Source organism: Chloroflexota bacterium (assembly GCA_016197225.1).
GTDB lineage: Bacteria > Chloroflexota > Anaerolineae > Anaerolineales > VGOW01 > VGOW01.
Genome location: JACPWC010000059.1, coordinates 57672 through 100861, shown reverse-complemented (window position 1 = coordinate 100861; position 43190 = coordinate 57672). Strand labels below are relative to the sequence as shown.

43 protein-coding genes and 1 tRNA gene (1 of these 44 only partly in view) are annotated in these 43190 nt (G+C 59.1%); 28 read left to right on the top strand and 16 right to left on the bottom strand.

Features of this window, described 5'->3' with window-relative positions; translation table 11 throughout:
• Positions 1 to 503 precede the first annotated feature (503 nt).
• The 9 genes from HYZ49_10715 to secF all read left to right on the top strand — a co-directional run bounded on the left by HYZ49_10715 (position 504) and on the right by secF (position 7158).
• Positions 504 to 1058 carry a hypothetical protein gene (locus HYZ49_10715; GenBank protein ID MBI3242752.1) on the top strand — a complete coding sequence of 185 codons (555 nt, stop codon included), beginning with the start codon at positions 504 to 506 and terminating at the stop codon, positions 1056 to 1058.
• A gap of 86 nt (positions 1059 to 1144) precedes the next feature.
• Positions 1145 to 1339: a hypothetical protein gene (locus HYZ49_10710; protein ID MBI3242751.1), complete on the top strand. Its 195-nt coding sequence runs from the start codon at positions 1145 to 1147 to the stop codon at positions 1337 to 1339.
• 34 nt (positions 1340 to 1373) lie between these two features.
• Positions 1374 to 3137: a hypothetical protein gene (locus tag HYZ49_10705; GenBank protein MBI3242750.1), complete on the top strand. Its 1764-nt coding sequence runs from the start codon at positions 1374 to 1376 to the stop codon at positions 3135 to 3137.
• A 43-nt stretch (positions 3138 to 3180) separates the two neighbouring features.
• Positions 3181 to 3702 (top strand): hypothetical protein, encoded by a 522-nt coding sequence (locus HYZ49_10700; GenBank protein ID MBI3242749.1) that lies wholly within the window; start codon positions 3181 to 3183, stop codon positions 3700 to 3702.
• A gap of 198 nt (positions 3703 to 3900) precedes the next feature.
• Positions 3901 to 4095: a hypothetical protein gene (locus HYZ49_10695; GenBank protein MBI3242748.1), complete on the top strand. Its 195-nt coding sequence runs from the start codon at positions 3901 to 3903 to the stop codon at positions 4093 to 4095.
• Positions 4096 to 4099: 4 nt separating this feature from the next.
• Positions 4100 to 4576, top strand: a complete 477-nt coding sequence (locus tag HYZ49_10690; GenBank protein ID MBI3242747.1) for a hypothetical protein — start codon at positions 4100 to 4102, stop codon at positions 4574 to 4576.
• 97 nt (positions 4577 to 4673) lie between these two features.
• Positions 4674 to 4746, top strand: a tRNA-Thr gene (locus tag HYZ49_10685).
• Positions 4747 to 4822: 76 nt separating this feature from the next.
• On the top strand, positions 4823 to 6184 hold the full coding sequence (gene secD, locus HYZ49_10680) for a protein translocase subunit SecD (protein MBI3242746.1): 1362 nt from the start codon (positions 4823 to 4825) through the stop codon (positions 6182 to 6184).
• A gap of 56 nt (positions 6185 to 6240) precedes the next feature.
• On the top strand, positions 6241 to 7158 hold the full coding sequence (gene secF / locus HYZ49_10675) for a protein translocase subunit SecF (protein MBI3242745.1): 918 nt from the start codon (positions 6241 to 6243) through the stop codon (positions 7156 to 7158).
• Positions 7159 to 7283: 125 nt separating this feature from the next.
• Here secF and HYZ49_10670 read toward each other — a convergent pair whose 3' ends face one another.
• Complete coding sequence (locus tag HYZ49_10670; GenBank protein ID MBI3242744.1) at positions 7284 to 7712, bottom strand: prepilin peptidase; 429 nt, start codon at positions 7710 to 7712, stop codon at positions 7284 to 7286.
• A gap of 176 nt (positions 7713 to 7888) precedes the next feature.
• On the opposite strand from HYZ49_10670, the gene HYZ49_10665 reads away from it, so the two are divergent.
• Entirely contained in the window at positions 7889 to 8734 is an 846-nt protein-coding gene (locus tag HYZ49_10665; protein ID MBI3242743.1) for a hypothetical protein, read from the top strand.
• 45 nt (positions 8735 to 8779) lie between these two features.
• Here HYZ49_10665 and HYZ49_10660 read toward each other — a convergent pair whose 3' ends face one another.
• The 3 genes from HYZ49_10660 to HYZ49_10650 form a co-directional block, all read right to left on the bottom strand.
• Positions 8780 to 9043, bottom strand: a complete 264-nt coding sequence (locus tag HYZ49_10660; GenBank protein ID MBI3242742.1) for a hypothetical protein — start codon at positions 9041 to 9043, stop codon at positions 8780 to 8782.
• 65 nt (positions 9044 to 9108) lie between these two features.
• A complete protein-coding gene (locus HYZ49_10655; GenBank protein MBI3242741.1) occupies positions 9109 to 9777 on the bottom strand; it encodes a glycerol-3-phosphate acyltransferase in 669 nt (222 codons plus the stop codon).
• A gap of 67 nt (positions 9778 to 9844) precedes the next feature.
• A complete protein-coding gene (locus tag HYZ49_10650) occupies positions 9845 to 10471 on the bottom strand; it encodes a M67 family metallopeptidase (GenBank protein MBI3242740.1) in 627 nt (208 codons plus the stop codon).
• A gap of 121 nt (positions 10472 to 10592) precedes the next feature.
• Between HYZ49_10650 and HYZ49_10645 the strand changes: the two genes are divergently transcribed.
• From HYZ49_10645 to HYZ49_10600, 10 genes are all read left to right on the top strand, one after another.
• Positions 10593 to 11267, top strand: a complete 675-nt coding sequence (locus HYZ49_10645) for a metal-dependent transcriptional regulator (protein ID MBI3242739.1) — start codon at positions 10593 to 10595, stop codon at positions 11265 to 11267.
• A 14-nt stretch (positions 11268 to 11281) separates the two neighbouring features.
• A complete protein-coding gene (locus tag HYZ49_10640) occupies positions 11282 to 12334 on the top strand; it encodes a multicopper oxidase domain-containing protein (GenBank protein ID MBI3242738.1) in 1053 nt (350 codons plus the stop codon).
• 3 nt (positions 12335 to 12337) lie between these two features.
• On the top strand, positions 12338 to 13552 hold the full coding sequence (locus HYZ49_10635; GenBank protein ID MBI3242737.1) for a ZIP family metal transporter: 1215 nt from the start codon (positions 12338 to 12340) through the stop codon (positions 13550 to 13552).
• Positions 13553 to 13584: 32 nt separating this feature from the next.
• Entirely contained in the window at positions 13585 to 14181 is a 597-nt protein-coding gene (locus HYZ49_10630) for a hypothetical protein (protein MBI3242736.1), read from the top strand.
• A 30-nt stretch (positions 14182 to 14211) separates the two neighbouring features.
• Positions 14212 to 14805, top strand: coding sequence for an isoprenylcysteine carboxylmethyltransferase family protein (locus HYZ49_10625; protein MBI3242735.1), 594 nt, complete (start codon positions 14212 to 14214; stop codon positions 14803 to 14805).
• Position 14806: 1 nt separating this feature from the next.
• Positions 14807 to 15742 (top strand): cation transporter, encoded by a 936-nt coding sequence (locus tag HYZ49_10620; GenBank protein ID MBI3242734.1) that lies wholly within the window; start codon positions 14807 to 14809, stop codon positions 15740 to 15742.
• A gap of 128 nt (positions 15743 to 15870) precedes the next feature.
• Positions 15871 to 16785: an ABC transporter ATP-binding protein gene (locus HYZ49_10615; protein MBI3242733.1), complete on the top strand. Its 915-nt coding sequence runs from the start codon at positions 15871 to 15873 to the stop codon at positions 16783 to 16785.
• Between the two features lies 1 nt (position 16786).
• The gene (locus tag HYZ49_10610; GenBank protein MBI3242732.1) at positions 16787 to 17647 is read left to right on the top strand and encodes an ABC transporter permease subunit; all 861 of its coding nucleotides are present in this window, start codon (positions 16787 to 16789) and stop codon (positions 17645 to 17647) included.
• A gap of 7 nt (positions 17648 to 17654) precedes the next feature.
• On the top strand, positions 17655 to 18938 hold the full coding sequence (locus HYZ49_10605; protein MBI3242731.1) for an Nramp family divalent metal transporter: 1284 nt from the start codon (positions 17655 to 17657) through the stop codon (positions 18936 to 18938).
• 5 nt (positions 18939 to 18943) lie between these two features.
• Positions 18944 to 19729, top strand: coding sequence for an SDR family oxidoreductase (locus HYZ49_10600; GenBank protein ID MBI3242730.1), 786 nt, complete (start codon positions 18944 to 18946; stop codon positions 19727 to 19729).
• Positions 19730 to 19735: 6 nt separating this feature from the next.
• Here the strand turns inward: HYZ49_10600 and HYZ49_10595 are convergent, their stop codons facing one another.
• The 4 genes from HYZ49_10595 to HYZ49_10580 all read right to left on the bottom strand — a co-directional run bounded on the left by HYZ49_10595 (position 19736) and on the right by HYZ49_10580 (position 23217).
• Positions 19736 to 20485 carry a VIT1/CCC1 transporter family protein gene (locus HYZ49_10595; GenBank protein MBI3242729.1) on the bottom strand — a complete coding sequence of 250 codons (750 nt, stop codon included), beginning with the start codon at positions 20483 to 20485 and terminating at the stop codon, positions 19736 to 19738.
• 69 nt (positions 20486 to 20554) lie between these two features.
• Positions 20555 to 22003: an aspartate ammonia-lyase gene (locus HYZ49_10590; protein ID MBI3242728.1), complete on the bottom strand. Its 1449-nt coding sequence runs from the start codon at positions 22001 to 22003 to the stop codon at positions 20555 to 20557.
• Between the two features lie 169 nt (positions 22004 to 22172).
• On the bottom strand, positions 22173 to 22589 hold the full coding sequence (locus tag HYZ49_10585; protein MBI3242727.1) for a ferredoxin family protein: 417 nt from the start codon (positions 22587 to 22589) through the stop codon (positions 22173 to 22175).
• Between the two features lie 22 nt (positions 22590 to 22611).
• Positions 22612 to 23217: a superoxide dismutase gene (locus HYZ49_10580; GenBank protein ID MBI3242726.1), complete on the bottom strand. Its 606-nt coding sequence runs from the start codon at positions 23215 to 23217 to the stop codon at positions 22612 to 22614.
• A gap of 118 nt (positions 23218 to 23335) precedes the next feature.
• Here HYZ49_10580 and HYZ49_10575 point away from each other — a divergent pair, with 118 nt between their 5' ends.
• The 5 genes from HYZ49_10575 to HYZ49_10555 all read left to right on the top strand — a co-directional run bounded on the left by HYZ49_10575 (position 23336) and on the right by HYZ49_10555 (position 28630).
• Positions 23336 to 24274, top strand: a complete 939-nt coding sequence (locus HYZ49_10575; protein ID MBI3242725.1) for a DMT family transporter — start codon at positions 23336 to 23338, stop codon at positions 24272 to 24274.
• A gap of 131 nt (positions 24275 to 24405) precedes the next feature.
• Positions 24406 to 24570 carry a hypothetical protein gene (locus HYZ49_10570; GenBank protein ID MBI3242724.1) on the top strand — a complete coding sequence of 55 codons (165 nt, stop codon included), beginning with the start codon at positions 24406 to 24408 and terminating at the stop codon, positions 24568 to 24570.
• 9 nt (positions 24571 to 24579) lie between these two features.
• The gene (locus HYZ49_10565) at positions 24580 to 26337 is read left to right on the top strand and encodes a serine/threonine protein kinase (GenBank protein MBI3242723.1); all 1758 of its coding nucleotides are present in this window, start codon (positions 24580 to 24582) and stop codon (positions 26335 to 26337) included.
• A gap of 66 nt (positions 26338 to 26403) precedes the next feature.
• Positions 26404 to 26961, top strand: coding sequence for a hypothetical protein (locus tag HYZ49_10560; protein MBI3242722.1), 558 nt, complete (start codon positions 26404 to 26406; stop codon positions 26959 to 26961).
• 592 nt (positions 26962 to 27553) lie between these two features.
• Positions 27554 to 28630, top strand: coding sequence for a hypothetical protein (locus tag HYZ49_10555; protein MBI3242721.1), 1077 nt, complete (start codon positions 27554 to 27556; stop codon positions 28628 to 28630).
• Positions 28631 to 28633: 3 nt separating this feature from the next.
• On the opposite strand, the gene HYZ49_10550 is transcribed toward HYZ49_10555, so the two are convergent.
• From HYZ49_10550 to HYZ49_10540, 3 genes are all read right to left on the bottom strand, one after another.
• Entirely contained in the window at positions 28634 to 29230 is a 597-nt protein-coding gene (locus HYZ49_10550; protein MBI3242720.1) for a nicotinate-nucleotide adenylyltransferase, read from the bottom strand.
• A gap of 75 nt (positions 29231 to 29305) precedes the next feature.
• Positions 29306 to 30586 carry a GTPase ObgE gene (gene obgE, locus HYZ49_10545; GenBank protein MBI3242719.1) on the bottom strand — a complete coding sequence of 427 codons (1281 nt, stop codon included), beginning with the start codon at positions 30584 to 30586 and terminating at the stop codon, positions 29306 to 29308.
• Between the two features lie 689 nt (positions 30587 to 31275).
• The gene (locus HYZ49_10540; GenBank protein ID MBI3242718.1) at positions 31276 to 34458 is read right to left on the bottom strand and encodes an SUMF1/EgtB/PvdO family nonheme iron enzyme; all 3183 of its coding nucleotides are present in this window, start codon (positions 34456 to 34458) and stop codon (positions 31276 to 31278) included.
• A 326-nt stretch (positions 34459 to 34784) separates the two neighbouring features.
• On the opposite strand from HYZ49_10540, the gene HYZ49_10535 reads away from it, so the two are divergent.
• The gene (locus HYZ49_10535; GenBank protein ID MBI3242717.1) at positions 34785 to 35420 is read left to right on the top strand and encodes a pentapeptide repeat-containing protein; all 636 of its coding nucleotides are present in this window, start codon (positions 34785 to 34787) and stop codon (positions 35418 to 35420) included.
• Between the two features lie 81 nt (positions 35421 to 35501).
• Here the strand turns inward: HYZ49_10535 and HYZ49_10530 are convergent, their stop codons facing one another.
• The 4 genes from HYZ49_10530 to HYZ49_10515 all read right to left on the bottom strand — a co-directional run bounded on the left by HYZ49_10530 (position 35502) and on the right by HYZ49_10515 (position 39562).
• Positions 35502 to 35828, bottom strand: coding sequence for an FtsX-like permease family protein (locus HYZ49_10530; protein MBI3242716.1), 327 nt, complete (start codon positions 35826 to 35828; stop codon positions 35502 to 35504).
• A 113-nt stretch (positions 35829 to 35941) separates the two neighbouring features.
• Positions 35942 to 36733: an ABC transporter permease gene (locus HYZ49_10525; protein MBI3242715.1), complete on the bottom strand. Its 792-nt coding sequence runs from the start codon at positions 36731 to 36733 to the stop codon at positions 35942 to 35944.
• Positions 36734 to 36829: 96 nt separating this feature from the next.
• Complete coding sequence (locus HYZ49_10520) at positions 36830 to 38089, bottom strand: ABC transporter permease (GenBank protein ID MBI3242714.1); 1260 nt, start codon at positions 38087 to 38089, stop codon at positions 36830 to 36832.
• 78 nt (positions 38090 to 38167) lie between these two features.
• The gene (locus HYZ49_10515) at positions 38168 to 39562 is read right to left on the bottom strand and encodes an efflux RND transporter periplasmic adaptor subunit (protein MBI3242713.1); all 1395 of its coding nucleotides are present in this window, start codon (positions 39560 to 39562) and stop codon (positions 38168 to 38170) included.
• 148 nt (positions 39563 to 39710) lie between these two features.
• On the opposite strand from HYZ49_10515, the gene HYZ49_10510 reads away from it, so the two are divergent.
• Both HYZ49_10510 and HYZ49_10505 read left to right on the top strand, forming a co-directional pair.
• Positions 39711 to 40469, top strand: a complete 759-nt coding sequence (locus tag HYZ49_10510) for a hypothetical protein (GenBank protein ID MBI3242712.1) — start codon at positions 39711 to 39713, stop codon at positions 40467 to 40469.
• A gap of 57 nt (positions 40470 to 40526) precedes the next feature.
• A complete protein-coding gene (locus HYZ49_10505) occupies positions 40527 to 42953 on the top strand; it encodes a HEAT repeat domain-containing protein (GenBank protein ID MBI3242711.1) in 2427 nt (808 codons plus the stop codon).
• Between the two features lie 53 nt (positions 42954 to 43006).
• Here the strand turns inward: HYZ49_10505 and HYZ49_10500 are convergent, their stop codons facing one another.
• Positions 43007 to 43190, bottom strand: partial view of a DUF167 domain-containing protein gene (locus HYZ49_10500; protein ID MBI3242710.1) — the 3' portion only. Its footprint extends 149 nt past the window's final position; only the last 184 of its 333 coding nucleotides appear in the window; its start codon lies beyond the right edge, outside the window; it ends in the stop codon at positions 43007 to 43009.

The following is a 43190-nucleotide window of genomic DNA, read 5'->3' as shown; positions in this document are numbered from 1 at the left end:
TCCCATTTGAATCAGCATGCCGATCAATAACGGAATGTCATCTATTCGGGTCGAGGTTATGGGGAGCTGGGGTATCATATACCCCAGCATAACTCACCTAATTCAACTTTAACCCTAAAATTTTACTCGAAACGGGAGTTACATAGATACTTGGCGGGTAGGATTCAACGAGTTGACTTGGATAACCCGACATGCAAATGTTCAGGCACAAGTGAAGGTCGCGGCTCAAGGTAAAACCTACATTTCATACACACTCGACGACACATTTGACTTGCGTCCACAAGGGGGCAGAAGTGGTGCATATAACACAATCACCACAGTAACGGGGATACTTTACCACGATGTCGTCGGAGGCAACGATCAGTTGAAAGTACAAGCCCATTGGTCTAACTACATTGGCCCTTAGTGTCCGATCGGGTTATGAAACGCATGGGCAGATTCTAGTTGCATCTTTAGTAAACGAGAACTGCTTATGCATGTTACTGAAGAACAGAGGCGAAATTATGCACGCTAAAGGTAATAACAGAGCAAAAAAGTTGCTTCTTATGATTCCGCTCACTACACTGCTGATTGCTGTCCTCGGTTGTGGAGGTTCAACCATGCAAAAACCAAGACAAGTAGACCCGTTTTACGAAGGAACTGGCGATTTGGATTCTATTCGTATCCCTCTGTTAAAGCCTTATGAAGCCATAAATGCTAAAGGAAATAGCTTGGGTTGGTATATGGATCTGTACGGGCAAGGAAAAGAAGTATATTTTCAAATCCAACATATAGAAAAAATAGCAGTCGAAAAAGGGGTGATAATGGCTTTTGCGTCTGAGAATCGGCAATCAGCATCTTGGTTACCTGCTTGGTACTGGATCGTCATTATTCCTGACCAAAATATAGAGATAGGTTTCGAAAACGAAGAAGATTTCAAGAAATATATACAAGAGTATGGCATAGTTGAGCCTTTGTGGACAGATCCGACCGAGGTGTTTCAGGAATTTGAAAAAACAGGTTGCGCAGATTGGATACCGAACTGCATTGTGCAAGGGGATGAAAGAAATACACCTTAATTGGCAAGTTCCACTAAAGCATTCTAGGTAACAGTTTCTACTCCTACAGCCACCGTAGCCCTCAACAGCTACGGTGGTTTGCTTCAATGGTAATGCTCAAAGGGGACATGGGCTTTACGACTATTGGCGGCTATTGCCTACATGTCGGATTGATCAACGACGCGACCACAACATTTATCAACAGCAGCCGGGTTAACATCACTGACGCGCCGCACGTGATTGAAGTGGACCGGCAGGTCAGCACCGCCGCCGGCGCGAACAACGGCAAAGTGGACTGGTAGCTGGATGGCACCCACCAGACCGGCCTGAGCGGGATTGACAACGACACCCGCCGCATTGACCGCGCGCCTAGGCGACAATCTCTATCGCCTGACTCGCGCCGATTACGACGATGGCCGCTCATTCGCTTACACCTACGACTCGGTGGGCAACCGGTTGACACAGGAAGTGTGCGTGAGCGCCGGCAACTGTGTGACGACGAGTTACGTTTACGACATTGCCAACCGCCTCATCTCGGTAAACGGCACGGCCTACATCTGGGATAACAACGGCAATCTGTTGAACGATGGCACGAATGAGTACACGTATGACGCCGCGAATCGGCTGACGAGCGTGACGGGCGGCGGGAATACATCATCGTATGCGTATAACGGTCTTGGAGATCGTGTCTCGCAGACCGTCAATGGCGTGACGACGAACTATACACTCGACCTGAACACCGGGCTGACGCAGGTGTTGAGCGATGGGACGAACACTTATCTCTACGGGAATGGAAGAATTGGCGAGTTGCAACCTGGCGGATTTGTGTATCACTTGGGCGATGCGCTGGGGAGCGTGAGGCAGTTGGCGGATGCGACGGGAGAGGTGACGCTGGCGAGGAGCTTTGAGCCGTTTGGATCGCCACTCACAAGTGTAGGTGCTGGCAGTAGCGTATTCGCGTTCACTGGAGAACAATTTGACGGCGCGACAGGGTTGACGTTCCTCAGAGCAAGATTTTACGCGTCGGCGACGGGAAGGTTTCTGACGAAGGATCCGTCAAGGGCTGAGACTAATCTCTATGTGTATGCAGCGGCAAGCCCAGTGTTGTTTACCGATCCGTCTGGATTATGTGTTCAACAGTTTTGTTTTCTCTTCTATTTTCCTGGGGCAGGCAATGATGGCACAAACTATTATGCTAATGAAAATACTCTGCTTACTAATGTGAGTCAAAAAGGAGGAATCTCTTATCGGAAAATATGGCCTTTCGGCCCAAATCCGAAGTATGTTCATCCTAACAATTCTAATCCCGGCCAAAAAATAATAGTCGGGGATAATACTCTGAGCCAGCTTTGTGCTGCCTATCCAGACACGTATAACTCCATTTTTATCGATGCGCTCTCTCTAGTAAATGGTGGCTCTGGAAATATTTCTGATCCCTCTTCTGGAAAGGCGAAAGAAATTGCAGATATAATAGCTGGAGCCCTGCTAAGCGGCAATTACACTGCCAACAGTTCGCAAATGGAGGTGGATTTCCTGGCATATAGTGCAGGCGGTCAAGTCGCCTACGGAGTAGCACAAGAGCTAAAAGGGTACGGAATTGAGGTTGATAATCTCGCCTTACTAGGCACACCTCTAAGAGCAAGTCGAGGATGGGGCAATATTGGCAAAATTTATGATATGCGCGGCACGTTAGATATAACAGTAGCACAGCTCCTTCATCAAACGCCTAATAGACAATTAGCTAATCAAGTTGAAGGCCTTGCAAGAGCAGCAATAATCAGTGCTGTCGGCGAAGATGATCGAGATCATAGTTGGGCCTACTATAATCAGTCTGTTGGTCTATACTCAAACCCTAACTATCAAAGAAAAGATTTAGCTTTTTTCACTCACGATTATTTTGGCGATAGTGACGGCAAACATCTCTACGATCCTGAATATTATGCTCCGCTTATCAGGAACGGATATGCACATGGAGCCGATGCGGCAGAGAAGCTTAGCCAAGCCGCGAAAGTCTATTATGGTGGGCGAGACCCCCTAGAAGTATTGGCAGACTACCTGGTATATGATCCTACAGGCCCCAGATTCGGCTCTAACCCATGAGGCGTCTATGATACAAAGCACCGGGAAAACTAGCAGAATCAAAATGATGATTTACGCTTGTCGTCTATCGCTTATTCTAACTGTTGCTGTATTTATCATGGCCGCAGTGGTTGCGTGCGAATCGCCAGAAGCAAAATACTCACGTTTGGCAGTTACACTGTATCCTACTTTTGATGCTTTGAATGAGCAGGAGCGTACCACCTTGCCGACCCCTCCTGATACTCGGCTGTTGTACAAAACAACCACTACTGCATATGGTCGTAGGCTTCAACTCTATTACGCGACTCTGTTGAGCTACGATGAGGTAACAACTTATTACACAGAGAATTTGGAGCAGGCAGGCTGGAAACTTGACGGTGACCTATTCAAGCGCGGAACCACATGTGTATGGATTTACGACTCTATCACAGGGGATATTCAAATATTTCCTATTCCCACATCTGCACCTGGAGAGACAGCCTACCTTGTGTGGCTCTGGCATGACTTTTTCAATCAGCCTTTTAGCATACCAACCCCTGCTGGCGTTGATGTCTGCGCTGAGGCATATTGTTGGTATTGTAGATAAAGGCCGATTATCACGCGTTTGAGGCAGAAGAGGTCTCGTTGCACAGCGGGCTTCTCTGCGTTGTCTCTCTACTTCTATCTTGCATGATTGTGCCGTTATCGGTTTTGTAGCTTCACTTCCGCTTCGCCTTTCACAACAATCCTGCGCAACATTGAAGGGAGCAGTGGCAAAGCATCCACTTGCTGGATAACATGCACCTTGCAACAGGCCAACGAAGACGCCGACTCTCACTCGAACACCCTCGGCTACACGCACCCAGCCTGCCACGCGCACGCCGCACCCAACACTGACGCAGACTCTCACCCCCAAGCCAACGCTAACGGCCACGCCCCTGCCGCCCACGCCGACTCCGCCGCCGCCCGTCTCGCAAATCGTCATCACTTACGCCTATGACAACTTGTATCGCCTGACTCACGCCGACTACTACGATGGCCGCTCGTTCGTCTACACTTACGATTCCGTTGGCAACCGGCTCTCGCAAGAAGTCTGCGTAAGCGCCGGCAACTGTGTGACGACGAGTTACGTTTACGACATTGCCAACCGCCTCATCTCGGCAAACGGCACGGCCTACATCTGGGATAACAACGGCAATCTGTTGAACGATGGCACGAATGAGTATGTCTATGATGCCGCGAACAGGCTGACGAGCGTCACGCGAAGCGATCAGTCAACAGTGAGCAGTTATCAGTACAACGGCCTGGGCGACCGGGTCTCGCAGACGGTGAATGGTGTGACGACGAACTATACGCTGGACTTGAATACGGGGCTGACGCAGGTGTTGAGCGATGGGACGAATGCGTATTTGTATGGCAACGGGCGCATTGGAAAACTGCAACCCGGCGGGTTTGTCTATCATCCGGTCTTTGACAGGTAACACTTGCTTATCAGGATAGCGCTCTAACTCCTTCACGCTAACTCAAACTTCAGCCGGGTTGAAAGAACAGGTTGGCTCTGGTAGAATGCCCCTCACCGCCGCCTTAGCTCAATCGGCAGAGCAATCGCTTCGTAAGTGATAGGTTTCGGGTTCAACTCCCGAAGGCGGCTCACCCTGAGAAAACTGCTTTCAACGCGCCAGCCCCACCGGCTGGCGTTTCCATGAATAGAGAGGTCTGATTTCAAAATGCAAAGTCGCTATTTTCGCTGGCTCATCCCGATCGTCATCCTGTTTGCCATTGCGGCCTACCTGGCCTGGCCCACCAGCCAGCAACTCCGCAACCCGTTCGACAACCTATCCCTCCTCCGTGACATTTCGGTGCGGCAGGGTCTCGACTTGCAGGGTGGCCTGCAAGTTCTGCTTGAAGCCGACTTGCCCGCCGACCAAGCGGTTGATGCTGGCGCGATGAATGACACCAAGAGCATCATCGAGAATCGTGTCAACGGCCTGGGCGTCACCGAACCCATTGTGCAACTTTCGGGCGACCGCCGCCTGGTGGTTGAACTGCCCGGCCTGGCCGACACCGAGCAGGCGCTGGCCCTGCTCAAACAAACCGCCCTACTGGAGTTTGTTGACACGGTCGATCAACGGTTTGCTGAAGGCGACGTGATTCAGACCGATTTCGCCGCCGGTTCAACCCCAACTTCCACCGGGGAGGCGGCCCCCACCGGCCAGGTCTATCACACCCTCATGACGGGCAAGGAACTCACCAGCGCCACCGTCCAAACCAACCAGACCGCCGGTCAGGTCGTCGTCGCCTTTGAACTCACGCCGGAAGGCGAGCAAATTTTCGGCCAACATACCACGGCCAACGTCGGCAAAATTCTCACCATCGTCCTCGACAAAACCGTGATCTCCAGCCCTAGCATTAACGGCCCCATCACCGGCGGCTCAGGCGTCATCACCGGCAACTTCACCGTCGAGACGGCCAACCAGCTTGCCCTGCAATTGCGTTATGGCTCTCTGCCCGTGCCGCTCAAAATCGCCGAAAGCCGCACCGTCGGCCCCACCCTGGGCCAGGACTCGCTTCGCAAAAGTCTCATCGCCGGAATCATCGGGCTGGTGGTAATTGCCATCTTCATGATCGCCTACTACCGTTTGCCGGGCGTGCTGGCCGTGCTGGCGCTGTTGATGTATGCCACCCTCACCTTCACCCTGTTCAAACTCATCCCGGTCACGCTCACCCTGCCCGGCATCGCCGGCTTCGTGCTCTCGGTGGGCGTGGCGGTGGACGCCAACATACTGATCTTTGAGCGCATGAAGGAAGAATTGCGGGCCGGTCGCAAGCTGGTGACTGCTGTCGAAGAAGGCTTTCGCCGGGCATGGGCGTCCATCCGCGACTCGAACATCTCGACGCTCATCACCTGCATCATTCTTTTCTGGTTTGGCAGTCAGTTCGGGGCGAGCGTCGTCAAAGGGTTTGCCCTGACTCTGGCCCTGGGCGTGGTGGTCAGCCTGTTCACCGCCGTGCTGGTCACGCGCACGCTTTTGCACGCCATGCTCGACAACATGGATTTCTCCGAACGCCATTCGTGGTTCGGCATCTAAGAGGCTGTGTAGGGCGAATTGGCAATTCGCCCTACAATCGTTGAGTCTAAGGTAACATCATGAACATTATCAGCAAACGTTATTGGTACTTTGCCATCTCGCTGGTGGTCATCATCCCCGGCATCATCTCGCTGGCGCTGTGGGGCCTGCCGCTCTCCATTGACTTCACAGGCGGCTCAAAACTGGAAGTGCAACTTCCGCAAGCCGTCGAGACTGCCGAAATCATATCGCTCATGGCCGATCTCGGCTTTAGCGACAGCATCGTGCAAACCTCTGATAACAACACCGTCATCATCCGCACCAAGACCCTGGATGAAGCCAGCCAGGCAAAAGTGGTAGCCGGGTTGAAAGACAAATACGGCGAAGTCGTGGTTCTGCGCTTCGACAATGTCGGCCCCACCGTAGGCGCGGAAGTGACGCAGAAGGCGGCGCTGGCTGTGGCGGCGGCTTCGATCGGCATTCTGGCCTACATCACTTATGCTTTTTGGAGCGTGCCGCACGCGATTCGTTACGGCGTGTGCGCCATCATCGCCATGCTCCACGACGTGCTGGTGATGATCGGCGCGGCCTCCCTGCTCGGCCACTTTTTGGGCTGGGAAGTGGATGCCCTGTTCCTGACCGCCGTGCTAACCGTGATTGGCTTCTCGGTGCACGACACGATTGTGGTGTTCGACCGCATCCGCGAGAACCAGAGGGTCTACCGCCGGGCCAGCTACGAGGCGGTGGTCAACCACTCCATCGTGCAAACGCTCGACCGCTCGATCAACACCCAGCTTACGGTCATGTTCACCTTGCTGGCGCTGGTTTTGTTCGGCGGAGTGACTATTCAGCACTTTATCCTTACGTTGCTCATCGGCGTGTTCAGCGGCACGTACTCTTCAATTTTCAATGCCGCGCCGCTGTTGGTGGTGTGGGAGAACAAAGAGTGGGGCCGCTGGTTCGGGCGCGGCAACCAGGCCGAAGCGACGGCTTGAGCTGTTGTAGAGCGAGTTGACCGCTTCGCGTCGCCCCACATTTTCAAATCAGATCAAAAGAGCGCGGCAGATGCCGCGCTCTTTTTGTATAGTCCCATTGAAGTTTCAGAAGTCCGTCGCACTTCTTACGGCCCTACCCCGTTCCAGCGTTTAATCTCGGCGCTGAAGACAAGCACGACGACAGCGCCCAGCACAATAAACGGACCGTAAGGAATCGGGGTGAAGGCGGTGTAGCCGCCGCGAAGGCGTTTGAAGAGAAGGTACAGCCCGGCCACCACGCCGCCAGACACGATGGTGAACACGATGGTTAGAATGATGCCCGGCCAGCCCACCGCCAACCCGGCCACCCCGGCCAGATTCACATCGCCGCCGCCAAACGGCACTTCAGTCAGAGGTTCGCCCCGCAAGCGTTCCACCAGCCGGGCAAAGCCGAAGCTGAACAGGTAGAGCAGGTAAAAGACGCCAAACCCGGCCAGCCCGCCAAACGCGGATTTGGTGAGGGCGGGGATCGGTTCCTGTTCGCCGGCAAACAAGGCGTAGAGAGAGACAGCCATTGAAGCGGGTGATGAGGCTGGCCGCAGGCCGGGCAGTACGGCGGCTGAGGGTGGAGGCGGTGCGGCAGGTCGTCGGCCAGGGCATTGAGGGCGGCCCCAACCACGAGTCCGAGCAGGGCTAGACCGAGTTGAGTCATGGGCGAGATTATATATCAGCCCTATGTTAGAATCGCCTCATGATTGAGCAAGCCCCCGCACCCACTCGCTACTTCCCGGATCGCGACCGGTTGAGCGTCCTGACCGCCGTGATTCTGCTGGCCTATGCCCTCACCCGAGTCGTGGAACTGCCGGCCCGCGAATTCAGCGCCCGTCTCTTTGGCTCTTCCATCGGCGTCGAAGTCAACGGGCAAGTCATCATTCTGCTCATGGTCGCCGCCCTGATCAGTTCCGGCTCGGACACATTGATTCGCAGCCACCCGCGATTCAGCGGCGGCGTGATGTCCGGGCCGGTTCATTGGGTTCTGCCGGGGGCAACCGCGCTGGCATTGGGGTTAATTCTCAACCTGGCCCCGCTCGGGCCGGCCTGGTGGCTGGGACTGGCATTGAGCGCCCTGTTGCTGGTCATCGTGCTTGTGGCCGAGTACATCGTCGTCGAACGAACCGACCCGGCCTTTGGGGCCGCCAGCTTTGGTCTCACCGCGTTAACGTTCATTGTAGCGTTGGCGATTTTTGGCTGGATACGTTTCACCGGCACGCGGGCGGCGCTCTCGGCCACGAGCGCGGCCCTGCTGGGCGGATTGCTGGCCCTGCGCCTCTTCCTGCTCAACCAGGCCGAGGCCCAGCGCAGTTTAATTTTCGCGGGTGTGATCGGGTTGACGTGCGGCGAGACGATGTGGGCCTTGAACTACTGGCGGGTGACTCCGATTGGAGCCGGTTTGTTGTTGCTGGTGTTGTTCTACGCTTTGCACGGGCTGGCCCAACAACACCTCGCCGGCCAACTCAACCGGCGAGTGATCGTCGAGTTTGCGGTGGTCGGCATGCTCGGCGGCATTATCGCCCTGAGTTTGGCCTTGCCACGATGAAATAAAGACAACGCGCCGAGAACATCGGCGCGTTTTTGTTTGTGATTAAGGGGTGGGCCGGGGTGGCGGCCCCGGGGTGGGGAACGTCAGTGGCCCGGTTGTGGAAGTCGGCGTGGCGCTGGCAGTCGGCGTGTCCGTCGGGAATACGATTGGCGTTGGCGTGGGTTGGGGCAGGCGAATCACATCCGGCAATAACGGGCTGAGCACAAAGCTAATGACGACGATCAGGCCAATGATTTGCAGCGCTTTGGAGCGGCGGGAGGTTGGGCGCGAGTCGAATTTTTTGGGTGAGGCGGTTTTTTTACTCATCGCCGGCGATTATAACATGCGGGCTTTTACTTCGGCGGCGACTGGTTGCCGGCCTGCGCCGCTCATTACGCTTCGCGGCGTTTGGCCCGCCAGCCCACCATGCGCTCGGTGCCGTCCAACAGCCGCCGGATGTTGGGGCGCAAGGCCCACACCTGCAGAATAAAAATCAAAACACCATAAGCCACATATTCCCAGGGCGAGCCGAAAAACATGGCGCGCACCAGAAAGATTCCGGTGGCGATCAGCCCGGCAGACATGGTGGCGACTGAAGCGTAACCAATGCCAAAAAGAACGACTGCGCCCACCGGCACGATGATGAGCGCGCTCCAGGGCCACAACCCAATGGCCGCCCCCACCGACGGCGCGCCGCCCGCCCCGCCGCCGAATTTTAGTTGCGTCTTTCCGTTTTCGAGTTGCACCCGCTCGGCCAAAAAGATTGAGTAGTTGTGGCCGAACACGGCCATGACCCCGGCCAGCGTCTCGGCCCAGTGGTTGCCGCCGGTGAGCGCCCCGGCCAGCCAAACCGCAAATGTGCCTTTCAAAATATCAAACGCGGCAGTTGCCAGGCCTGCGCCAAAACCTGCCGCCCGCATGGCGTTGGTGCCGCCGGTGCGGCCACTGCCCACTTCACGAATGTTTTTGCCGGACATGAGCCGGACGATCACCACCCCGGAAGGTATTGAGCCAAGAAAATAAGCCAGTATCAAAGATACCGCCCCAAGAACCAAATTCATTCGTGTCCTCCTAAAAGGTTAAGCAGGCAAAGTCAACACACTTAAACCCTCTGCTTGTTATAAAGTTTCAGCCTTCCACCTGGAGCAAAATCTCTCGCGCTTCCCCGCCCCGAATCTCGAATGCCCGAGCCTGCCAACGCCCGTCAGCACCGGGGGCGCAGATGACGTAGGCCGAGTCCGGGTAGTAGGCCTCGGCCACGTCGGTGGCGGACGGAGTCGGCGGCCCGGCGGGGTGAGAGTGAAAGATGCCAAGCAGTTCCCAGCCGCGTTCGTCAATCTCCAAAATTGTCTGGATGAGTTTCTCCGGTTCCATCGAATAGCGAACCGGGCTGGGCGTGGCGTTAGTAACTAAGTACACCCTCTGAACACGCCCACCTTGTCCACCCAGCAGACCACAAGCTTCGTTGGGCTTCCCGGCGTCGAGGTGAGCGAAGATTTCAGATAGTTGGTCAACATTGATTGTAAGAGATCGTTCCATCTGCTTCTTTTCCCACTCGCCAAACTTTTGCAGACGCTCCTGCAAAATTATTAGAGAAGCCGCATGCTCCAGAAACTCAGGTTGCCGGAATTCGGGCGGAAACTCGTCAGCTATCAATTGCGCACGCTCACGAATCAACTGCTCATTCATCATTGCTCGCTGACGCAAACTCGCCTCAACCTCACTCTCATTCTGTATCTGGTGCAGGTCAGTCATAGAACCAATTATACCCGGCAACTCTTCGCTCTACCCAATTTCCCATTTGACAGGCGATGAATTTCGGTATATTATGCTTCAAAATTTAGGATAGCCTAAAATTATTCTTCGGAAATACAAAATGGAAACCATCTCCCACGCCGTCGAAGACTACCTCAAAGCTATTTACGAATTGCAGGAAGACACGGGCAAAGTGTCCACCAACGCCCTGGCCGAAAAGCTGGCGGTTGCCCCGGCCTCCGTCACCGGCATGATCAAAAAGCTGGCCGAAGACCGCCCGCGCCTGGTGGATTACGAAAAGCATCGCGGCGTCACCCTCACCGCCGCCGGGCGCAAGATCGCCCTCGAAGTCATTCGCCACCACCGCCTGCTGGAACTTTATTTGCATCAGGCGCTGGGCTACTCGTGGGATCAAGTAGACGCCGAAGCCGAGAAGCTGGAGCACGTTATCTCTGAAGACTTTGAAGATCGAATCTGCGCCCTGATGGGAAACCCGGAAGTAGACCCGCACGGCGACCCCATTCCGACTAAAGACGGGGTCATCGCCGACCCGGCCGGGGAACCCCTGACTAACCTTGCCCCCGGCCAGACCGCCCGCGTAGCCCGCGTGCGCGACGACGACCCTGCCCTGCTTCGCTACCTGGCCGAGTTGGGCATCATTCCCGACGCGCTGGTCATCATCGCCGATAAAGCGCCCTTCGATGGGCCGCTTCACGTTCGCGTGGGTAACCGCGCTGACTCGCATGCCCTGGGCAAGCAAGTGACCAACCAGATATTTGTTGAAATCAAAAACTGAAAGAAGTTGCAGACATGGACATGAAATCGAATCTTTCTCGACGCGACTTTCTAAAAATCGGCACCGTCAGCACGCTCGGCGCAGCCGGCATTGCCGCCCTGGCTCAGCAGTCGCAAGCCGTCGCCGAAACGCCGCCCGCCCGCCCGGAAAACGACCAGGGCGTCATTGATCACAGCGTTCACGGCGGCAACATGACCACCGGCGACGTGGACACGACTAGTCCTGGCGCGTTCGACCCGGCAAAGTATCTGACTCACTTTGACTACGGGACAGTTACCACCCTGCCCGGCGGCCAGACCTTGCGCGAGTGGAACATCTACGCTGTGGATCAAGAGATCGAAGTCGCGCCCGGAGTTAAATTTCCCGGCTGGGCTTATGGCCTGGAGGGGCAACCCCCGCAAATCCCCGGCCCCACCTTTCGGTGCACCGAGGGCGACCGCCTGCGCTTCAACTTCGGCAACGGGTCGGCCCATCCACACACCATCCATTTTCACGGCATCCACCCGCCAAGCATGGACGGCTTTACGCCCGTCCTCAAAACCGGCGAGCGTTTCACTTACGAGTTCGACGCCAAACCGTTCGGCCTGCATCTCTATCACTGCCACACCCCGCCCCTCAAGCGCCACATTCACAAGGGGTTGTACGGCACGTTCATCATTGACCCGCCCGGCGGGCGCGAACCCGCCCACGAAATGGTGATGATGATGAACGCCTTCGACACCAACTTCGACGGCGAGAACGAAATCTATGCCGCCAACACCGTCGCCTTCCACTACGCCAAGCACCCCATCCAGGTCAAAGTCGGCGACCTCATCCGCATTTATCTTGTCAACATCACCGAGTTCGATCCGGTCAATTCGCTTCACCTGCACTCGAGCATGTACAAACTCTTCCGCACCGGAACCCGGCTCGATCACTATGAACTGACCGACACGGTGACGATGGGCCAGGGCGAGCGCCACATTCTGGAGTTTGCGCCCGAATTCCCTGGCCGCTACATGTTCCACGCCCACCAGAGCGAGTTGGCCGAACTCGGCTGGATGGGTTTCTTTGACGCGAGGGCCTAAACGATGGATACACCACGCACTGTTCCCGCCACACCTAAGGTCGCCAACTGGCCGTTATGGCTATCGGCCCTCCTGCCGCTCGTCCTCCTCGGCGCGCTCGTCGCCGTCTTCTTCTTCACCAACCCGCTCGCCGCCTTCAAAGCCGACGGCCTCCCGCCCATCGAGTCGATCTCCATCGAACGCATTGAACTGCGCCCCGGCGAGTTCATCGTCACCGTCTTCAACGGCAGCCCCGATCCGCTCACCATCGCCCAGGTCACCGTAGACGATGCGTTTTGGGAATGGCAGATGACGCCGAGCGCCGAACTGCCACGACTGGGACGGGGCACGATCACGATTCCGTATGACTGGATGCAAGGCGAGCCGCACGCCATCACCGTCGTCACCGAATCCGGCACGACCTTCACCGGGGAAGTCGCCATCGCCGCCGAGACGCCTCAACCTGGCCCAACCCAGTTTCTGGCTTATGGCCTGCTCGGCGTCTACATCGGCGTTATCCCGGTCGGCCTCGGCCTGCTTTGGTTCCCGGCCATGCGCCGCATGGGCCGCAAAGGCTTGAACTTCGTGCTGGCGCTCACCGTCGGCCTGCTCGTCTTCCTGCTGATTGACACCGCCCTCGAAGCCATTGAAGTGGCCGGCGACGTGGCCGGAGTTTTTCAAGGCTTGCCCGTCGCCGCCTTCGCCGCCCTGCTCGCCTGGCTGGCCATCCTGGCCGTGAGCGGCAAACCATCTGAGGCCGAACGTGACAACAGTGGCGGGCGTTTGCGGATCGCGACTCTGATCGCCCTCAGCATCGGCCTGCACAATTTGGGCGAAGGTCTGGCCGTCGGCGCGGCCTTTGCTCTGGGTGAGGCGACGCTCGGCTCCTTCCTCGTCATCGGCTTCACTCTGCACAATGTGACCGAGGGTGTGGGAATTGCTGCTCCCGTGACAAAAGATCGCCCTTCGCTCAAGGCCTTCATTCTTCTCTGCCTGCTGGCCGGCGCCCCGGCCATCCTCGGCGCGTGGATCGGCGGCTTCGCCTACTCGCCTCTGCTGGCGACGATCTTCCTCGGCGTTGGCGTGGGCGCAATCTGGCAGGTCATCGTCGAAGTGGGCCGTCTGCTGATCCGTGATGCAGAGAAGAATAACGAGTCGGTCGCCAACTGGGTCAACGTAGCCGGGCTGGCGCTTGGCATCGCCGTGATGTACTTCACGGCTTACTTTGTGAAGTTTTAAAAGGCGCGTCATCCTTGATAGGAGGCCGGGACATGAGTCACAAAAGAAAGCTGATCGCAGGGATAGCCGTCGTCATCGTCATCCTGGCAATCGTGCCTGCCAGCCTCGTCTACCGAAGCCGCCAGAATTTTATGCCGCCCATCAACGCCGTGATTTCGGTAGAACGGACGCTGTGCTCAGGAATTTGCTCAACTTCTCTGCTGACCATTCACGGAGACGGAAGAGCCACGTTTGAGGGCAAGGCCAACTCCATCATCGAAGGCGTGCGAAAGACGACTCTCAGCCGCGACAAAATTGAAGAATTGCTCAAGGCCGTTGAAGAAATGCATTTCTTTGCCTTGCAAGACAGCTATTTCGATCCGACCGCGAACGCCCGCCTGATCACCGTCGCCGTGACTGTTGATGGCCGAAGCAAAAGCATCTTTCACTATGGTTCGTGTAGCTCGTCCGACAGAAAAATTGCGCCGTCGGAGCTTTGCGCTCTCGAAACGACGATCAACGACATTGCCAATTCTCAACCCTGGGCGCAAGACCAGAGCCACGCCCGCGCCAGCGACCCGGTAGTCCAGGCGGCGGCAAAGTTGAAAGTCCTGGTTTACGAAGTTTGCCCGCACTGCTTCAATCCTTGATACCCGATTACAAAGCAAATCGGAGTTCCCGTGGAAAACGAAATCATTTACAGACTAATCACCTTTTTACTGCTGACCACCGCCCTTGTCATGAGCGGCTACTTCCGGCGCAAAGCCGATCGTGAAGGAGGCCGAATGCAAACTTCGGAAGGGCAGAAGCTGGTCGTCATCTTGCGCCTGCTTGGCCTGATCGTCATCCTGCCACTGCTTGGCTACTTGATCAATCCGGCCTGGGTGGCCTGGGCGCGATTTTCTCTGCCCGACTCGGTTCGGTGGGCGGCGGCGCTGATTGCCATCGCCACACTGCCAGTGTTTTACTGGGTGCTTGTCAGCATTGGCGTAAACATCTCGCCCACCCAGGCCACGCGCCAGAATCACAAGCTGGTCACGCACGGGCCGTATCGTTGGGTGCGGCATCCGCTCTACACAACCGGTTTCATTTGCGCCCTCGCCCTCACCGCCCTCACCACACTCTGGTGGCTCGGAATGGCAATGCCCCTGCCGCTGATCATTCTGCTCCTGCGCACATCCAGGGAAGAGGCGAACTTAGTTGAAACGTTTGGCGACGAGTATCGTGAGTATATGAAACGCGCTGGGCAGTTTTTCCCGAAGCTATTGAGGTGAGATGAGCGCCAATCACTCCCGCTCCTCCGAAGCCGCCAGCCTGACTGTGAAACGGCTGGCCCTGGCCCTCGGCGTCACCCTGGCCTTCGTCTTCGTCGAAGCCCTGGCCGGCATTTATGCCAACAGCCTGGCCCTGCTCACCGACGCCGGCCACAACTTCACCGACGTGATCGCCCTGGCCCTGAGTTGGCACGCCCTGCGGCTGGCGGCCCGCCCGGCGGACGCCGGCAAAACGTTCGGCTACCATCGCGCCGGGATTCTGATCGCCCTCTTCAACTCGACCACACTCGCGTTGATGACGTTGTGGATTTTTTACGAGGCCTATCGGCGCTTCATCGCCCCGCCGCAAGTAGAAGCCGACATTCTCATCGTCGTCGCCATTCTCGCCTTCATCGTCAACGTCGGCACCGCACTGCTGGTCAGGCGCGGCAGTTCTGGCGACTTGAACTTGAAGAGCGCCTACTTGCATCTTGCCGGTGACGCCGTCTCCACCTTCGGCGCGATTCTGGCCGGTGTCGCCATCCGCTTCACCGGCTGGGTCTTCCTCGACCCGCTGGTTAGCGTCTTTATCGGCTTGCTCATTTTGCGGAACGCCTGGGGCATCGTCCGCGAGAGCGCCGACATTTTGCTCGAAGGCACGCCGCACAATCTGGATATGAACGCGATGGTGAGCGATCTAAAAAACGTGAAGGGCGTGCGCGGCGTCCACGACCTGCACGTGTGGAGCATCACCCAAGCCATGCGCGCCCTCTCGGCCCACATCCTGACCGACGACGTGCTCATCAGCACGGGCGCAGTGATTCAGCGCGACCTCAACGAACTGCTGAACCACAAATACGGCATCGCCCACGCCGCCTTACAGTTGGAGTGCGCCGGGTGCGAGCCGGATTTGCTCTATTGCAATTTGGAGAAGGCCAGCCACGAGCATCTTGCCTGAGGCGGCGATCTAAGAAAGCGTCTTAACCTGTTGGGCGGCAGTTGCACTGCCGTCCGCGCCCCGCAGTGCAACTGCGGGACGAACTCCGACAGGGATTTGGAACAGTCTCTAACAACAGGAGTTGTCCTATGAATCAAAGCATTGTTATCACCACCCAGGGCCTGACAAAATCCTACGGCCACGTCCACGCCCTGCAAGGCGTGACTCTCGAAGTATGCCAGGGCGAAGTCTTCGGTTTCCTCGGCCCGAACGGAGCCGGCAAAACCACTGCCATCCGCTGCCTGCTCGACCTCATCCGCCCCAACGGCGGCACGGTGCGCGTCCTCGGCCTCGACCCTCAGGCCGACCCGCTGGCCGTGCGCGCTCGCGCCGGCTACCTTCCCGGCGAACTGCGCCTCGAGGACAATATGACAGTCGAGGGCGCATTGCGATTCTTCAACCGCTTGCGCGGCAACAAAGCAGATTGGAACTTCACCCGCCGCCTGGCTGAAAGACTCGATCTCGACCTCAAAACCCCGATCAAGAATCTCTCGAAAGGCAACAAGCAGAAGGTCGGCCTCGTTCAGGCGTTGATGCACCGCCCCGAACTGCTCCTCTTGGACGAGCCGACTCTCGGCCTCGACCCTTTGATCCAGCAAGAAACACTGCGCCTGATTCGAGAAGCAAAGGCCGGGGGCGCAACCGTGTTCCTCTCCTCCCACATCCTCAGCGAGGTGCAGGAAATAACCGATCGCGTCGCCATCATCCGGCAAGGCGTGGTTGTGGAAGTGGCGGAAACGGCGGCGCTCATCAATCGCGCCCTGCGCCGGGCGCGCGTTCGCTTTCGCCAGCCGGTGGATAGCGCGGCCCTGGCCAACCTGGCCGGAGTGAAAATCCTGGCGCGGGACGACGGCACCGGAGTGTTGATACAGGTTGAAGGCGAAATGGACAGCCTGATTAAAACGCTGGCCGTCTACCCGGTGAGCGATTTCGAGACGGAACGCCCGTCGCTGGAAGAAATTTTCCTCACCTATTACGAGTCCGGCCGAAAGGAGGACAACTAAAATGATCACCGTTTTTCTACATACACTTGCCCGCTCGCGCGGCGCAATTCTCGGCTGGGGCATCTCCCTGGCCCTGCTCGGCATGTATCTCATGACGTTCTACGACACGCTGGCCGAACAGCAGGAAACGATTATGCAACTGATCTCCAGCTATCCGCCTGAACTCATGGCCTTCTTCGGCGACATGTCGGCCTTAACGATGTTCACGCCGGAGGGGTATCTGGGCTTCGAGTTCTTTTCTTTCATGCCGCTCGTCCTCGGCGTCTTCGCCGTGCTGGCGGGCAGCAGCCTGTTAGTTGCGGATGAGGAGAATGGCACGCTCGATCTGGTGCTGGCCTACCCAATCAGCCGCACGGCTTTGTTCATGGGGCGGTTGCTGGGGTTGGTCGCGGCCCTCGCCGCCATTCTCGCCCTGACGTGGTCCGGTCTGATGATTGGAAGGAATTGGTCCTCTATTGAGCTTAGCGGCACGGAACTGGCGCGGCCTTTCCTCTCGCTGGCGGCGGTGCTCCTGTTCTTTGGCGCGTTGGCTCTGCTCTTGAGCATGTTGCTCCCCTCGCGCAACCTGGCGGCAATGGCAACGGGTCTTATCCTGGTGGCAAGCTATTTCGTCACCTCGCTGGCTCGCATTGACGACAGCCTGGAGAAGATTGCCCGGTTCTCCCCACTCAACTATTACCAGGGCGGCAATGCAGTTGTGGACCTGAACGGCCAATGGCTTCTCGGCTTGCTAGGCGTGGCCGCCCTTTTTGCCCTTCTCGCCGCCTGGCGTTTCCAGCGGCGCGACATTCGCGTAGCGGGTGAAGGCAGTTGGCAGTGGCCCCTTTTGTGGGGCAAACCTGCCGCGCGCCCGCTGAGGTAAAAATTTTATGCTTCGCACCCTTACCCATTCATCTACTTCCCCTCTAAAGCTTTTCGGAGATTCAATCAAGCGCAACGGCTGGGGTTACACCCTCAAGCGCATCGTCACCTTTCTCGGCCCGGCCTTCCTCATCAGCGTAGGTTATATGGATCCGGGCAACTGGGGAACCGACATCGAAGGCGGCTCGCGTTTTGGCTACAGCTTGCTGTGGGTGATCCTGGTCAGTAACATGATGGCGATTCTTTTGCAGACGCTCTCGGCCAAACTCGGACTCGCCACCGGCAAGAGCCTGCCGGAGCTGTGCCGCGAACGTTTTTCCAAACCTGTGGCCGTCTTTCTGTGGGCCACGGCCGAGCTGGCGGCCATTGCCACCGACCTGGCCGAAGTGCTGGGCGGCGCGGTGGCCTTCAACCTGCTCTTCGGCCTGCCATTGTTTGCCGGGGCCTTGCTCACCGGGGCAATCGTCGGCCTGATCCTCACCCTCGAAGAGTACAACCTGCGCCGACTCGAGATGATCATCATCGGCATGGTAGCCGTCATCGGCATTGCTTACCTGGTTGAAATTTTTCTCTCGCAACCGGCCTGGAGCCAGTTGACGTATCACACTCTCGTGCCGCACCTGCCGGGCGGGAGCACCCTGGTGGCCGTCGGCATCATCGGGGCGACGGTGATGCCTCACAACCTTTACCTGCACTCGGCCCTCATCCAATCGCGCCGCTCGGCGAACAACCCGGAGGCCAACCGCCGCGCCCTCACCCTCTCCACCCTCGACTCGGTCATCGCCCTCAACGGGGCCTGGCTGGTGAACTCGGCCATTTTGATCATGTCGGCGGCGGTGTTTTACGCGAACGGTTTGCGTGTCATCTCCATCGAACAGGCGCACCAAACGCTTGCGCCGCTTCTCGGCCCGCTGTCGGCCACTGTCTTTGCCATCGCCCTGTTAGCATCCGGCCTCTCATCTTCCACAACCGCCACCATGGCCGGGCAGGTGATTATGGACGGCTTCCTGCACTTTCATATCAATGTCTGGGTGCGGCGAGCCGTCACCCTCGTGCCCGCCCTCGTCGTCATCGGCCTCGGCCTCGACCCGCTCCGTATTCTGGTGTTGAGCCAGGTCAGCCTCAGCTTCCAACTGCCGCTCGCCGTCATCCCGCTCATCCTGTTCACCAGAGACAAGGCGCTAATGGGCGAGTACGCCAACCGGCGAAGCACGACGATTCTGGCGATCCTCGCCGCCGCCGTTATCATTGGCCTCAATGTGTTGCTGGTGTGGCAGAGTCTGGCCGGTTGAAAAACATGGCCCTTCCTTCTCCGCAAAACTTATTGGACTTTTCAAATCAGGCCGTCGCCGTCACCGGCAGTGGGAGCGGGCTGGGCCGGGGAATCGCGATCCGGTTTGCCGAAGCAGGCGCGAAAGTTGTGGTGAGTTATCGGGCCAGCGCAAGCGGCGCGCAGACGGTGGTGGACAGAATCAAAGGAATGGGGCGAGAGGCGGTTGCCATTCGGGCCGACGCGACTCAAAAGGCCGAGGTTGACCGTCTCATCGCTCAAACCGTCGAGGCCTTTGGCCGGCTGGATGTGATGATCAACAACGCCGGGCTGTATCCCGTTTCATCATTGCTGGAGATGTCGGAGGCCGAGTGGGACTTGGTGATCAACGCCAATTTGAAGAGTGTTTTTCTTTGCACGCAGGCGGCGGCCCGGCAAATGATCGCTCAGGGCAACGGCGGCTCCATCATCAACGTTTCGTCAATCGAAGCCGAGCACCCCGCTCCCGGTCACAGCCATTACGATGCGGCCAAGGCGGGGGTGCTGATGCACACGCGCGCGGCGGCGCACGAGCTTGGCCGCTACAACATTCGCGTCAACGCGGTGTCACCCGGACTGATTTGGGCCGAAGGAATCGAAGAACGCTGGCCGGACGGTGTGGCCCGTTGGCAGAACACAGCGCCCTTTAGCCGGCTCGGCCAACCCGACGATGTGGCCGACGCCTGCCTCTTTCTGGCCTCGCCCGCCGCGCGCTGGATCACTGGAACGAATCTCGTGGTGGACGGCGGCGTGACGACCAGCCCGGCGTTTTGATTTGTCTTAGCCGCCCGACTGAACCCCAAACAAGGCTCCAATCAAATACCCGGCCAGGGCCGAGACAATGCCAATGACGGCCATTTGCAACCCGCTCTTGAGAGGGCGGCCAACAGTGATGCGCGCTTTGTACGCGCCCACCGCGAACAGGGCCAGCGCCGAGAGCACTAGCGACAGCGGCACAGCAACCATCAGCGGAAAGAGCAAAAACGGGATGAGCGGAATGAACGAGCCAGTGAGGGCTGAGAACCCGACGACGAGCGCGGCGCGCAGAGCATTGCTGTCTTCTATCGGCGCCAGCTTAAGCTCGTTACGCATCATCACGTCCACCCAGGCTTCCTCATTTCGGATCACCTGCGCCACCGCCTGCTCCAGCAGGCCGCCCTCAAACCCCCAGGCCGTGAACACGTCGCGCACTTCCTGCTCTTCGGCATTGGGCATCTCGCGGATCTCGCGCCGCTCGCGCTCCAGTTCCGAACGGTAGTGATCGTGCTCGGCCAGAGTCGAAGTGTAGGCGACTGCGCCCATCGAGATCGATTCGGCAAAGGTGGCGGCCAGACCGCCGGCGATCACGATCCGCAGATCGGACGATGCCGCCGCCACGCCCAGAATTACCCCCAGCGTGTTCACCAGCCCGTCCTGCCCGCCGAGAATAATGTCGGCCAGGGCAGCCGAGGCCGGGCGCGGCTCAAAATGTTTGAGCGCCTCGCCGAGTTTAGTAGGAGGCAGGCTTGGCGGGATAATTGTTGATGTCATAGGAAAGCCTCGGGAATTGGAAATTGCAGGGCGAATTGACAATTCGCCCTGCAGAAATCCGCTAATTTGTCATCCGCCGCCCGCCGGGCCGCCGAGGCCGCCTTCAGTCAGCTTGCGGATGTCGCCCAGCACGCCGTCAATATCAGCCAGCGTGATCAACGCGCCGCTATCCTTGTTTGTTAGTTCGCCTTTGGCGATCCGTTCTGCCGCCACTTCGCGGATGGTCATGTTGCGCTTCATGGCCTCCTTCACCAGCTCGGCGGCGATCATGTAGCCAATGAGCGGGTTGAGGGCGGTGGCGACGATCGCGTTTTTGGCGAGCCAGCCTTCAGCCTTCTCGCGTTGGGCGACGATGCCCTTCACACACTTGTCGGCAAAGGCGTTCACCGCGCCGATCATCACCTGCATTGCCTCAAACAGGTTGTGGGCGATGATGGGCATCATCACGTTGAGTTCCAGTTGGCCGGCCTGGGCCGCCAGCGACACGGTGAAGTCGCAGCCTTGCACATGGAACATCGCCATGTCCATCATCTCGGCCAGCACCGGGTTCACCTTGCCGGGCATGATGGACGATCCGGGTTGAACGGCGGGCAGACGAATCTCGTCAAGGCCGGTGCTGGGGCCGGACGAGAGCAGGCGGATGTCGTTGGCGATCCGAATCAGGGTGACGGCCAGAGTCCGAAGCGAGGCCGAGAAGTCGGCAGCATCGGCCATGGATTGCATGCTCTCAAACAGGTTATCGGATTCATATAACTTGATCCCGCTGATCTCGCTCAATCGTTTGACCATGCGGGCGTGATATTCGGGGTGAGCGTTGAGGCCGGTGCCGGTGGCCGTGCCGCCGATGCCCAGCCGCCGCAGACCTTCGGCGGCGCGGGCGATTCGTTCGCGGTCGCGAGCCACCGCTTTGGCGTAGCCGCCAAACTCCTGGCCGAGGCGAACCGGCACGGCATCCTGCAAATGGGTGCGGCCCGATTTGACGACGCCATCGAACTCGGTTGCTTTGGCCGCGAGCGCGCCGTGCAGGTTGTCCACCGCCGCCAGCAATTCGTCCAGCCGCCACAAGCACCCCAGCCGGATCGCGGTCGGAATGGTGTCGTTGGTAGACTGGGCCATGTTCACATCGTCGTTGGGCTTGACGAGGTAGTTGCCCCGTGTCCCGCCCATCTTTTCGGAGGCCAGGTTGGCGAGGACTTCGTTAGCGTTCATGTTGTGCGAAGTCCCGGCTCCGGCCTGGATGGGATCGACGACAAACTGCGAGTCCCATTTGCCGTCCATGACTTCGGCGGCGGCGGCGACGATGGCCCCGGCTTTGGCCGGGTCGAGCAGGCCGAGGTCGCGGTTGACATCGGCGGCGGCCCGTTTGATCAGAGCCATGCTCCAGATGAAGGCCCGCCAGGGCCGCATCCCGGAGATTGGAAAGTTGAGCACGGCGCGTTGAGTCTGCACGCCGTAAAGCGCGTCGGCTGGCACTTGCAGTTCGCCAAGCGAGTCTTTTTCGGTTCTAAAGTTGGACATGAGGCAACTCCTTCAAAATTGGTTACGTGATTTGGCCGCGTCGCGTCACAGAAATATATCGCGCCGGGATCGGCGAGTCAAATGACAAACGGCAGTGATTTCTTAGCTGTTTGGCAAAAAAAGAGAGAGCCGGAGGAGGCTCTCTCTGACCCACAGCAGGGAGGATCAATTATTTGGCGGGATAGCCCGGCCCACCCTTGAAGTAGTCGTAGTTCTTCTGGTTGTCGGCTCTGAGGTCAATCACGTCGCCATCGGCCAGCACGTACGTTTGCTTGAGCATAATGTGCTCTTTGCCCTTTTCACTTTCCACTTCGTGTTCTTCAGTGGCCTTGTCGGCAAAGTTCGAGTCTTGCGGGGCGCTCACGCGCATGCCGGCCTTGCTGAAGTCGCCCGGCACTTCATCTTCGGGGAAGATGGCCTCAAAGGGGCATTCGGGAATGCAGGCGCCGCAGTCAATGCAGGTGTCGGGATCAATATACATCCACGGCCATTCGTCCGACGGTGTGCCCGGAATGATGCACTCGACCGGGCAGACCTCAATGCATGCGCCATCGCGCAGGCACAAACTGGTGATAATGTGAGTCATAATTGTCTCCTGAGAGAATTTTTTATTTAGCCGCGTATCGCGCCGCTACTGAATTCCAATCCACCACGTTCCACCATGCGGCCAGGTAATCGGCCCGGCGGTTCTGGTAGTTGAGGTAATAGGCATGTTCCCAAACGTCGCAACCCAGGAGGGGCGTCTTGCCTTCCATGAGCGGGCTATCCTGGTTCGCCGTCGAAACCACTTCCAGGGCGTTGTTGCTCATCGCCAGCCAGGCCCAGCCACTGCCGAAGCGCGTCATGCCGGCGTTGTTGAACTTTTCCTTGAAGGCGGCAAAACCGCCAAAGGTTGCGTTGATGGCCTCGCCTAGCGCGCCGCCCGGCTCGCCGCCGCCGCCCGCCTTCATGCTTAGCCAGAACATGGAGTGGTTGGCGTGGCCGCCGCCGTTGTTGCGCACGGCGGCGCGGATGTTTTCGGGGACGCTATTCAAATCAGAGATCAGGGCTTCGATGCTTTTGGCGGCCAGGGCATCGTGGCCTTCGAGGGCTTTGTTGAGGTTGGTGACATACGCTTGATGATGTTTGCCGTGATGGATTTCCATCGTTCGCGCATCAATGTGAGGCTCAAGAGCATTGAAGGCGTAAGGCAGTTTGGGCAGTTCGTGGGCCATGCGACATCTCCTTTGATGTTTAATTTAACTTGGCTAAGTTCTGACTGTTTGTGATTTTAGCCTCATAGAAAATCGTTGTCAAGCTAAAGCATAACTTGCGCTAGAATCGTTTCAAAACGTGTCCACCTCAGCGCCTCGCCCCGCCCTTCACCCTTATCTTGGCATCGTCATCGGCGTGCTGGCCGTCTCGGCGGCGTCCATCATCATCCGCTATGCGCTGGCCGCAGGCGCGCCGCCGTTGGTCATCGCAACCTACCGCCTCGCGTTTGCCTCGCTGGCGCTGGCCGCCCTGGTCGCCGCCCGCCACCGCGCCGAGCTGGCCCGCCTCACCCGGCGCGACTTGTTGCTGGCCGGCGGAACCGGGGTCTTTCTGGCCGCGCACTTCGCCGCCTGGATCACCTCACTTCAATTCACCACCGTCGCCAGTTCCGCCGTGCTGGTGAGCATTTCGCCGTTGCTCGTCGGCGTCCTCTCGTTCGTGGCCTGGCGGGAAAAGATGAGCCGGGCGTTGATCATTGGCCTGATCGTCTCCCTGATCGGCGGCGTCATCGTCGGTCTGGCCGACGTATGCGCCGTCTCTCGCGGGGGGGTTGCCTGCCCGCCCCTGGCCGACTTCGTGCAGGGCCGGGCTTTTGCCGGCGACCTGCTGGCTTTGGCCGGCGCGGTTGCCATTGCCTTTTACTGGCTTATCGGGCGACGGCTGCGCGAGGCGCTTCGCGTCTCCCTCATCCCTTACATCTTTTTGAGTTACAGCACAGCGGCCATCACCCTGCTCACTACGGTTATCGTCAGCCGCCAGCCGTTAGTTGGCTACCCGCCCGCCGCTTACTTTTGGATGGCCGTGTTGGCCCTCGTGCCGCAACTTATCGGCCATTCGGCCTTCAACTGGGCTTTGCGTTATCTCTCGGCGACCTACGTCTCGGTGACAGTGTTGGGCGAGCCGGTTGGCTCGACGATACTGGCGGTGATGCTGTTGAACGAAGCGCCGGGGCCGCTCAAACTCGGCGGCGGCGGTCTGATCCTCGTCGGGATATTACTTGCGTCCCAACATAAATAAGGTAGAGTATTGAAATGCTTGCCAGGAATGATCGTGGATTGAAACGTTTTCGTAACCCACGACCAACTAAAATATGACCGGAGGTCAATATGATGCAGGTGCGTTGTCAATGGTGTGGTTGGAACTTTACGATGAAGACTGAAACAGTGGAAGCGGCCGTGGCCGCCGCCCAGGCGGCCAAAGCGATCCACCACGTGGAAAATTGCCCGAAGTGCCGCCGGGCATTAAAGATTCAGGTTTCGGAACTCAAGAGGCGGTTGCCCCGTAAACCGGCCAGCGCCGAGAGTCCCAGTTAAACATCCAGCATGGAATTGGTCACAAAGTCGTTGCTTCGAACCTGCCCGGTTTGCGGGCACGAGACTTCTCAAAACAATAAAATCTTCTGCGGCGAGTGCCAGCAGTTATTGCCCGATTCCCCGCCGCTGGACAATCGTTACAAGATTGAGCGCAGTCTCGGCGAGGGCGGCTTTGCCCACACTTACCTGGCGAACGACATTCGCACCCGCAAACCGGTGGCCATCAAGCGTGTTGAGCTTGCGCCCGGCTCGCCCGAACAGGCCAACACCATCCGCCGTTTCTTTGAACGCGAACTGAAACTGCTGGCCGGCCTCAACACGCCGGGCCACGCCAACATCCCCGAAGTGCTCGACACCTTCTCTGACGAGAAGGCCGAGTATCTGGTGATGAAGTACGTGACCGGCGAAACGTTGAAGCAGAAACTTTACGCCAACGGGCCGATGGCCTGGGACGATCTCAGCCAGCGCCTGGAGCAAATGCTTTCGGCTCTGCATTACATGCACTCGCGCCCCGAGCCGGTGGTGCACGGCGATGTGAAACTCGACAACATCATCGAAGACGATACCGGGCGCTTGTTCCTGGTGGACTTCGGTCTGGCCCGCCAGCAATCCATCCCCGGAAGCTGGAGCACCGAGAGCGGCGCGGCGGCCGGCACGCCGGGCTTTGCCAGTTGGGATCACTGGCGCGGCGGCCCGTCGCCGATGTCGGACGTTTATGCCGTTGGCATGACGGCTTACCTGATGCTGGCCGGGCTGGGCATTTACCCCGACCTGGTGCGGCGCGAACAGATGACGGGCCAGCGCTTCACCCCTCACGCCGGCCTGACCCCACCCGATTTTGAAGAGCTTGATATTCCCAAAGACGTTCAAGACTTGTTGTTGGCGGCCACCACCACCGAACCGGCTCAACGCCCGACCGCGATCCAATTTCAGAATCGACACGTCGCCATTCGCGAAGCGAAGAACCGGCCCGGCAACGTCTCTGCCCCGGTCACGGTGACGCGGCCTCTGGTCTTCCCCGGCGGCGACGCCGCCCACTCCGAAGCCGAGTTCGCCATGCTGGCCGATCATCATCTTGACGAGGCGCTGGACTTTTTATATCACGACGATGCGCTGGCCCGCTGGCTCGAAGCGCAGTGCTTTCGGGGCGACCTGGCTCAGGCCGTGCGCGACATTCGCGACAAGCGCCTTGACGAGCACGAAGCATTGGAGTTGTGTCTGCAAACACTCGATCCGGGGCGCCCGGCCCCGGCGCTGGTCATTGAACCCGACCCGTTGACGGTGGCCCGGTCATTTTTCACCCGCACCGGGCGCGGCGAGTTCACCCTCGTCAACAAAGGGCCGGGCTACGCTCGCGTGGAACTGCGCTCCAGCGACGACCGGGTGAAACTTTCGCCCGACGTGCTTACCCTGGACTTGAACGACAAGCAAACGGTGAAGATCGTCGCCCCGCCGCGTTCGGTGCGAAAATCCAAAAACCGCCCGCCCCTCAAGCTGGACGTGAAGACCGAGCGCGCTTACGGGCCGCATGTCGAAAGTTACGCCGTCAAGGTTGCCCGCCAGCCGGGCTGGTACTTCATTCGCGAGGCGGTGATGCTTGCGGTGATGGTGACTGCCGGGTTGTGGCTGTTGACGGTGGGCGCGACCTGGTGGCCGTGCGTGGCAACGCAAGGGTTGAGCGGTTGCCAACTGCCAACGGTTGAGCAGTCACTCAGCCTTCTGCAAACGTGGTGGGGGCAACTGGCGGTGATGCTGGCGATTCCCTGAGCACTGAGTAATGTTGGCTGGGCATTTGGACCAATAGCGTAGGTTCCGCTGGCTATCTGAGGCTTCATGTCACTAAAGGATATTGCTCTACCGACAGCCGCTTTGATTATCGGAGCAATTGCCGTATGTATCGCTATTATTAGAACAATTCATTTGAAAGAACTCCTGATTCAACTAACTCCTCTGCAGTCAATTTTCCTCGGGGTTTTCGGCGCGCTTCTTGTCATCGCTGGCTTTGTTGGCTATTTTGTTTCCCCTCAATCAAGTACAAACCTGCTGTCATTAACACCTGCTGCTCAACCAACAGCAACATTTATCGCCGACACGAGATGCAAAGGAAAAGAGGTGGGGGCAATTATTGCTGGGAATCCTGTGCCTTTGACTGACTGGCAGGCAGATTGCGCCTATCATCAAGTTCTCAACGGCGAAATAGTTGTACTCACAACATGGGGCATCATGCTTCAATATGCCGACAAGACGATAGCAAACGCAACGATTATTCCACCTGGAGTTGCAGTTAACGCTCCCCTCAATTCTGTTCTTTTTGCTGGATACTACAACCGAGATGGAGTTGAGCAGGCTTATAGGCTCAAGAACCCAGATGCCCCAACGCCAATCCCTTGATAGCTTTGTTGAATGTCAAAGGCTGGCGCGTTGAAAGTGGAAAAGGTGTATTCTTGGTTGACGATTTCGGCTTAATCCGATGCAGGGAGATACTATGAAATCACCAGGCAAGGCGTTAGAGGCGAAACGAGCACTGGCGATTCTGTTTGGCACCTTGATTGTTGTCCTTCTTGGCTCTGTGTTTCCAACCAGAGCCTCTGAAGAAACTTCGGCCCTTATTACTCAAACACCTAGCCTTACTCCTCATCCATGTTATGCCGCGCCGCTAACGCAAACGCCCAATTCGGACACATTCTTCTTGGACAGTGACCACGGGTATTGGGGCGTCTTTTGTGAACAGTCGCCCTCGGGCCAATGGCCCACCTGGCGCAAAATAAATACTCCACCGCCAACGCCTATACCAAGCCAGGAACCAACAACAATAGGACCTGTTGGTGGCACAACTCTCCAATGTTCTATAACGGGATTAGCAACTCCTATCCCCCCTCCTGCTCCTACACCAACGTCTGCCCCAGACAACACCGGTTACGCGAATGTGCATTGTTACCGAAATCTCCCATCCGAGCCAAATGCAGTTTCATTTGATCTGACCATGACATTTTGGCTTGATTCAACCACCTTCAACAATGAGGCTGGTTCGACTTCTAAGATCCAGGCGATTGAGTTCACCATGAACAAATGGCACAAGTCCAATCGTTACGAATTTGCCCTGCAATGGCAAAATGTTGGTGACGGCGCGCCGCAATGGCGCTATTGGAATCCTTGCCAAACTGAAAAATGGGTGGGGGTTCCAGGCATGAGTACATTTCCTGCTTCAGAAGTAAGACTGAGAAGGAATGCCTGGCATACATTAGTTCTTAAAGGGAATATAACGGCCAACCAGGAAGTTCATTATCAAGAATTTTCAATTGATGGAAAACCACCTCATGCTCTCGACATTACTATCCCACCTGTTGCCGACACGCCATCTGATGATCATTTAGCCATTGCTATTCAATTAGATGGGAACGCTTTGGAGGCACCCTATGACGTTTTCCTTGATAGCGTACATTTTACTCGTGAGTATGCTCCCAATACCAATTTACTCCTTCCGCCGCCATGCACACGAATGCCAAAGGGCCTTGCCTCCATAAAAACGATGCGGCCACTGTTTGATTGGGATAAGGTGGGCGAAGCGTCATCCTACAATCTTCAAATTGCCACCGACCAGAATTTCACCCGACTGGTGCAGAATTTGAACGTCACATCGTCGGCTTACGCGCCGACGATTGATTTGCCGAAGGGGACAACTCTATTCTGGCGGGTAAGAGCAAACAGGTCGAATGGGACATCTAGCGTCTGGTCTCGCGTCCGGCACTTCGATACGCCCAACCCGCCGAGCGTGCCAGCCCTGCTCTTGCCTGCCAACGGCGCAACCGTGACCAACAACAAACCTACGCTGGATTGGAGCGATTCGACTCCAGGCTTGGAGCACTACGAAGTGCAGATTTCGACCAGCACAACTTTTGCCACCCTGCTTGGCCGCGGGCAGGGCGGGCGAACAGTGGCTTCACAGTACACGCCCGAAGCGGCCCTGCCAATTGGCACGTACTACTGGCGTGTGCGAGCAGTGAACGCTCAAGGGGAGTTCAGTCAATGGTCAGCAGCGAGAAGTTTTAGAGTGCTGTGAGGCTTACTGTTTATACAACTGCTCCCGCTCAATAATCGCCCGCACTTCACCCGGAACCATTTCCTCCACAGATTGACCTTCGCGAACGCGCTGCTGGATGTCGCTGGAGGCAATTGCCAGGCGCGGCGACTCGACCCAGACGATGCGGGCCGCCACGCCGGGGATGCTTCCTTCCAAGTCATCCAGGTCGGCTTCAGCGCCGGGCCGCCCCAGCACTGCCAGCAACGCCAGACGAATGAGGCCGCCGGGCCGCCGCCACTTCGGCAAATCGCGCAAAGAATCTTCGCCCATCAGAAAATAAAGTTCTGCGCCGGGAAACTGGCGGCTCAAAATCTCAAGCGTCTCGACGGTGTAATGCGGGCCGGGCCGATCCAAATCCACGCGAGAGAGGGTGAAGGCCGGGTTATCGGCGATGGCGGCTTGCACCATCTCGACGCGAATTTCTTCCGGGCTGAGTTGCCGATCCTGTTTGAGGGGCGATTGGCCGGCGACGACCCACAACACTTTATCCAATTTCAATTGCTCGCGAGTGGCGGAGGCTAACGCGAGATGGCCGAAGTGAGGGGGATCGAAGGTGCCACCGAATATTCCTAAACGCACCTAAATTTGTACACAGATTTACATAGATGAACACGGATAAAAAATCTGTGTAAATCTGCGTTCATCTGCGTCCTATTAATCGCTCCACTCCAACTCGGCATCGCCAACCATCACCGTATCCCCCTCTTTCACGCCCGCCTCGGTGAGCGCGGCGCGGATGCCCAGCACCTCAAGCAGTTGCTGGAAGCGCAAAGCCGAATCTTCGTACTCCCAGATCGTCATCTCGGCGGCGCGCTCGATGCGTTTGCCGGTCACGCGCCACACGCCCCGGCCCTCGTCGTGAATCTTGAAGGCGTCCGGGTCAACGCTGGGGCGGTAAACGGGCATGGCTTCGTAGACGGGCGCGGGCGGCGCTTCGGCCAGCAGTTGGCTGGCGCGGTTGAGCAGGTCGCGGGCGCCCATTTGGGTGGCGGCTGAAACGGCCATGATCTCGTAGCCGCGCTTTTCGATCTCGGCTTTCACCGAGGGCCACTTCTCGCCCACGTCCGCTACGTCCATCTTGTTCAGGGCCACGATCATCGGCTTCTCCATCAGCTTCTCGTCGAACAACGAGAGTTCGGTGAGAATCTGGCTGAAGTCGGCGACGGGGTCCGGTGAGAGGCCGTCGAGGATGTGGATGAGGACGCGGGTGCGCTGAATGTGACGCAGGAAGGCGAAGCCGAGGCCCGAGCCGAGGTGCGCGCCTTCGATGAGGCCGGGGATGTCGGCCAGAACGACGGTGTTGTAGTTGCCCAGGTCGGCCACGCCCAGGTTGGGGGTGAGGGTGGTGAAGGGGTAGTCGGCGATCTTGGGGCGGGCGGCGCTGACCGAGGCCAGGTAGGTGGACTTGCCGGCGTTGGGCGCGCCGACGATGCCGATGTCGGCGATGAGTTTGAGTTCGAGCTTGAGGGTGCGGGCCTCGCCGGGGTCGCCGCGCTCGGCGGTGCGTGGGGCCTGGTTGCGCGACGAGGCGAAGTGCTGGTTGCCGCGCCCGCCCCGCCCGCCTTTGGCGATGAGCAAACGTTGACCCTTCTCGGTCAGGTCGCCCAGTACGTCGCCGGTTTCCCCGTCGCGAACGAGCGTGCCGGGCGGCGCTTTGATTTCGAGGTCGGGGCCGGACTTGCCGGACATATTTTTCGCGCCGCCGGGCTTGCCGCTCTCAGCCGCGTAGTGGCGCTTGCGCTGAAAGACGAAGAGGGTGTTTTGGGTAGGGTCGCAGACGAGGAAGACCGAGCCGCCTCGCCCGCCGTCGCCGCCGCTCGGCCCGCCGAGCGGGATGAATTTCTCGTGCCGGAAGGCCACGATGCCGTCGCCGCCGTTGCCGGCTTTGATGGTGATCTGGGCCTGGTCGAAGTATTGGATGTCTTTGGGGGGCATTGGAGATTAGAGAATTAGAGAATTAGAGAATTGGAGAATTGAGGCGGTGATTGAATTATAGCGTAATGAAAAGAAGAACAACGGATCAACCGAGTTAGCGGATCGCAATCCGCGCTTTGCGTTCGGTTAATCCGTTGTTCTGAAGAGGGAGAGAGCACGGATTCCCTGAATGGGCGGATTCTGATCCGCTTACGCTTTGCGCGAAAATCCGCGCTCTGCGGCCCGCAATCGCGATCCGTCAAATTCACCAAATCCGTTGTCCAGTAAATTGCCCGGCCCCAACGTTCCACCGCGCAGGCGGTGTACCAGAGGGGGCCGGGCTATTCTGTATTTGCCCCATCGCTTGCGCGACAGGACGGGACTCAACCGCGCTGTCTCTCGTGGGTGGCCTCGGCTGCCGTCCGTGAACGGTCAGCACTGCTGGCACGGGGCAGGAAGCGTTCCTGCCCAGCAAGACTTCGGAGAGTCATGCCGCCGCGCACACCCGAAAACCGTTGTTGTTGTTCCAGTTGTCGGGATGGTTGTTGTTGCGCGCCGAAGCGGTAAACGGCTGGCCCCATAGCAAGGCAACGTATTGCCTATCACTACCTTTTTTCGCTGACTACACGCACCTTCTGAAAATTTTTGCGCGAGGGCGCTTTGCGCCCCTTCATCGCGATCAGAAATCAGAAGTTCAGAAGTTCAGAAATTCAAGAGCGAGAGACAGAGGCCGCCGCGCACACCCGAAAACCGTAGCCGTTGCCCCAGTCGCCGGGGAGGGAGCCGTGGCGCGCCGAAGCGGGTACGTCCTCAGCATCACTATACCATGCGCCGCCACGCAATGCGCGCCAATTATTGTCCTTCCCGTAAAGGTTCGCCTGCCACTCCCACACATTCCCGCTCATGTCCATTACTTTTGCAAGACTCATGCCAGCCGGGTACATGCACACCGGTGTTGTTCCGCCCAGGTCAGACTCGGAAGTGTTGGCATGCTTCGCAATCACAATCTCATCGCCCTTCACTTTCGCCGGAGTCTTTTGCCAGGCGTAACGCGGCTTCTCCTTCTCCACTTTCGGGTCTTTCCACTTGCCTCCGGCGGCCTTCTCCCACTCGTCTTCGGTCGGCAGGCGGAACTGGAGGTTGGAAGTTGGAGGTTGGAGGTTAGAAGCTTCGGGCCATTCACGCCAATGATGCGAAAGCCAGACGCAGTAAGCGGCGGCTTCGTACCAGGTGACGCCGACGACCGGGAAGAGGCGGCGGGTCGCGCCGAAGCGCGGGTCATCCCAATAAACCGGCCTGCGCTCCTTGCCGCCGTTCTTTTGAAACCACTTCCACGCTTCGTCGCCCATGTTTCGCGTCGGCGTCTTCTGGTCGGCGTCGAAGGCGGCCACGTTCTGCCAGATGGTGGCTTTGTCGTAATCGTCCGAGTCGAGGAAGCGTTGATATTGGATGTTGGTGACGGGGAAACGGGAGAGGAAGAACAACGGATTGGTGGAATTTAACGGATCGGAATCCGTTAAATTCCACCAATCCGTGTTATATACCGGGACAAAGTCAAACAAGTCCGGCGGCGTCCAGCCCAGCGCGTCGAGGAGTTCGCCGGCGGCGAGGCGGGTGCGTGGGGAGAGAGTGGAGGGTGGAGAGTGGAGGGGTTGATCGTTTGGGTAGTCGGCGCTGGCGGGGTCGGTGTCGCGCATGAGGTGGATCAAGGCGCGCTCGACCAGGTCTTGTTCCGGGCCGGGGAGGTAACCGGCCATGTCCACCGCGCACTGTCCGGCCATGAGCAGGCGAGCGTGGCGAGCGCCTGGTTCAGCATTTGGGTCAGCGGCGGCGGCGAGGATGGCGTTGATCAGGGACGCGCGCTTTGCCTCCAGCGGCCCCGGGTAAGCGCCAGCCAGAAGGATCACCTGCTCCCACCAGTCATCGGCAAGATGGGCCAGCGCCGTGCGCACAAACTCGTCATCACTTTTGCTCACCAGCGCCGTCGCCGCCAGATATTCGCGGAAGCCCTGATGGGTGAAGGTGTGCTTCCCGGCCTCTATTTCGACAAGGAGGCCGCTCCGTTCGTGCGAATTGAGCAAAAAATTTTCAGCCCACGAGTCAGCAGTGGCTTCGTCTTTGCGCTCTTGGCGGCGCAAATAGTCGGCCAGGGCGGCGCGGGCGCGGGCCGTTGGGGCGTCGGTCAGTCGCTCGGTTTGCATCCACAAAGCCAGGTGCGCCAAGCGGCTCTTTTTGATCGCCACTGCCTTGGCCACATCGGCGAAGGCCGCGCCCGTGCCGTCCTCCTGCGCCAGTTCGTGAGCGCGGGCTAGTTCGCGCTCCTGCGCTTTCCAAAAGCCGAGCAACAAGTCCACAATCTCTTGATAGACTTCCACCCGGCGCTGAGGCAACTGCGCCCCGTGATACTTGTAAACCAACACCAGCGCCGTGCAGAATAACGGCGTGCTGGCGATGAACGTCAAATCGCGCGAGGCCAGAATCCGCTGAGGGAGATCGGCAGAGTCTTTAGCCCGTTGCGCTGGATTCGACTCAAGCGATTGGACAAGGTTGCTCACCAATTGGCGGATGCCATCTGGGCCCAGCGGGTTGACATCGGCGATGGCAGGCGCGGCGGGGCGCAGATACACTTCCACCGACTCGTAACCTTTAGGCCGCGAGGCCAGCCCAAAGCGGTTGCCCTTGTCGGCAAAGTGGCGAATGAACGCGTTGACATGCTGGGCGACTTCAGCTCGAATTGCGGCCACTTCGTCCAATCCGTCGAGCAGGATCAAGCAACGGCCTTCGGCCAAACGGCGGTCAAAGAAACCCGCCGAAAGCGACAACCGATGCTCATTGCGGAAGTAATGCTCCATAAACTCGGTGAGCGCGCCCGGCGCGGGGCTGGTGAACCGCGCTCGATTCTCGCCCAGAAACACGCCGAAGTTGCGCAGACGAACAAAGACGGGCAAGAGCGTCGGGCCATTCCAATCGAGATCAGCCTGGGCGCTGCCTTCGGCAAAAGCCAAACCGGCGCGACGCAGGAGTGTAGTTTTGCCGGAACCGGGCGGCCCCTTCAGCAGAAAACACGGGTGACGGTTGAATACATCGCTAAGCGAAGCCGGTTTGATTTCTTCATGATCAATTTCCCCCTGCCTTTTCGAGAAAGAGGAGCGGGAAGTCAGGTCAACGCGGCGGCGGGCTTTTTCTTCCTCCTGCGGGTCGCGCAAGGTAAGCGGCACAAACACTTCGGCCAGTTGAGCGTCGGCCCGCGCCTCCGGCCCACTGCGGCGGGCGAGCGGCAATGGCATGTAGCGCAACTGCTCGCGGACAAGCGCTATGTAATCCCGCAACGCTTTCTCATCATCAGTCGTCAGGCGGCGGTCAGCCAAAAAGGCTTCGTCAATTTCAATCTCCCGACGGGCGTGGCCCAGCGTCTCGCGCAACAGGCCGCGCTGATCCAATTGGTCAGCATACCGAATCCCATCGCCAAACCCCTCCACCTTCACCAACTCAACCCGCAGTTTGAACAGCGCCGTCGCCAGCGCCGGGCGGTGCGAATCATCCAGCTTCAAGTCGCGCAAAAGGTCGGGCGGCAGGCGGGCCGGGTCGTCGGTCGTCATTTCCACGACGGCGGCGGCGGCGCGGGTTGCGAGGCCGGGGCTGGCTCTGAGGTCACTGAAGGCGAAGAACAGCCGGGTATCTTTTTCGTCGGCAGGCAGGGCGGCCTGCAAGGCCTTCGCCAGCCGGGCCTCGTCCTTCTTCACGTTGTAGCCGCCCGTGAGCCAGTCCCGGAAAGGCTCCAGGCCCTTTTCGAGGGCCGGGTCTATCACGCCCTTCTCGGCCAGTTTGGTGAAGACGGTGACCAACGCCGGGCCGGGGGCGGAGGCGATGAGGGCGAAGGTGGCGGGGTCCATGCGAGTCTCTCCTGGTTCCTGTGAATCACCAAGATAATAGTCCAGAACCGGGAAAAGGCAACTTTAGATACAATGGACGGAGCGAGCTTCTCTAATCCGCCCGTTGACCGTTAGCCTGAAATTTGCCCATTATTCCGCTGGGAAACACCCCAGCAAAATCAAGCCCATCTTTTGAACCAGGGGGCACGGGCGGATTAGAGCGGCTAAATCTTCGACACCCCATCTCTAAATGCTTCCGCGTATAGAAAATCTTTCCCATTCCAGCGCAAATAACACAATTCTGAGTATACTATTGGCATTATCGGCAAGGAATTGAGGACAACGCTATGATGGTCAACGGCTACAAAGTTGAACCCAAAGCCAATTTGCGCGGGGCCAATTTACGCAAGGCCAGCCTGCACGGGTTGGACATGCACAAGATTAACCTGAACCGGGCGAATTTGATGGGGGCCGACCTCACCGAGGCCAACCTGATCGGGGCCGACCTGAGTTACACCGACGCGCGCGACGCCAACCTGCGCCACGCCAAACTCACCGAGGCCGATCTCACCGAGGCCGATTTGCGCGGCGCCTCGCTCAACCTCACCAACCTCAGCCAGGCCAAACTGCACAGCGCCAACCTGCGCGGGGCCAAGCTCATCGAAGCCAACCTCACCCACGCCGACCTCACCGGCGCATTCCTGAGCCTGGCCACCCTGAGCGAGGCCAACCTGACCGACGCCAACTTGCGCGACGCCCGCCTGCTCGACAGCAACTTGCGGGACGCGAAACTGTGCGGCGCGAAATTCGGGGGAGCCGACCTCACCGGGGCCAGTTTGGTGAACGCCGATTTGACCGGGGCCAACCTGGTCGGCGCGATTCTGGAGAACGCCGACCTGACCGGGGCCAAGATCAGCGGGGCCAACATCAGCCTGGCCAAGCTCACCGGGGCCACCATGCCCGACGGCTCCAAGCACGAATAGAAAGATTTACCGCAAAGACGCAAAGAGCGCAAAGGAATCCTTGTAATTCTTTGCGTCCTTTGCGCCTTCGCGGTGAAATTGCTACTCGTACCTCAACGCCGCCATGGGGCTGAGAGCGGCAGCGCGGGTGGCCGGGTAAATGCCAAAGAACAGCCCAACGAATAACGAAAAGCCAACGGCCAAAATCACCGCGTCGGCCCGCACCGTTGTATCCAGTTCCGGCACGCGCAAGTGAATAATGTACGCGCCCAGCATCCCCAGCCCGATCCCGAACACCCCGCCCGACACCGACAGCGTCACCGCTTCCACCAAAAACTGAATCAAAATATTCTGGCCGGTCGCGCCCACCGCCTTGCGCAAGCCGATCTCCCGCGTGCGCTCGGTGACGGTGACCAGCATGATGTTCATGATGCCGATGCCGCCCACCAGCAAACTGATGCCGGCAATCGCGCCCAGAAACAGAGTGAGGATGCCGGTGATCTGGCCGAAATTACCGCAAATTAATTTTAATTAAAATATAATCAAAAAATGGGGATGCGGTGTTGTTCGCGCAGAACTTCGCCCGCCTCAAAGATGGCCCGGTCAACCGACTCGGCGTTTGGAATCTTGATCAAGATGATGCTCAGCCGCACGTCGCCCGACGCCGTGCGCGTCACAAACAACCGGGTCGAAGCCGTGCTGAGGGGCACGATCAGCACATCGTCCTCGTCGCCGAACGCGCCGCCGCCCTTCTCGGCCAGCACCCCGACGATCTTGAACGGCACGCCGTTGATTCGCACCGTCGCCTCCAGCGGATTCTCGTCCGGCGTGAACAGGTTGCTGACCGTCGTTTGCCCGATCAGCGCCACCCGTGCCCGCTCGTCGTATTCAGTCTGCGAGAAGTTGCGCCCGGCGGCGATCTCGAAGCTTCGGGCCGCTAAATAATCGGGGCTGGTCGCCCGAAGCGTGACCTCGGCGTCGTAGCTGGCGCGCGCGGCCCGCACCCCGCGCCGCAACATAGGCACGATGTATTCGGCTGACGGCACGCGAGAGGGATCGGAGAGCGCCCGCCAGTCGGCGTCGGTGAGAAAGGTCGAACCGGCCCGCGCCCCCCTCGGCCCGCCCTGAAAACTGAACTGCCCCGGAAAGACAAAAACCAGATTCGTCCCCAGCCCTTCAAACTGGGCCGTCACGTAGCGGCTCACCCCGTCGCCCACCGAGAGCAGGGTGATCACGGCGGCCACCCCGATGGTAATGCCCAACATCGTCAGGGCGGCCCGCAGCTTGTTGGCGGTCAGGGCGCGAAAGGCAAGGCGGATGTTTTCGGCAATCATTTGCTAAATATCTTCACCACGAAGACACCAGGGCACAAAGTTCCGCCAAGAAATCTTTGTGTAGCTTTGAGTCTTCGTGCCTTCGTGGTGAAACGATCATTCATATCTAAGGGCTTCAATTGGACTCAACTTAGAGGCCCGGTAAGCCGGATAGATGCCGAAGAACAAGCCGATGGCGGCAGAGAACAGAGTCGCCATCGCCACCACGTCCCAGGTCACGACGATCTCAAGGTTGTCCTGCAGGCTGGCGATCAACAGGGCCAGCGCCACGCCAAAAGCGATGCCGATGGCGCCGCCCGTCACCGAGAGCGTCATGGCCTCCACCAGAAACTGCCACAACACGTCGCCGCGCTTGGCCCCCACCGCCTTGCGCAAACCAATCTCGCGCGTGCGCTCGGTGACCGAGACCAGCATGATGTTCATGATGCCAATGCCGCCCACCAGCAAACTGATGGCGGCGATGGTTCCCAGAAAAGCGGTGATGGCCCCCGTCACTTGCCCAAAGGCCGAGAGCACGTCGGTTTGGGTGATGATCGAAAAATCGTCCTCAGCCCGGTAATCAATCTGGTGGCGGTCGCGGAGCAGGTCGGTGATCTGCTGAGCGGCGGCCTCCATCCGGTCACTGGCGCTCACCTGGGCGGTAATGAACGACACCCGCAAGTCGCCTTCACCGTTGCGGGCATTCGCCAGACGTTCCTGCATCGTCGTCAGCGGGATCAGGATCAGATCGTCGGCGTCGCCGAAGGTGGAGCCGCCTTTGCTCGCCAGCACGCCGATCACTTTGAAGGGGATGCCGCGAATCTTGATCGTCGTGCCAATCGGCGCTTCATCTTCGCCGTAGAGATTCTTGACGATGGTCTGGCCGATGACGGCCACCCGTGAGCGAGACACAAGCTCAGTCTGGGTGAAGAAGTCGCCGTCGGCCAGGGCGTAATCGCGCACGGCGGGGAAGTTGGGCGTGACGCCCCAGATGTTGGTCTGCGTGTCGGAGCGGCCAAACTCGACGGCGGCGAAGATGTCGTATTCCGGTGAGACGGCAATCACGTCAGGCGCGCGAACCGGATCAAGCAAGGCCTCAGCGTCGTCGTCCGTCAGGTCTTTGGGGTTGCTTTGAAATTGAGCCGCCGCGCCGGGCCGGTTGCCGTTGCTGTTCTCCCCGCCCGGTATCACGAATAGCAAATTGGTGCCGATGTTCTGGAACGAGTCGGAGACCGACTTCTCGACGCCCTTGCCGACTGAAAGCAAAGTGATGACGGCCCCCACGCCGATAATGATGCCCAGCATGGTCAGGGCCGCTCTCAGCCGGTTGGCGGCCAGCGCCCGAAGCGCGAGACGGATGTTTTCGGAAAGAGTCATGGTTTTGGACAACGGATGGAGCGGAAAGAACGGATGATTGTTTTTTATCCATTTACATTCGTTAAATCCGTTGTCAAACTACCCGCCGCCGAAGAAGCTCAACTGCTCGCGCAGGGTGGAGACGGCTACCGTGTCGCCGGCCTGCACGCCCTCTTTCACTTCGGAGAGGGTCTCGTTGCGCAGGCCGAGGGTGACCGGCACTTCGACGGGCTGGCCGTCTTTGAGAATGCTGGCCAGCACCTCGCCCGTGTCCCGGTCGCGGCGGATAGCCCAGTTGGGAACCAGCACCACGTTCGTGGCCCTGTCCACCACGATGTCGGCGGTGGCGCTCATCCCGGCGCGCAGTGGCGCGTCTGTCGAGTCCAGCACCAGGCGGACGGCATATGACACCACCCCGCCGTTCACCGTCGCCGTCGGCGCAATCTGATCCACCTGGCCGTTGATGACTTCGCCGGGCAGGGCGTCCAGAGTCACCGTGAGTTGCTGGCCGAGGGCAATGCGGGCCACGTCCACTTCGTCCACCGTCACGTCAATGTGAAAGAGCGAGTCGTCTACCAGCACAAAAGCTGAACCGCCGCCCGCCGTCTCGCCCAGCTTCACGTTCACCGCCGCCACCACGCCCACGAACGGCGCTTTGAGCGTGGCCTTCTCCAGATTCGTTTTCGCAATCTCCAGCGAAATGCGCGCCTGCTCTACCTGCGCCTGAGCCGCCTTCAATTGGGCCGCGCTCGGCCCGGCCTCCAGCTTGGCCAGGTTGGCCTGAGCCTGCGTCACCTGGGCATAAGCCGCCGACAAACTGCTGGAATTGATCTGCGCCTTCTTCAAGTTGTAGTCGGCCAGGGCAACGTCGTAATCGGTCTGGGCATTCTTCAGGGCTTCGGCCTGCGGCGAGTTGGGCGCGTAGTCTTTGAGGAACCAGGTGTTGAGCATGTTGTCGTAGGCCCACTGCGCCACCCGCAAATGCTCTTTGACTTTGTCCAGATTCGACTGGGCAATCACCAGCGAGTCGGGCTGGGCGTCGGTCTGTTGCTTGGCGGCGGCGTAAGTTGCGTTGGCGCTGGCAATGGCCGCCTGGGCCGCTTTGATCTCCGACTCGCTGGAGCCGGTCTGAAGTTGCTCCAGGTTGGCCTGTTGCAGAACGTAGGTCTGCTCGGCCTGGGCCACCGTCAACTCCAAATTCGTCGTGTCCAGCCGGGCCAGCACCTGACCCTTCTTCACGGCGTCGCCTACCTCCACCAGCACTTCGGCCACTGTGCCCGTTGTGGCGAAGCTCAAGTTCACCTGCGCCTCCGGCGCGATGCTGCCGGTGGCGCTCACGGTGGAGAGAATGTCACCGGTGGCCACCACCTCGGTGCGCAGGGCGGCGGCCTCGGCGGCGCGCTGGGCCGCCTGCTGTTGAAAATAGTAGGCGGCTCCCCCGGCCAGGATCAGAATGACGATGCCGGCGATGATGAGATTGCGACGTGAGAACATGTCGGGTGTAGTTCCTTTCAGCAAGAGTCAGCAGGGGATTATAGCGCACCCACTTTACGATTTTGGATTTGGGATTTTGGATTGGGGATTGGGGTTTTGGAGTTTGAGATTTGGGTTTTTGTTCACTGTTCATTGTATAATCCTGCTTGTGAGCCGCTCATCTACCCTCTACCGATTGCAAACCATTGACACCGAACTTGACCTGCGCCGCGCCCAGCTGGCAGAAGTGGACGCCAAGCTGGCCAACAGCCCGGCGGTGCAAAAAGCGCAGGCCGCCCTGAACGCCGCCCAGGCCCAACTGGCCGAAGCCCGCAAGAAGGCCAAAGACATCGAAGCCGAAAGCCAGGTCTTGGCCGCCAAGATCGCCGAAGTGGAAGACCAGCTTTACGGCGGCAAGGTGACGAACCCGCGCGAACTCAAAGACTTGCAGGCCGAGGTTGACTCGCTGAAGAAACGACGCGGCGGGCTGGACGATCAACAGTTGGCGGCGATGGAGGCCGGGGAAGCCGCCGAGGCCGGGGAGGCCGCCGCCCGCGAGGCGCTGGCCGCCGCCGAAACCGTCCGCGCAGGCGAGCAAACCGATCTCGTTCGCGACCAAGGCGCGCTCGAAGCCCTGGTTGCCAAAGCCAGCGGCGAGCGCGAAGCCGCCACTTCCAACATCAACCCCGAAGACCTGGCCCTGTACGATTCGCTCCGCCCGCGCAAACGCGGCCTGGCCGTCTCCCTGCTCGAAAGCGGCGTTTGCAACGGTTGCGGCGAAGCGCCCTCCTCGGCCCGCATCCAGGCCATCCGCCAGAGCGAGAATCTGGTGCGCTGCAGCAACTGCGACCGCATCCTGCACGCCGGGCAAAAGGTGGACTACAACCTCAAACAGGGCGGCGAAGACGAGATGATCTTCCGGTGGTGATTGGCATATCGCGTATCGCTGATAGCTTATTGCGATACGCAATACGCGATACGCACTATGCGCTTTGATCTCGTCTCCTTCCTCCTCGGCTTTCTCACCGCCACCATTTTCTTCGGGCTGATCTATCGCTTCCGCGAAGGTCTGCGAAACACACGCGATAACATCGGCGACACCTTCAAGCGATTTGGCGAACGCCTCAGCTCCGGCGCCGAGCAACGCTACCGGCAGGACGTGCTGGGCCTCTGGCAAACCCATCACATTGCCGGCTCCATCATCGCCCTCGACGAAATTTTCGTTCAACCGCATTTCTGGATTGATGAACCGATGGCCGACCCCGGCAAAGAGCCGGAATCCGACCTCACCCTCGTCGTCCCATCCACGCCCGACTTCCCCGACCTGACCGCGCTCTATCAAACACCGTCTTACACGCTGCGCGATCTCGCCCGCGCCCCGCACAGCCTGATCGTCGTCGGCAGGCCCGGCGCCGGCAAGAGCGCCCTGCTGGCCCAGCTTGGCTCCATTGCCGCCGAGTCCAACGTCGCTACTGAAATCTTTGACAAGCCGGTCGTGCCGGCGCTGGTTCACGTCGGGGATTTGGAATTGCCCATCGCCGAAAAAACAGATCCGGCTCAACCGTTGGTGGAGGCCGTCTCGGCCCGGTTGAGCGCCATCACCGCCCCGGCTTTTCCCTCCTTCTTCAAAAACATCCTCAAAGAAGGCAAGGCGCTGATCCTGCTGGATGGCTTCGACGATCTGCCGTCCTCGCATCAGGCGCTGGTGATCGAGTGGCTGAGAAATTTCCGGGCAACTTACGGGAAGAATCGGATCATCGCCACCGGGCCGCTCGCCGGCTTTGCGCCCTTCCTCTCGCTCGACTTCGTGCCGGTGATCATGGGCGGCTGGTCAACGACGATGTTCCAATCGCTGGTGGACAAGTGGGTGGCGGTCTGGCCTTCGGTGCTGGCCGCGCAGAAGCGCCGCAAGCGCGACGACGATCTCGACCCGGCGCTGGTGGCCGGCTGGCTCACCGGCGGCGCCGGCGGGCGGTCTCCACTGGACGTGTCGCTGAAGATTTGGACGGGGCTGGCCGGCGACGCCGAGGGCGCGCGCCCGGTAGATTGGTTTGAGACTTTCGTCAAGCGCCTGTCTATCGCCCCCGAAGCGCGCAAAGCATTGGAGCGCGCCGCCGCCGAAATGCTGTCGCGTGATCGTTACGGCGCGCCGCGCGAGAAGCTGGTGGAGTGGATCAACGCCAGTCGAGCCGAGACGGCTCACCCGTCGTCCATGGACGCCGACGATCTGGTGGACGAGTTGGCGCGCAAAGGCGGCCTGCTGGTCAAACGATCCGGCGGGCGCTATTCATTTTCACATCCGGCAGTGGCCGGTTATTTGGCGGCGCGACATTTTGCGGCGGGCAGCGACACCGACGCGATCACGGCAGTTCATGGACAGCCGGGCTGGACGGTGGCCTTGCGGTTTTATGCCTCGCTGGCCAATGCCTCCAGCATCGCCATGCAAAGAGTAGCCGCGCCGCCCGACGCCTTTCAAACGGATTTGTTTGCGGCCGCCGGCTGGCTGAGCGATGCGCCCCTCAATGCGCCCTGGCGCGGCGACGTGTTCCGCAAGCTGGCTCAGTTCTTTGTGACCCAAAACCTGCCCACTCAATTGCGGGCGCGGGCGGCCTGCGCGCTGGTGGCCTCGCGCGACGAGAGCGTGAACAAGCTCTTCAAGCAAAACCTGAGCAGCGCCGACCCGCTGGCCCGGCAGTATGCGGTTCTGGCTCTCGGCGCGTTGAGCGACATGACGGCAGTGGGCGAGATTCGCAAACTGTTGAACGACGACGATTTGTACGTGCGCTGGGCGGCGGCGCTGGCCCTGGCCGTCATCGGCGACCAGAACTCGCTCGAAGGGTTGGCCGTCGCCCTGGTAGAGGGCAACGAGCAACTGCGCCGGGCGGTGTGCGAGGCGCTGGCCCTACACCCGGCTGAGGGCCACAAGATGTTGCAGGACGCCATCAAGGACAAGGATGTGGTGGTGCGGCGCGGCGCGGTGGCGGGCATGAAGCGCGTCGGCCCGGCACCCTGGGTGCTGGAACTGTTGGACAACGCTTTCCTCAATGATACGCAGTGGCTGGTGCGCAACGCCGCCGAGGCCGCGGCTCAGGAATTGCGCGAGCCGCCGGATCATTTCCCCGAACCCGTGCCTTCTCCCGAAACGTCAAGCTGGCTGGTGGCCTTTGCGGCCAGCAAGGGGCGCGGCGTGCCTGCCGGCCCGGCCAGCAAGGCCGCTCTGGTGCAGGCCATGCAGGATGGCGACGAGCCGAACCGCATGGCCGCCGCCGATTACCTGGGCCGCCTGACACACACCGACGCCATTCCTGTCCTCATCGCCGCCGCCCGTGAAAATTCGCCCGGCGTGCGTGATGCGGCCTACAAGGCGCTGGCGCATGTTGCCATGGCCACCGGGCAAAGAATAGCGTTGTAAGGGCAACAAAAAAACGGCGCTCCCCGCGCCGTTTTCTGTTCACTGCCCACCGTTCACTCCTCATCATCCCCATCTTCTCGCGCCAGCTTTTGCAACAGCTCTTCCACTTGCGCCGGGGTGATGTTGGTGACGCTTACCAGCTTCTGGGTGCTGGTCTCACCGGCCACGATGTCTATTCGCGACTTCGGGACGTTGAGGGCCTCGGCCAGCAATTCGATGACGGCCTCGTTGGCCTTG

Bases quoted from the DNA above. Each gene is read 5' to 3' on its own strand.
- obgE (MBI3242719.1), bottom strand. From the start codon at position 30,586: ATGCCCCCCAAAGACATCCAATACTTCGACCAGGCCCAGATCACCATC.
- HYZ49_10505 (MBI3242711.1), top strand. From the start codon at position 40,527: ATGCGCTTTGATCTCGTCTCCTTCCTCCTCGGCTTTCTCACCGCCACC.
- HYZ49_10520 (MBI3242714.1), bottom strand. From the start codon at position 38,089: ATGACTCTTTCCGAAAACATCCGTCTCGCGCTTCGGGCGCTGGCCGCC.
- HYZ49_10715 (MBI3242752.1), top strand. From the start codon at position 504: ATGCACGCTAAAGGTAATAACAGAGCAAAAAAGTTGCTTCTTATGATT.
- HYZ49_10560 (MBI3242722.1), top strand. From the start codon at position 26,404: ATGTCACTAAAGGATATTGCTCTACCGACAGCCGCTTTGATTATCGGA.
- HYZ49_10540 (MBI3242718.1), bottom strand. From the start codon at position 34,458: ATGGACCCCGCCACCTTCGCCCTCATCGCCTCCGCCCCCGGCCCGGCG.
- HYZ49_10655 (MBI3242741.1), bottom strand. From the start codon at position 9,777: ATGAATTTGGTTCTTGGGGCGGTATCTTTGATACTGGCTTATTTTCTT.
- HYZ49_10645 (MBI3242739.1), top strand. From the start codon at position 10,593: ATGGAAACCATCTCCCACGCCGTCGAAGACTACCTCAAAGCTATTTAC.
- HYZ49_10635 (MBI3242737.1), top strand. From the start codon at position 12,338: ATGGATACACCACGCACTGTTCCCGCCACACCTAAGGTCGCCAACTGG.
- HYZ49_10700 (MBI3242749.1), top strand. From the start codon at position 3,181: ATGATGATTTACGCTTGTCGTCTATCGCTTATTCTAACTGTTGCTGTA.
- HYZ49_10650 (MBI3242740.1), bottom strand. From the start codon at position 10,471: ATGACTGACCTGCACCAGATACAGAATGAGAGTGAGGTTGAGGCGAGT.
- HYZ49_10595 (MBI3242729.1), bottom strand. From the start codon at position 20,485: ATGACATCAACAATTATCCCGCCAAGCCTGCCTCCTACTAAACTCGGC.
- HYZ49_10660 (MBI3242742.1), bottom strand. From the start codon at position 9,043: ATGAGTAAAAAAACCGCCTCACCCAAAAAATTCGACTCGCGCCCAACC.
- HYZ49_10640 (MBI3242738.1), top strand. From the start codon at position 11,282: ATGGACATGAAATCGAATCTTTCTCGACGCGACTTTCTAAAAATCGGC.
- HYZ49_10565 (MBI3242723.1), top strand. From the start codon at position 24,580: ATGGAATTGGTCACAAAGTCGTTGCTTCGAACCTGCCCGGTTTGCGGG.
- HYZ49_10535 (MBI3242717.1), top strand. From the start codon at position 34,785: ATGATGGTCAACGGCTACAAAGTTGAACCCAAAGCCAATTTGCGCGGG.
- HYZ49_10555 (MBI3242721.1), top strand. From the start codon at position 27,554: ATGACATTTTGGCTTGATTCAACCACCTTCAACAATGAGGCTGGTTCG.
- HYZ49_10585 (MBI3242727.1), bottom strand. From the start codon at position 22,589: ATGACTCACATTATCACCAGTTTGTGCCTGCGCGATGGCGCATGCATT.
- HYZ49_10670 (MBI3242744.1), bottom strand. From the start codon at position 7,712: ATGGCTGTCTCTCTCTACGCCTTGTTTGCCGGCGAACAGGAACCGATC.
- HYZ49_10710 (MBI3242751.1), top strand. From the start codon at position 1,145: ATGGTAATGCTCAAAGGGGACATGGGCTTTACGACTATTGGCGGCTAT.
- HYZ49_10600 (MBI3242730.1), top strand. From the start codon at position 18,944: ATGGCCCTTCCTTCTCCGCAAAACTTATTGGACTTTTCAAATCAGGCC.
- HYZ49_10580 (MBI3242726.1), bottom strand. From the start codon at position 23,217: ATGGCCCACGAACTGCCCAAACTGCCTTACGCCTTCAATGCTCTTGAG.
- secD (MBI3242746.1), top strand. From the start codon at position 4,823: ATGCAAAGTCGCTATTTTCGCTGGCTCATCCCGATCGTCATCCTGTTT.
- HYZ49_10515 (MBI3242713.1), bottom strand. From the start codon at position 39,562: ATGTTCTCACGTCGCAATCTCATCATCGCCGGCATCGTCATTCTGATC.
- HYZ49_10665 (MBI3242743.1), top strand. From the start codon at position 7,889: ATGATTGAGCAAGCCCCCGCACCCACTCGCTACTTCCCGGATCGCGAC.
- HYZ49_10570 (MBI3242724.1), top strand. From the start codon at position 24,406: ATGAAGACTGAAACAGTGGAAGCGGCCGTGGCCGCCGCCCAGGCGGCC.
- HYZ49_10590 (MBI3242728.1), bottom strand. From the start codon at position 22,003: ATGTCCAACTTTAGAACCGAAAAAGACTCGCTTGGCGAACTGCAAGTG.
- HYZ49_10615 (MBI3242733.1), top strand. From the start codon at position 15,871: ATGAATCAAAGCATTGTTATCACCACCCAGGGCCTGACAAAATCCTAC.
- HYZ49_10605 (MBI3242731.1), top strand. From the start codon at position 17,655: ATGCTTCGCACCCTTACCCATTCATCTACTTCCCCTCTAAAGCTTTTC.
- HYZ49_10620 (MBI3242734.1), top strand. From the start codon at position 14,807: ATGAGCGCCAATCACTCCCGCTCCTCCGAAGCCGCCAGCCTGACTGTG.
- HYZ49_10525 (MBI3242715.1), bottom strand. From the start codon at position 36,733: ATGATTGCCGAAAACATCCGCCTTGCCTTTCGCGCCCTGACCGCCAAC.
- HYZ49_10630 (MBI3242736.1), top strand. From the start codon at position 13,585: ATGAGTCACAAAAGAAAGCTGATCGCAGGGATAGCCGTCGTCATCGTC.
- HYZ49_10530 (MBI3242716.1), bottom strand. From the start codon at position 35,828: ATGAACATCATGCTGGTCACCGTCACCGAGCGCACGCGGGAGATCGGC.
- HYZ49_10610 (MBI3242732.1), top strand. From the start codon at position 16,787: ATGATCACCGTTTTTCTACATACACTTGCCCGCTCGCGCGGCGCAATT.